This is a genomic window from Azospirillum sp. UENF 111221 (genome assembly GCF_058780625.1).
The window spans coordinates 112,330-168,081 of sequence record NZ_JBSNCH010000002.1 but is presented as its reverse complement, the minus strand read 5'-3'; the positions used below and the strand labels follow the sequence as shown (position 1 = coordinate 168,081).

50 protein-coding genes and 4 pseudogenes (2 of these 54 cut by a window edge) are annotated in these 55,752 nt (G+C 69.1%); 30 read left to right on the top strand and 24 right to left on the bottom strand.

What is annotated here, in order from left to right; all coding sequences use genetic code 11:
• Positions 1–964, bottom strand: partial view of a LysR family transcriptional regulator gene (locus ACWPN3_RS05290; RefSeq protein ID WP_492243718.1) — the 5' portion only. 14 nt of this gene lie to the left of the window's left edge; the window shows 964 of its 978 coding nt (coding positions 1–964); its start codon is at positions 962–964; its stop codon lies beyond the left edge, outside the window.
• A 42-nt stretch (positions 965–1,006) separates the two neighbouring features.
• Here ACWPN3_RS05290 and ACWPN3_RS05285 point away from each other — a divergent pair, with 42 nt between their 5' ends.
• On the top strand, positions 1,007–1,330 hold the full coding sequence (locus ACWPN3_RS05285) for a nuclear transport factor 2 family protein (protein ID WP_109446024.1): 324 nt from the start codon (positions 1,007–1,009) through the stop codon (positions 1,328–1,330).
• Positions 1,327–2,106, top strand: a complete 780-nt coding sequence (locus ACWPN3_RS05280) for an SDR family oxidoreductase (protein WP_492243719.1) — start codon at positions 1,327–1,329, stop codon at positions 2,104–2,106. Before ACWPN3_RS05285 ends, ACWPN3_RS05280 begins: the two co-directional genes overlap by 4 nt.
• Before the next feature lie 12 nt (positions 2,107–2,118).
• Here ACWPN3_RS05280 and ACWPN3_RS05275 read toward each other — a convergent pair whose 3' ends face one another.
• The 3 genes from ACWPN3_RS05275 to ACWPN3_RS05265 form a co-directional block, all read right to left on the bottom strand.
• Complete coding sequence (locus ACWPN3_RS05275) at positions 2,119–3,105, bottom strand: endonuclease/exonuclease/phosphatase family protein (protein ID WP_492243720.1); 987 nt, start codon at positions 3,103–3,105, stop codon at positions 2,119–2,121.
• A gap of 67 nt (positions 3,106–3,172) precedes the next feature.
• Positions 3,173–3,823: a chemotaxis protein gene (locus ACWPN3_RS05270; protein WP_492261158.1), complete on the bottom strand. Its 651-nt coding sequence runs from the start codon at positions 3,821–3,823 to the stop codon at positions 3,173–3,175.
• Between the two features lie 160 nt (positions 3,824–3,983).
• Positions 3,984–5,420 (bottom strand): D-alanyl-D-alanine carboxypeptidase/D-alanyl-D-alanine-endopeptidase, encoded by a 1,437-nt coding sequence (locus tag ACWPN3_RS05265; RefSeq protein ID WP_492261157.1) that lies wholly within the window; start codon positions 5,418–5,420, stop codon positions 3,984–3,986.
• A 138-nt stretch (positions 5,421–5,558) separates the two neighbouring features.
• Between ACWPN3_RS05265 and ACWPN3_RS05260 the strand changes: the two genes are divergently transcribed.
• The gene (locus ACWPN3_RS05260) at positions 5,559–7,442 is read left to right on the top strand and encodes an FHA domain-containing protein (protein WP_492243722.1); all 1,884 of its coding nucleotides are present in this window, start codon (positions 5,559–5,561) and stop codon (positions 7,440–7,442) included.
• Positions 7,443–7,463: 21 nt separating this feature from the next.
• On the opposite strand, the gene ACWPN3_RS05255 is transcribed toward ACWPN3_RS05260, so the two are convergent.
• The 3 genes from ACWPN3_RS05255 to ACWPN3_RS05245 form a co-directional block, all read right to left on the bottom strand.
• Positions 7,464–8,756 (bottom strand): MFS transporter, encoded by a 1,293-nt coding sequence (locus tag ACWPN3_RS05255; RefSeq protein ID WP_109446013.1) that lies wholly within the window; start codon positions 8,754–8,756, stop codon positions 7,464–7,466.
• A gap of 203 nt (positions 8,757–8,959) precedes the next feature.
• Positions 8,960–9,667: a hypothetical protein gene (locus tag ACWPN3_RS05250; RefSeq protein ID WP_492243723.1), complete on the bottom strand. Its 708-nt coding sequence runs from the start codon at positions 9,665–9,667 to the stop codon at positions 8,960–8,962.
• A gap of 112 nt (positions 9,668–9,779) precedes the next feature.
• Positions 9,780–10,838: a sensor histidine kinase gene (locus ACWPN3_RS05245; protein ID WP_492243724.1), complete on the bottom strand. Its 1,059-nt coding sequence runs from the start codon at positions 10,836–10,838 to the stop codon at positions 9,780–9,782.
• A gap of 320 nt (positions 10,839–11,158) precedes the next feature.
• Here ACWPN3_RS05245 and ACWPN3_RS05240 point away from each other — a divergent pair, with 320 nt between their 5' ends.
• The 8 genes and pseudogenes from ACWPN3_RS05240 (at position 11,159) to ACWPN3_RS05205 (ending at position 19,984) form a co-directional block, all read left to right on the top strand.
• A complete protein-coding gene (locus ACWPN3_RS05240) occupies positions 11,159–12,193 on the top strand; it encodes an amino acid ABC transporter substrate-binding protein (protein WP_109446010.1) in 1,035 nt (344 codons plus the stop codon).
• 68 nt (positions 12,194–12,261) lie between these two features.
• Positions 12,262–13,419: an amino acid ABC transporter permease gene (locus ACWPN3_RS05235; protein WP_109446009.1), complete on the top strand. Its 1,158-nt coding sequence runs from the start codon at positions 12,262–12,264 to the stop codon at positions 13,417–13,419.
• 118 nt (positions 13,420–13,537) lie between these two features.
• The gene (locus ACWPN3_RS05230) at positions 13,538–14,590 is read left to right on the top strand and encodes an amino acid ABC transporter permease (protein WP_492243725.1); all 1,053 of its coding nucleotides are present in this window, start codon (positions 13,538–13,540) and stop codon (positions 14,588–14,590) included.
• Between the two features lie 21 nt (positions 14,591–14,611).
• Entirely contained in the window at positions 14,612–15,355 is a 744-nt protein-coding gene (locus ACWPN3_RS05225) for an amino acid ABC transporter ATP-binding protein (RefSeq protein WP_042694164.1), read from the top strand.
• A 35-nt stretch (positions 15,356–15,390) separates the two neighbouring features.
• Positions 15,391–15,654 (top strand): annotated as a pseudogene (locus ACWPN3_RS05220) (response regulator); the annotation flags it as partial.
• 73 nt (positions 15,655–15,727) lie between these two features.
• A complete protein-coding gene (locus ACWPN3_RS05215) occupies positions 15,728–16,099 on the top strand; it encodes a winged helix-turn-helix domain-containing protein (protein ID WP_492261156.1) in 372 nt (123 codons plus the stop codon).
• A gap of 568 nt (positions 16,100–16,667) precedes the next feature.
• Entirely contained in the window at positions 16,668–18,896 is a 2,229-nt protein-coding gene (locus tag ACWPN3_RS05210; protein ID WP_492261155.1) for a methyl-accepting chemotaxis protein, read from the top strand.
• Between the two features lie 44 nt (positions 18,897–18,940).
• Positions 18,941–19,984, top strand: a complete 1,044-nt coding sequence (locus tag ACWPN3_RS05205) for an amino acid ABC transporter substrate-binding protein (RefSeq protein WP_492243727.1) — start codon at positions 18,941–18,943, stop codon at positions 19,982–19,984.
• Between the two features lie 7 nt (positions 19,985–19,991).
• On the opposite strand, the gene ACWPN3_RS05200 is transcribed toward ACWPN3_RS05205, so the two are convergent.
• The 7 genes and pseudogenes from ACWPN3_RS05200 to ACWPN3_RS05170 form a co-directional block, all read right to left on the bottom strand.
• Complete coding sequence (locus ACWPN3_RS05200; RefSeq protein ID WP_492243728.1) at positions 19,992–20,705, bottom strand: ABC transporter ATP-binding protein; 714 nt, start codon at positions 20,703–20,705, stop codon at positions 19,992–19,994.
• The gene (locus ACWPN3_RS05195; RefSeq protein ID WP_492261244.1) at positions 20,695–20,835 is read right to left on the bottom strand and encodes an ABC transporter ATP-binding protein C-terminal domain-containing protein; all 141 of its coding nucleotides are present in this window, start codon (positions 20,833–20,835) and stop codon (positions 20,695–20,697) included. The genes ACWPN3_RS05200 and ACWPN3_RS05195 overlap by 11 nt, the downstream gene beginning before the upstream one ends.
• Positions 20,836–20,986: 151 nt before the next feature.
• Positions 20,987–21,379, bottom strand: a pseudogene (locus ACWPN3_RS05190) (ATP-binding cassette domain-containing protein); the annotation flags it as partial.
• Between the two features lie 68 nt (positions 21,380–21,447).
• Positions 21,448–22,482 carry a branched-chain amino acid ABC transporter permease gene (locus tag ACWPN3_RS05185; RefSeq protein ID WP_492243730.1) on the bottom strand — a complete coding sequence of 345 codons (1,035 nt, stop codon included), beginning with the start codon at positions 22,480–22,482 and terminating at the stop codon, positions 21,448–21,450.
• On the bottom strand, positions 22,479–23,348 hold the full coding sequence (locus tag ACWPN3_RS05180; RefSeq protein WP_109048582.1) for a branched-chain amino acid ABC transporter permease: 870 nt from the start codon (positions 23,346–23,348) through the stop codon (positions 22,479–22,481). The genes ACWPN3_RS05185 and ACWPN3_RS05180 overlap by 4 nt, the downstream gene beginning before the upstream one ends.
• Positions 23,349–23,577: 229 nt before the next feature.
• A complete protein-coding gene (locus ACWPN3_RS05175) occupies positions 23,578–23,910 on the bottom strand; it encodes an ABC transporter substrate-binding protein (RefSeq protein ID WP_492261154.1) in 333 nt (110 codons plus the stop codon).
• Positions 23,828–24,778, bottom strand: coding sequence for an ABC transporter substrate-binding protein (locus ACWPN3_RS05170; RefSeq protein WP_492261153.1), 951 nt, complete (start codon positions 24,776–24,778; stop codon positions 23,828–23,830). Before ACWPN3_RS05170 ends, ACWPN3_RS05175 begins: the two co-directional genes overlap by 83 nt.
• Before the next feature lie 340 nt (positions 24,779–25,118).
• Between ACWPN3_RS05170 and ACWPN3_RS05165 the strand changes: the two genes are divergently transcribed.
• Genes ACWPN3_RS05165 through pcaG form a run of 8 tightly spaced genes read left to right on the top strand, consistent with a single transcriptional unit; the run spans position 25,119 to position 31,925 of the window.
• Entirely contained in the window at positions 25,119–25,991 is an 873-nt protein-coding gene (locus ACWPN3_RS05165; RefSeq protein WP_492243731.1) for a CoA transferase subunit A, read from the top strand.
• Positions 25,991–26,779 (top strand): CoA-transferase subunit beta, encoded by a 789-nt coding sequence (locus tag ACWPN3_RS05160; RefSeq protein ID WP_492243732.1) that lies wholly within the window; start codon positions 25,991–25,993, stop codon positions 26,777–26,779. The genes ACWPN3_RS05165 and ACWPN3_RS05160 overlap by 1 nt, the downstream gene beginning before the upstream one ends.
• 4 nt (positions 26,780–26,783) lie before the next feature.
• On the top strand, positions 26,784–27,983 hold the full coding sequence (pcaF, locus tag ACWPN3_RS05155; RefSeq protein WP_492243733.1) for a 3-oxoadipyl-CoA thiolase: 1,200 nt from the start codon (positions 26,784–26,786) through the stop codon (positions 27,981–27,983).
• Between the two features lie 45 nt (positions 27,984–28,028).
• Positions 28,029–28,826, top strand: coding sequence for a 3-oxoadipate enol-lactonase (gene pcaD, locus ACWPN3_RS05150; RefSeq protein WP_492243734.1), 798 nt, complete (start codon positions 28,029–28,031; stop codon positions 28,824–28,826).
• Positions 28,826–29,239, top strand: a complete 414-nt coding sequence (gene pcaC, locus ACWPN3_RS05145; protein WP_492243735.1) for a 4-carboxymuconolactone decarboxylase — start codon at positions 28,826–28,828, stop codon at positions 29,237–29,239. Before pcaD ends, pcaC begins: the two co-directional genes overlap by 1 nt.
• A gap of 5 nt (positions 29,240–29,244) precedes the next feature.
• On the top strand, positions 29,245–30,615 hold the full coding sequence (locus ACWPN3_RS05140; protein WP_109452972.1) for a 3-carboxy-cis,cis-muconate cycloisomerase: 1,371 nt from the start codon (positions 29,245–29,247) through the stop codon (positions 30,613–30,615).
• 24 nt (positions 30,616–30,639) lie between these two features.
• Positions 30,640–31,362, top strand: coding sequence for a protocatechuate 3,4-dioxygenase subunit beta (gene pcaH / locus ACWPN3_RS05135; protein WP_492243736.1), 723 nt, complete (start codon positions 30,640–30,642; stop codon positions 31,360–31,362).
• 5 nt (positions 31,363–31,367) lie between these two features.
• On the top strand, positions 31,368–31,925 hold the full coding sequence (gene pcaG, locus ACWPN3_RS05130; protein ID WP_492261243.1) for a protocatechuate 3,4-dioxygenase subunit alpha: 558 nt from the start codon (positions 31,368–31,370) through the stop codon (positions 31,923–31,925).
• A gap of 53 nt (positions 31,926–31,978) precedes the next feature.
• On the opposite strand, the gene ACWPN3_RS05125 is transcribed toward pcaG, so the two are convergent.
• From ACWPN3_RS05125 to ACWPN3_RS05100, 6 genes and pseudogenes are all read right to left on the bottom strand, one after another.
• Positions 31,979–32,419 carry a methyl-accepting chemotaxis protein gene (locus ACWPN3_RS05125; protein WP_492261242.1) on the bottom strand — a complete coding sequence of 147 codons (441 nt, stop codon included), beginning with the start codon at positions 32,417–32,419 and terminating at the stop codon, positions 31,979–31,981.
• Positions 32,420–33,482: 1,063 nt separating this feature from the next.
• Positions 33,483–33,737 (bottom strand): annotated as a pseudogene (locus tag ACWPN3_RS05120) (cache domain-containing protein); the annotation flags it as partial.
• Between the two features lie 620 nt (positions 33,738–34,357).
• Complete coding sequence (locus ACWPN3_RS05115) at positions 34,358–35,365, bottom strand: TRAP transporter substrate-binding protein (RefSeq protein WP_109448718.1); 1,008 nt, start codon at positions 35,363–35,365, stop codon at positions 34,358–34,360.
• 79 nt (positions 35,366–35,444) lie between these two features.
• The gene (locus ACWPN3_RS05110; protein WP_492243739.1) at positions 35,445–36,722 is read right to left on the bottom strand and encodes a TRAP transporter large permease; all 1,278 of its coding nucleotides are present in this window, start codon (positions 36,720–36,722) and stop codon (positions 35,445–35,447) included.
• Between the two features lie 40 nt (positions 36,723–36,762).
• Positions 36,763–37,356, bottom strand: coding sequence for a TRAP transporter small permease (locus tag ACWPN3_RS05105; RefSeq protein WP_492243740.1), 594 nt, complete (start codon positions 37,354–37,356; stop codon positions 36,763–36,765).
• Positions 37,353–38,015, bottom strand: a complete 663-nt coding sequence (locus ACWPN3_RS05100) for a gluconokinase (protein ID WP_492243741.1) — start codon at positions 38,013–38,015, stop codon at positions 37,353–37,355. Before ACWPN3_RS05100 ends, ACWPN3_RS05105 begins: the two co-directional genes overlap by 4 nt.
• A gap of 370 nt (positions 38,016–38,385) precedes the next feature.
• Between ACWPN3_RS05100 and gntR the strand changes: the two genes are divergently transcribed.
• The 7 genes from gntR (at position 38,386) to ACWPN3_RS05065 (ending at position 47,827) form a co-directional block, all read left to right on the top strand.
• On the top strand, positions 38,386–39,450 hold the full coding sequence (gene gntR / locus ACWPN3_RS05095) for an HTH-type transcriptional regulator GntR (protein WP_492243742.1): 1,065 nt from the start codon (positions 38,386–38,388) through the stop codon (positions 39,448–39,450).
• Between the two features lie 119 nt (positions 39,451–39,569).
• Entirely contained in the window at positions 39,570–41,057 is a 1,488-nt protein-coding gene (locus ACWPN3_RS05090) for a thymidine phosphorylase family protein (RefSeq protein ID WP_492243743.1), read from the top strand.
• Between the two features lie 20 nt (positions 41,058–41,077).
• Positions 41,078–42,685 carry an MBL fold metallo-hydrolase gene (locus ACWPN3_RS05085; RefSeq protein WP_492243744.1) on the top strand — a complete coding sequence of 536 codons (1,608 nt, stop codon included), beginning with the start codon at positions 41,078–41,080 and terminating at the stop codon, positions 42,683–42,685.
• Positions 42,682–43,800 (top strand): HlyD family secretion protein, encoded by a 1,119-nt coding sequence (locus ACWPN3_RS05080; protein WP_492243745.1) that lies wholly within the window; start codon positions 42,682–42,684, stop codon positions 43,798–43,800. The genes ACWPN3_RS05085 and ACWPN3_RS05080 overlap by 4 nt, the downstream gene beginning before the upstream one ends.
• Positions 43,801–43,904: 104 nt before the next feature.
• Positions 43,905–45,647 carry an ATP-binding cassette domain-containing protein gene (locus ACWPN3_RS05075; protein WP_492261152.1) on the top strand — a complete coding sequence of 581 codons (1,743 nt, stop codon included), beginning with the start codon at positions 43,905–43,907 and terminating at the stop codon, positions 45,645–45,647.
• Between the two features lie 29 nt (positions 45,648–45,676).
• Positions 45,677–46,696 carry an ABC transporter permease gene (locus ACWPN3_RS05070; protein WP_492243747.1) on the top strand — a complete coding sequence of 340 codons (1,020 nt, stop codon included), beginning with the start codon at positions 45,677–45,679 and terminating at the stop codon, positions 46,694–46,696.
• Between the two features lie 3 nt (positions 46,697–46,699).
• Positions 46,700–47,827, top strand: a complete 1,128-nt coding sequence (locus ACWPN3_RS05065; protein ID WP_492243748.1) for an ABC transporter permease — start codon at positions 46,700–46,702, stop codon at positions 47,825–47,827.
• A 50-nt stretch (positions 47,828–47,877) separates the two neighbouring features.
• Here the strand turns inward: ACWPN3_RS05065 and pgmG are convergent.
• The 3 genes and pseudogenes from pgmG to galU all read right to left on the bottom strand — a co-directional run bounded on the left by pgmG (position 47,878) and on the right by galU (position 51,723).
• Positions 47,878–49,280: pseudogene (gene pgmG / locus ACWPN3_RS05060) on the bottom strand (phosphoglucomutase/phosphomannomutase PgmG).
• Between the two features lie 39 nt (positions 49,281–49,319).
• Positions 49,320–50,651, bottom strand: coding sequence for a UDP-glucose dehydrogenase family protein (locus tag ACWPN3_RS05055; protein ID WP_098735855.1), 1,332 nt, complete (start codon positions 50,649–50,651; stop codon positions 49,320–49,322).
• 202 nt (positions 50,652–50,853) lie between these two features.
• A complete protein-coding gene (gene galU / locus ACWPN3_RS05050; RefSeq protein ID WP_109448739.1) occupies positions 50,854–51,723 on the bottom strand; it encodes a UTP--glucose-1-phosphate uridylyltransferase GalU in 870 nt (289 codons plus the stop codon).
• A gap of 402 nt (positions 51,724–52,125) precedes the next feature.
• On the opposite strand from galU, the gene ACWPN3_RS05045 reads away from it, so the two are divergent.
• From ACWPN3_RS05045 to ACWPN3_RS05030, 4 genes are all read left to right on the top strand, one after another.
• Positions 52,126–52,890 carry an RluA family pseudouridine synthase gene (locus ACWPN3_RS05045; protein WP_492261241.1) on the top strand — a complete coding sequence of 255 codons (765 nt, stop codon included), beginning with the start codon at positions 52,126–52,128 and terminating at the stop codon, positions 52,888–52,890.
• Between the two features lie 93 nt (positions 52,891–52,983).
• The gene (locus ACWPN3_RS05040) at positions 52,984–53,256 is read left to right on the top strand and encodes a GNAT family N-acetyltransferase (RefSeq protein WP_109448741.1); all 273 of its coding nucleotides are present in this window, start codon (positions 52,984–52,986) and stop codon (positions 53,254–53,256) included.
• 160 nt (positions 53,257–53,416) lie between these two features.
• On the top strand, positions 53,417–54,424 hold the full coding sequence (locus ACWPN3_RS05035; RefSeq protein ID WP_492243750.1) for a sodium-dependent bicarbonate transport family permease: 1,008 nt from the start codon (positions 53,417–53,419) through the stop codon (positions 54,422–54,424).
• A gap of 23 nt (positions 54,425–54,447) precedes the next feature.
• Positions 54,448–55,386, top strand: coding sequence for a LysR substrate-binding domain-containing protein (locus ACWPN3_RS05030; RefSeq protein WP_492243751.1), 939 nt, complete (start codon positions 54,448–54,450; stop codon positions 55,384–55,386).
• A gap of 24 nt (positions 55,387–55,410) precedes the next feature.
• Here ACWPN3_RS05030 and ACWPN3_RS05025 read toward each other — a convergent pair whose 3' ends face one another.
• Positions 55,411–55,752 carry the 3' end of a GNAT family N-acetyltransferase gene (locus ACWPN3_RS05025; protein WP_492243752.1) on the bottom strand. It continues 537 nt past the right edge of the window, so only the last 342 of its 879 coding nucleotides appear in the window; its start codon lies beyond the right edge, outside the window; the stop codon is at positions 55,411–55,413.

Below are 55,752 nucleotides of genomic sequence, written 5' to 3'. Positions count from 1 at the left end.
CCGGCTTCGCACCGAGTTCGCGGGCGAGGCCGATGAAAGCCCTGAGGGCGGCCGAGGGATTGCGCCGTCCGGGATAGTAGAGGCAGAGCCCGGCACGCACCGGGGTCCAGTCTTCGAGCACGCGGACGAGACGGCCGGCCTCGATGTCGCTGCGCACGTCCTGCTCCATGAAGAAGCCGAGCCCGATGTCTTCCAGGACGGCGGTCCGCGCGAGGCTGGACTCGTCCAGGGTGATCGGTCCGCGCACGTCGATCTGCGTCGCCTGCCCGTCCTTCTCAAACTGCCACCGGTACAGGGCGCCGTTCGGCAGGCGGACACGGATGCAGGGGTGGTAGAGCAGGTCGGGCGGGACGCGGGGTTTCTCGCGCTTCTCGAAATAGGCCGGCGAGCCGACGACGGCGTATCGCTGCGGCCGGCCCAGGGAAACCGCGATCATGTCGGTCGGCACGAGGTCGGCCACCCGGACACCCAGATCGAATCCTTCGGCGACGATGTCCACCAGCCGCCCTTCGGTGACGAGATCGACATGCACCTGCGGATGTCGGCGGAGGAACTCGAGAACGAGCGGCGAGAGGATCTCCCGCGCCGCCATGGCGAACGCATTGATGCGAAGCGTGCCCGACGGCGTCGTCTGCTGCGACCGCACGGCTTCCAAAGCGCCATGGACGTCCTGCAACGCCGGGCCGACCTGCTCGACGAACAGCCGGCCGGCATCGGTGAGCGACACGCTCCGCGTCGTCCGGTTGAACAGGCGGACGCCCAGTTCCGTCTCGAGCGTCCTGACGGCGTTGCTGAGCGCGGTCGTGGACATGCCAAGGTCGAGTGCCGCGGCACGGAACGAGCCTCTGCGCGCAATGGCAAAGACGGCGTCGAGATCGTTCAGGTCTGCCCGCGTCATTGTCCCGCAAACCGAAATTCCATATCCCGTTTTATCCTGATTATCGAAACCGATGTCCACGCTCATCTTGGAAAGGACAGAAGACACCCCGCTCAGGAGACATACACGATGACATTCCCCTCACCGATCCAGGCCTATTTCGATGCCGACCGGAGGAGCGATGGCGCGGCCCTGCTCGCCGCCTTCGCGCCCGATGCCGTCGTCGGGGACGAAGGCGGGTCCCATGCCGGCCACGACGCCATCGATGCGTGGTGGCGCGCCGCGAAGGCCAAATACGCCCATGTGATCGAACCGCTCGAACTGTCCGAGACGGACGGGGTCGCCAAGGTCCTTGCAACGGTGTCCGGGCGGTTTCCCGGCAGCCCCGCCACGCTGGTCTTCGCGTTCCGGATCGAGAACGGGCGGATTGCCGGACTGGAGATCGGCCAATGACCGGGTTCATCAGCCTTGAAGGCAAAAGAGCGCTCATCACCTCCGGTACGCGCGGAGCCGGTGCTGCCACCGTCGCCCTGTTCCGCGAACTCGGTGCCCGCGTGCTGACCGCCGCCCGGTCCCGGCCCGACACGCTCGGCGAGGAGATGTTCGTCGGCGCGGACCTCACAACCGCAGAGGGCTGCGCCACGCTCGCCGCCGCGGTGCGCGAGCGGCTCGGCGGCGTCGACGTCATCGTCCACATGCTGGGCGGCTCGTCGTCTCCGGCGGGCGGCCATGCGGCGCTGGGCGACGCGGACTGGGCAAGGGAGCTCGATCTCAACCTGATGCCCGCCGTCAGGATCGACCGCGACCTTGTGCCGGCGATGGTGGCCCAGGGCCATGGCGTGGTCATCCACGTGACCTCCATCCAGCGCCAGCTGCCGCTGCCGGAGGCGACGACGGCCTATGCCGCCGCGAAGGCCGCGCTCTCGACCTACAGCAAGAGCCTTTCCAAGGAGGTCTCGCCCAAGGGCGTGCGCGTGGTGCGCGTGTCCCCCGGCTGGATCGAGACGGAGGCAGCGGTAGGGCTGGCCGAGCGGCTCGCGAAGGAGGCCGGCACCGATTACGAAGGCGGCAAGCGGATCATCATGGACTCGCTCGGCGGCATTCCGATCGGCCGGCCATCCAAGCCGGAAGACGTTGCGAACCTGATCGCCTTCCTGGCGTCCGACCGTGCCGGGACGATCACCGGCACGGAATACGTCATCGACGGCGGCACCGTCCCCACCGCGTGAACCACCTATGCCCTAGCCGCGTGCGCCCTGCAGGCTGAACCCCGCCACCACCGGCGCATGGTAGCTGACCGGCGACGGCTCGTCGGCGTGATCGACCTCGTCGATGAGATCCTCGTTGTGGATCGCCACGTCGCGCAGCCGTTCGGCCAGCCGCGGCGACGCCAGCAGATGGTCGAGCAGCACCGGCGTTCCGCCATGCAGCACGGTGTAGCGCCGCTCCTCCGGGATCGCCTGCTCCAGCGGCTCCAGAACGCGGTTGGCAAGCTCGGCATTGCCGGTGAAGTCGGGCGCGGCGCGGATGATACGGACGGCGGTCTGCTCCAGGTCGGCGTTGCAGTCGCCGGCCACCAGGATCAGTGCGTCGGGGTCGGCGTCGAACAGCCGGTCCACCGCCATCCGCGTCTCCAGCGCCTGCCCCGCCCGCTTGATCGAGGCGAGATAATAGCCCTCCGCCCAGCCGGCCGCCGTCTTCCAGATCTGGGCGCCGGCCTTCTGCCCCGGCACCGGGGCGGCGATCGGAGCGCGCAGATGCAGGTCGAACACGTGCAGGGTGCGGCCGTCCGGCATCTCGATTTCGGCATGCAGGACCGGCCGGTCCCAGCCGACCTCCGTCTCGCCCTCCGCCGCCGGATCGGCGGTGGCGAGCCGCACGCGGGCCGGCGGCACCAGATGATGGCGCAGCAGCCGTGCCGCCCGGATCGGCCAGCGGCTGACGATCACCGGGTTGTGGCGGTCGGCCGGCGACGCGGCGTCGCCCGCGGTGACGTGGTAGCCGGCATAGCGCGTGTCCTCCAGCAGCCGGGTCAGCGCCCGCAGGATGCGCGGCTCGCTCTTGACCGGATGCTGGGCGTCGACTTCCTGAAGGCAGAGGATGTCGGCCTCCAGCCGTTCCAACTGCGGGCGCAGCGTGGCGATCCGCACCTCGAAAGGCGGCTCGTCGGCATCGTCGTCCAGGTTTTCCAGGTTGAAGGTGGCGATCCGGAACAGCGTGTCGGCCATGACGGGCTCCGCGGAAAAACGGCGGGGTGGGAGCGCGCGGCGAACCGGCGCCCCCCGGTCGAGCTTATCAGAACAGCTCGACGTCGCCTTCGATCCGCGTCCGGCCCAGATGCTCCATGTAGGACAACTCGTTGCGGGCGATCTCGTGCAGCGTCTCTCCGCCGATCAGCCGGCGCTGGCTGCGGCCCGTGGTGGGGAAGAAGCGCACGGCGCGCGGGGTGGCGCCGCCGACGTCCCAGCTGACGGTGGGGATGCCCTCCGTCGCCAGATACTCCATGACGAACTCGACGTTGCGCTGGCCGATGTTGGCGGTGCGCAGCGTGTTCAGGTTGACGTTGGCACCGCCGAACAGCTTGGCGCGCAGCCGGTCGCGCCGGCCGGTGACGGCCAGCAGCCGGTTGATCAGATGCTCCATCGCCGTGGCGCCATAGCGCGACGACAGCGACAGCGTGTCGGTTCCGGCGTCGGGCAGCAGGAAATGATTCATGCCGCCGATCTCCGCCACCGGATCGTACAGGCAGGCGGCGACGCAGGAGCCCAGCGTGGTGGTGATGACGACGTTCGGATCGTCGGTGACGACGCAGCCGCCGACGACGATGTTGACCACCTCCGCCCCCAGCCGCTGGTCGTGATAGCGGTTGGCGGCCACATCCTGACGTTCCAGCCGGCGGCGCAGGATTTTGCGCGCGGGTGAGGTGGCGGAACGGTCTGTCATCATCGGGTCGCGGGCTCTCGCTGCTGGTTGCCGACGCATATGGTCCGGATATGCCCGCGATCAATCGACGCAGGCAGGGCTTTCTCAAATCGACTCCGCATCGAATCGACTTTGATCTGCATTTTACCGGTCAGGCTATCTTCTGTCCTATGACCTATCTCAGTCAATAGGTGAGAACCCAGCGTCCCAGCGTCTCGTCCTGCACCCTGCGGGCGGCGGCGGCCCAGCCGCGCGCCTCCGCCGGAATGGCGGTGACCCGGCGGTCGAGCGCGGCGTCCAGCGCTGCCCGGCGCGCCGGGTCGGCGATGAACAGGACGAAGCCCAGCTGCCGGCCGCTGCCCGCCGTCAGCAGCCCGGCCAGCCCCTTCACATAGGCCAGCGTGCCGGTCTTGGCATGGACGCCGGAGGGCAGCGCCTTGCCGTCCTCCTCCCCCGGCAGAAGCTCCCACAAGGCGGGTCCGCCGGCCCGCAGCAGCGCCGCCATCTGCCGCGGCGTGGCGCGCGACCCGGTGCCGAGCCCCGAATGGTTGGCGAGCCGCAGCCCGCGCCAGCCGGCACCCTGGCGCGTCAGCCAGCCCTGCAACAGCGCCGCAGACCGGTCCAGCGTCGCGACCGACGGGTCCAGCCGCCTCGACGCCGCCAGCCCGATCACCTCCGCCGACAAATTGTTGGAATGGCGCAGCAGCCCGCGCGCCAGTTCCGACAGCGGCAGGCTGTCCAGCGCCGCCAACACCGTCGCGCCGGCCGGCGTACGCCCGACCCCCGGCAGCGGCAAAGCGATGCCAGCATCGCCGGCCAGCCGGCGGAACAGGGTGGCGGCGGCCAGCCCCGGCCGCGCCACCGGCACCCAGGCGCCTGCCGCCTCCCCGGCGGCGGGCGGCGCCATCAGCCAGCGGTCGGCCCCGTCCGGCAGCAGAGGAAAGCCCCTGCTCCCGGCCATCGGCCGCACGGCGACGCTGTCCAGCGGCAGGCGCCCGGCATCGGCGACCGTCAGCACCTCCGGCCCGGCAGCACCCCGCTTCCAGTTCAGCAGGGCGCGGTTGTAGTTCAGCGACAGCGCCCCGACCCCGGTGTTGTAGGGGGCCGCCCAGGGCTGCCCGGCGTCGATCTCGGCCAGATCGGGCAGCAGGGCGGTGTCGTACAGGAACCGCCCCTCCACCCGGCGCAGCCCGGCGGCGGCCAGCCCGCCCAGCAGCTGCACCAGCCCCTCCGTCGCCAGCGCCGGGTCGCCGCCGCCTTGCAGGATCAGGTCGCCGCGCAGCACCCCGCCCGTCAGCGGGCCGGTCGCCAGCAGCCGGGTGGCGAAGCGGTGGTCCGGCCCCAGCAGGGCCAGCGCCGCCGCCACCGTCGGCAGCTTCGCCACCGACGCCGGGATGAAGGGGGTGTCCGCCGCCCGCGACTCCAGCACGGTGCCGCTGTCCGGCTCGAACAGGAGATAACCGACCGCGGAACTTTCTAAACCATTGGTGGTGGATGCCAGGGCAGGAAGCGGGCTCAGCGCCGCCGACAGGCCCAGCGATCCCAAGAGACCGAGGAAAGGCCGGCGGCCGAGAGTGGGCCGGTTATCGGGTCGGCTACCGGAGCGACGGATTGCGGTCACGGTTCGGGTCTTTCCGCTTCTGATGGAAGCTTTCATAAAGTATTTTGGTAAAAAATCGCCGGGAATCGCGAACAGGGACGTAGCCGGGCGCCAATCGGAAAAGGACACTCCGACCGGGGCAAGCCAAAGGGGGACGGTATGGCGATGTCCAAGCGGCGCGAAGCGCGCTTCGAGGTGGTGGTCGAGCAGGGCGGCAAGCCCAACATCGACGGCGTCTTTGAAGACGAGAAGTCGGCGACGGAACGCGCCAACTTCCTGCTGCGCCTTGCCAAGTTCCCGGTGGTGCGCGTGGTGAAGGTCACCGGCACCGGCCGGGAAGAAACCATCTTCCAGAAGACCTCTTCCGGCGGCGCCAAGCTGACCACCATCTCGCCCATCGAAACGGCCAACCTCTGCACCGACGTGTTGCAGGTTTTCTCCTTCGACAGCCGGATGACCCTGCTGCGGTTGCTGCGCGGTTACTGGGACGACCAGGGCGTCATTCCGTCGGAGCAGCTTCACCGCTACTATCCGTTGCGCTACTTCGAGCGCGAGGCGCTGCTGTTCAATCCCGCGGTCAGCCGGCTCGCCACCCTCCAGGCGCCGATGCTGGGGGTGAAGCCGCATGAGCGCTATGACCAGATCATCCGCCTGTTCACGGCGCTGAAGGAGCTTGCCCAGAAATCCGACACGCTGGCCCCCTACGACCAGGCCCTGATGCGCGGCGGGATTTCCGGCCTGCTGCTGGCCGCGGTCGACCGGCCGGTGGAGGAGCGCGACCGCATCGTCACCCATGCCTTCGCCACCCTGCTGGAACCGCATCGGGAGTGGGGGGCCAAGCTGACCGCCGTCCTGCGCCTCCACCAGGAGGGCGATGGCGAGAACATCCGTTTGGTCGATGAGTTCTCCGCGGAGATCGTCGACGGTCGGGAGCCGATCCGCGCCCTGATCGGCTATGCGCCCGATCTCGCCTCCGCCCTGCTGGCGCTGCTGGCGGCGCTGCGCGGCGATCTGGACGACCGGCTGCCCCACACCGAGCCGCTGCTGGCGCTGTCGAACGCGCTGGCCTCCGACGGAACCGGCTTCGGCTTCGCCCGCACGCGCGAGGCGCTGCTGCACCGCATCCGCGGCGGGCTGGACGGGCTGACCCCGCTGACCCGCAGCGGGGCGGCCAGCGACGCCCGCGCCTTTGCCGCCATCGTCGACGGCATGATCGCCTTCGACGGCTATATGGGCGGCCCGGCCATGGCCGAGTCGCTGACCCGCCGCGGCAAGACCGTCTGGGCCACCGGCGGCACCGACCTGCCCTTCGAGGAGACGATGATGCGGCTGGCCGGCCGCTTCACCACGGCAGCGGGGCGGCTCGGCTATCTGCTCGACCTCGGCGCCAGCGCCTATGGCCACAAGAAGATCAGCACCGTCATCCAGCGCGTCGCCGACGAATTCAACCGGGTGAAGTCCGCGGCGGAGCTGGCCGCCCCCGGCGCCTCCCTCCAGGAGGTGCGCGAAGGGCTGGGCCGCCGCCTGCGCGCCGCCGGCATCCCGCGGGCGCTGGCCGATGGGCTGATCGCCAAGATCGCCGCCATCCCCGATGACCAGCGCGTGTCGGTGACCGGCATCGGCGTGGTGACGGGCCTGCGGACCGGAGCCGCGCCGCATGCCCAGCCGACGGACATGACGGTCGACATGCGGGCCCCGCCGGCGCCGGCGCTGCGCCTGACGCTCAGCTACCAGGGCCGGACGGTGGCGGTGCCCGATGCTGGCGGCGATCTGGTGATCGGACGCGGGGCGGACTGCGGCATCATGCTGGACCACGCCTCCGCCTCGCGCCGGCATGCCCTGATCCGGCTGCGCGACGGGGTCTTCACGCTGGAGGATCTCAGCCGCAACGGCACCCGTCTGGTGCCGCAGGCCGGCGAGCAGCGCCTGCTGAAGATGGGCGACGTGGCGCCGCTGTCCGGCCGGGGCGAGATCGTCATCGGCTCCCTCGACCTCGGCGAACATCCGGCGCGCATCGCCTGGAGCGTGGCCGGGGGGCGCTGACTTCCTGGCGATGCCGGCCGCTCAGTCCCCGGCGCAGGCCTCGGCCAGCCGGGCCTCGGACTCCCGGGACTCGGACTCCCGGGACTCGGCCGCGCGGCTGGCGGCACGGCTGGCCGTCGCACGGTCGTCCAGCAGCGCCACCGCCCACACCGCCAGACCGCCCAACGCCAGCGCCGCGCCGACCCAGCCGGTGGAGGTCCAGCCCCAGCCGGCGGCGATCGCCATGCCGCCCAGCCAGGGGCCGAGCGCGTTGGCGGCATTGAAGGCGCTGTGGTTCAGCGCGGCGGCCAGCGTCTGCGCATCCTCCGCCACATCCATCAGCCGGGCCTGAAGGGGCGTGCCGAGACCGCCGCCGCAGCCGATCATGAAGACGACGATGGACACCAGCCACACATTGCCGGCGGCGAAGGGATAGAGCGCCAGCGACCCGGCGCTCCACAGCAGGGTGAAGGCGACGGTCGGCATCAGGGCGCGGTCGGCGGCCCAGGCGCTGACCAGCGTGCCGACGGTCATGCCGGACCCGAACACCGCCAGCACAACCGGCACCATCGCCGGCGACACCTGCGTCACCTCCATCAGGGTGGAGGCGACATAGGTGTAGACCGCGAACATGCCGCCGAAGCCGATGGCGCCGATGCCGAGCGTCAGCCAGACCTGCCGCCGCTTGAGCGCGCCCAGTTCGCGCAGCGGGCTGGCATCCGGGTGCGGCCGGTCGTTGGGGGCGAAGATCCAGACCAGCACCACGGTCAGCAGGGCGAGCAGCCCGACCACGCCGAAGCCCCAGCGCCAGCCCAGCACCTGCCCGATCCAGTTCGCCATCGGCACGCCGATGACGGTCGCCACCGTCAGCCCCAGCATGGTCCGCGCCACTGCCTGCGCCCGGCGCTGCGGCGGCACCAGCGAGGCGGCGACCAGCGCCGCGACGCCGAAATAGGCGCCGTGCGGCAGCCCGCTCATGAAGCGGAAGGCCAGCATCCAGCCATAGGAGGGCGAAAAGGCGCTGGCCACATTGGCGGCGGCGAAGACCGCCATCAGCCCGATCAGCAGGGTCCGCCGCGCCACCCGCGCCGCCAGCACCGCGATCACCGGCGCGCCCACCACCACTCCCAGCGCATAGGCGCTGATGACATGGCCGGCGGTCGGCTCGTCGATGCCCAAGCCCTGGGCGAAATAGGGCAGCAGGCTCATCGTCGCGAATTCGGTCGTCCCGATGGCAAATCCACCCATGGCGAGCGCCAGCAGCACCAGACCGGGATGGGCCGAGGCCAGCTGTGCCTCGGCACGCAGGTCGCCGTGATGGCCGGCAGACGCCATTGTCGTTTCTCCGCTGTCGCGCTGGGTCAAGGAAGGCGAAGCCCGGCGGCAGGGGAATCGAAAGCAACCGGGGCAGGGTCAGGATATTTGCCTACCCCCCGCTGAGGCAATCCGCCGCAGGCCGTTAATTCCGCAGGTGCGAAATGACCGGCGGGCATGGCTTATGCCCTCTCCCCCAGGCGAGAGAGGGCTTTCAAGTACCCTTACAGCAGGTCCTTGAACAGCGGCATCTCCGCCGCCTTGTCCCGCTTGCGCGCCTTCTTCGGCTTGGCCGTTTCCGGCTGCTCCAACGGCAACTCGGGTGCGGCCACCGGCATCGGCGGTTCGGCAGCGGTTGGTTTCGCCGTGGGCGGCTTGGCGGCGCGCGGTTTGGCAGCACGCGATTTGGCGGCCGGTTCCGCGGCGACCGGCGGCGCGGGCTCCGGTGCCACGACGACCTCCGGCTCCGCCGGCGGCACGGGCGGCTCCACCGGCGCCACCGCCTCGGGCGGCAGAGCGGGAGCCGCCTCCGGCGCCGCTTCGGCCGCGGGCTTGGCCTTCTTCTTCCGGGACGGCGGGCGCGGCGGGATGCCGACGCCCTCCTTGGCGCGCTGCTTGGCCTGGTCGCGGGCCTGTGCCTCCGGGGCGGCGGGGTCTTCGCTCAGCCATTTGCGGCGCTTGATGACCTCGTTCACCCGGCCCTGATTCACCCCCAGCTGGAAGGCGATCTCCTGCTGGGTCATGTTGGTGGTCTCGTGCAGGTGCAGGATCTCGGTCGCCAGCTCCGGAGTCATCTTGCGCCCGGTCAGCCGGCGCGCCGGCCGGACGGAACGCTGGGAGCGGTCGCGCGCCCGCAGGGACTCCAGGATCTCCAGCGCGGCCGTGTTGCCCGACGCCTTCAATGCGTCCTCGAATTCCTTCAGCGTCGCCATAAGTCCTCTCCTGCTTTCCTCTGCCGGTTCCCCGCAGCAACCGGCAAGATCACAGATAGTTCGTCCGATGGCGACGGAAAAGCCGCGATTGGATTCAAACGGGGATGCCGTCTCAGGCCGGAAAGCGCAGGTCGATCCGCGTTCCTGTGCTGCCGGCAGGTCCATCTGCCGGGCCATAGCTCAACCGGCCGGACAGCTGGACCGCCAGGCTCTGGATGATCTTCCAGCCCAGGCTGGGCAGGTGCTGCGCGTCGAACCCGTCCGGCAGGCCGACGCCATCGTCCGCCACCAGCAGATGCAGCTGGCCGGGCTGGCCGGGCACCTCGCTCAGCTCGATGGTGACGGTGCCGCCACCACCGCCGCCACCATCGCCGTCACGGCCGGTGAAGGCGTGCTTCAGGCTGTTGGTCAGCGCCTCCACGATCAGCATGGCCAGCGCCAGCAGCCGTTCGGGCGACCGCGGCGCGGCCTGCACGCTCACGCGGCAGGTGACGCCGGACATGCCGGCCGCCGCCAGCATGTCCCGGCACAGCGCGTCGATGTGGCTGCCGAAATCGTCGCCGGATTGCGGATCGTGCAGGCGCCGGTGCACCCGGGCCATGGTGTCGAGCCGCTTCCCAGCCTCCTCCAGCGCCGCCAGCGCCCCTTCCGGCGACTGGTTGATCGACCGTCGTTGCAGGGCAAGCAGGGCGGAGACGAACTGCATGTTGTTGGCGACGCGGTGCTGCAGCTCGTGGAACATGGTGGTCTGCGCCTCCAGCAGGGAGGCGGTACGGCCGCGCTCCTCGTTCAGGCGCGCCAGCGTCACCTGCATGCCATGGATCAGCGCGATGTCGACGGTGACGATCACGGCATAGAAGGCCAGCGCCAGCCCGACGGAGGCATCCAGACCGAGGGAGTAATAGGGCGGAATGAAGAAATACCAGGCCGCCAGTCCCGACAGCACCGCAACCGCCACCCCCGGCCCCCGACCGGCCATGAAGGTGGTCAAAATCACCGCCGGAAAGAAGGTGAGATAGGGAAAGCCGGTGGGCAGGGTGCCGTCGGCGGCCAGACGCAACACCAGCGCGACAGCGAAAGTCAGCAGGGCGGCGCCATAGCGCTGCACCGGCCCGCGCCGCAGCAGCGAAAAGCGCGCAAACCACCGCCAGACCGGCCGATCGGACCCCATTCCCTCAAAACCCCCAGGATTCCCGGCGAAAACATATGGCCGACACCAATCGCTTGTAAGGGCAAGGCCAAGCCCGTGCACGTGAATTATCGGCCGGCCCCCGTGACCATCGTCGGGAGAAGCCCGGCCATCGCCTTCGCCGTGCGCGCGGCCCATCTGTCCAAAGCTGTTCACATTTCCACCACATCCGTTCATGACGGGCGGGCACTTTGTTCAATCCACGGAGCGATTGTAGCGGCATGCGGCGGCCGGAGCCCCCTGCCCCGGCGCCCAACGAACCACCAAGGCTGAAGGAGCCCCGCCCCGTGAAGACCCGTGCCATGAAGTCCCGTCTGAGCGCGCTCGCCATCGCGGCCACGCTGTCGGTCTCCGCTTTCGCCCTGTCCGGCACGGCCCAGGCCGGCGCCACCTTCGACGGCGTGAAGCAGAAGGGCTACGTCCAGTGCGGCGTCAACCTGGGCCTGTACGGCTTCTCCTCGCCCGACGACAAGGGCAAGTGGTCGGGCCTCGACGTCGACATGTGCCGCGCCGTCGCCGCCGCCATGTTCGGCGATGCCGAGAAGGTGAAGTACACCCCGCTGTCGGCGCAGCAGCGCCTGCCGGCGCTCCAGTCCGGCGAGATCGACCTGCTGGCCCGCAACACCACCCGCACCCTGACCCGCGACACCGCCAACGGCCTGAACTTCGCGCCGACCAACTATTTCGACGGCCAGGGCTTCATGGTGTCGGCCAAGCTCGGGCTGAAGAGCGCCAAGCAGCTGAACGGCGCCACCGTCTGCGTCCTGCCCGGCACCACGACCGAGCAGAACGTGTCGGACTACTTCCGCGCCAACAAGATGACCTTCAAGCCGGTCGTCATCGAGAAGAACGAGGAGCTGAACAAGGCCTTCTTCGCCGGCCGCTGCGACGCCCTGACCTCCGACGCCTCCCAGCTGGCCGCCATCCGCGCCGCCGAGGTGCAGAACCCCAACGACTACGTCATCCTGCCCGAGCTGATCTCCAAGGAGCCGCTGTCCCCGGCCGTGCGCCAGGGCGACGAGGAGTGGATGAACCTGGTCACCTGGGCCTTCTACGCCATGGTCCAGGCCGAGGAGAAGGGCCTGACCTCGGAGACCGTCGACGCCGCCATGACCTCGCCCGATCCGGACGTGAAGCGCCTGCTGGGCGTCACCGCCGGCAACGGCAAGGCGCTGGGCGTCGAGGAGAACTGGGCCTACGCCATCATCAAGCAGGTCGGCAACTACGCCCAGAGCTATGAGCGCAACGTCGGCTCGGGCTCCAAGCTGAAGATGCCGCGCGGCCAGAACGCCCTCTACACCGAAGGCGGCCTGATGTACGCCCCGCCGATGAAGTAAGGGCGCCCTCCCTCCCTTCCCCTTCCGGGGGAAGGGAGGGCCTTTCACCCCCCGCACGGAGCAACACCATGACAAACCCGGTCCAGGCGCTGAATTCCGCGCGCGTGCGGGGGTGGCTGTATCAGGCTCTGTTCCTGGCCTGCGCCCTCGCCGTCGCCTGGTATCTCGTCTCCAACACCCTGACCAACCTCGCCACCCGCGGCGTCGCCACCGGTTTCGGCTTCCTGCACCGCGAGGCCGGCTTCGAGATCGGCGAGAGCCTGCTGCCCTATTCCGCGTCCGACACCTACCTGACGGCCCTGGTGGTCGGCCTCCTGAACACGCTGGCGGTGTCGGCCGCCGGTGTCGTGCTGGCGACCGTGCTGGGCGTGCTGATCGGCATCGGGCGGCTGTCGTCCAACTGGATGGTGAACCGCTTCGCCACCCTGTATGTCGAGACGGTGCGCAACGTGCCGCTGCTGTTGCAGCTGGTGGTCTGGTACACCATCCTGAACCGGCTCCCCAGCCCGCGCGAGGCGCTGGAGGTGCTGCCGGGCATCTTCCTCAGCAACCGCGGCATGAAGTTCCCGGTCCTGGTGGAGCATGCCGGCCATGGCTGGATCCTGCTGGCGCTGGTCGCCGGCATCGCCGCCGCCATCGCCGTCGTCCGCTACGGCCGCCGCCGGCGCGAGACCACCGGCAAGCCCTTCCCGACCCTGCCGGCCGTCATCGCCGCCCTGCTGCTGCCGCCGGCGCTCGCCTTCATCGTCACCGGCGCCCCGCTGGCCTTCGACGTGCCGGCATTGGCCGGCTTCAATTTCGAGGGCGGCGGATCGGTCACCCCGGAATTCACCGCGCTGCTGATCGGCCTATCGGTCTACACCGCCGGCTTCATCGCCGAGATCGTGCGCTCCGGCATCCTCGCCGTGCCGCACGGCCAGACCGAGGCCGGGCTGGCGCTGGGCCTGTCGCCGGGCAAGATCCTGCGCCTCGTCATCCTGCCGCAGGCGCTGCGCGTCATCGTGCCGCCGCTGACCAGCCAGTATCTGAACCTGACCAAGAACAGCTCGCTGGCGGTCGCCATCGGCTATCCGGACCTGGTCAGCGTCTCCAACACCTCGGCCAACCAGACCGGCCAGGTGGTGGAGGCAGTGGCGATGATGATGCTCGTCTATCTCATCATCAGCCTCGCGATCTCCGGCTTCATGAACTGGTACAACCGCCGCGTGGCTCTGGTGACCCGATGAGCAAGCAGTTCCCGGCCGATCCGGCCCCGATTCCCACCGCTCCCGTCCCCCCGCCCATTGGGCCGCGTCCTACGAGGAGGAGCCGACCCAGGCCTCCGCCCCGCCGCAGGCCAACGGCATGACGGCGCTGAAGCCCTTCGGCTGGGCGAAGGACAACCTCTTCAACACGCCGCTGAACACCGCGCTGACGCTGGCCTGCCTGTTCCTGCTGTGGCTGGTGGTGCCGCCGATGGCGAACTGGCTGCTGCTGAACGCCAGCTGGTCCGGGTCGTCGGAGGCCTGCCGCGAGGCGGCCGGCGCCTGCTGGTCGGTGATCGTGGTCAAGCACCGGCTGATCTTCTTCGGCACCTACCCCTATGACGAGCAGTGGCGCCCCTTCCTGGCCTGCGCCCTGTTCGTGGCGATGCTGGGGGCCAGCGGCGTCCGCGCCTTCTGGCGGCCCTGGCTGGCCGTCGCCTGGGCGCTGACCCTGGTCGGCATGGGCGTGCTGATGTGGGGCGGCATCGCCGGCCTCACCTATGTGCCGAACGACCGCTGGGGCGGGCTGCCGATCACGCTGATGCTGTCGGTCTTCTCCATCGCTCTCGCCTTCCCGCTGTCGATCCTGCTGGCGCTGGGCCGCCAGTCCTCGCTGCCCGCCATCCGCACCTTCTGCGTCGGCTTCATCGAGACGATGCGCGGCGTGCCGCTGGTCAGCGTGCTGTTCATGGCCTCGGTGATGTTCCCGCTGTTCCTGCCGGAAGGCGTCACGGTCGACAAGCTGCTGCGGGCACTCGCCGGCATGACGCTCTTCACCGCCGCCTATCTGGCCGAGGCCGTGCGCGGCGGCTTGCAGGCGATCCCCAGGGGCCAGTACGAGGCCGCCGACGCGCTTGGCCTCAGCTACTGGCAGAAGACGATGCTGATCGTCCTGCCGCAGGCCCTGCGCATCGTCATCCCGCCCATCGTCAACCAGTTCATCAGCGCCTTCAAGGACACCTCGCTGGTCACCATCGTCGGCCTGTACGACCTGCTGACCGCCGCCACCGTCGCGACGACCGACCCCGAATGGCGCCCCTATTTCGCCGAGGTCTATGTCTTCGCCGGGCTGATGTTCTGGATCTTCTGCTTCAGCATGTCGCGCTACAGCCAGTGGCTGGAGCGTCTGGCCAACCGCTACACCCGCCGCTGACCGGCCTTCTGGAGACACGCCATGACCGCCAACGCCATCATCGAACTCCGCAAGGTCGGCAAGTGGTACAACAGCTATCACGCGCTGCGCGACGTCAGCATCAGCATCGGCAAGGGTGAGAAGGTCGTCGTCTGCGGCCCCTCCGGGTCGGGCAAGTCGACGATGATCCGCTGCATCAACCGGCTCGAGGCGCACCAGACCGGCCACATCATCGTCGACGGCATCGAGCTGACCGACGACGTCAAGGCGGTGGAGAAGATCCGCCGCAAGGTCGGCATGGTGTTCCAGAACTTCAACCTGTTCCCGCACCTGACGGTGCTCCAGAACCTGACGCTGGCCCCGATCTGGGTCCGCGGCATGGCGAAGTCCGAGATCGAGGAAATCGCCATGATGTACCTGAAGCGGGTGCGCATCCCCGACCAGGCGCACAAGTTCCCCGGCCAGCTGTCCGGCGGCCAGCAGCAGCGCGTCGCCATCGCCCGCGCGCTGTGCATGCGCCCCGAGATCATGCTGTTCGACGAGCCGACCTCGGCACTCGACCCCGAAATGGTCAAGGAGGTGCTGGACGTCATGACCGAGCTGGCCGGCGAGGGCATGACCATGGTCTGCGTCACCCACGAAATGGGCTTCGCCCGGCAGGTCGCCGACTCTATTGTCTTCATGGCCGAAGGCTCGATCATCGAGAGCGGGTCGCCGGCCGAATTCTTCGAAAACCCGAAAAGCGAGCGCACCCGCCAGTTCCTGGGCCAGATCCTGGAGCATTGAGGCAAAAGGCGCGCTGAGAGGCGGACAAGAGGGTCATGGCGGCGACCATTGCCATCACCGACGACGACGCGGTGACGCGCGAGACGCTGAAGTCCTATCTGACAGATGAGGGCTTCGACGTCCTGCTGGCCCGAAGTGCGGAGGAGCTGAAGGATCTGCTGGCGGCGGCGTCGGTGGACGTGGTGCTGCTCGACATCCGGCTGCCGCGCCAGGATGGGCTGACCCTGACCCGCGAGCTTCGCGCGGTGTCGGAGATCGGCATCATCCTGGTCAGCAGCCGGGCGGAGAAGCTGGACCGCATCATCGGGCTGGAGATGGGGGCCGACGACTACATCGCGAAGCCCTTCGAGCCGCGAGAAGATCCTGGCCCGGGTGCGGAACCTGCTGCGCCGGCTGAAGGCGCCGGGCGACCAGCGCGACGACCGCCGGCGCTGCTTCTCCGGCTGGACGCTGTGGCTCGACCGCATGCGCCTGACCGACCCGCAGGGCAACCCGGTGCGGCTGACCGGCGCCGAGTTCGAGCTGCTGTCGACCTTCGTCTGCAACCCCGGCCGGGTGATGAACCGCGACTATCTGCTGACGGCGACGACGCGGCGCAAGACGGATGCCACCGACCGCACCATCGACAGCCTGGTCCGCCGCCTGCGCCGCCTGATCGAGACCGATCCGGCGGACCCGAGGCTGATCGTCACCGTCCACGGCACAGGCTACCTGTTCGCCGGCGACGTCACGCAGGATGGGTAAGGAGTTCTTCGAACCGGCCGGAATCCCCTCTCCCCCCGGGGAGAGGGTTAGGGTGAGGGGGTCGCGCGGCGAGGATCTTCATAGAGTCGCACACTCCCCCATTCGCCACCGAATCCACTCCCTGCATCCCCCTCACCCCGACCCTCTCCCCAGGGGGGAGAGGGGGTATAGGGCGCCCATCCACCTAACCCCGAGCAAACTCCCCCGTCGCTTCAGTCTCGCGGCGGCCACGCGCTCGGCAGCCTGGGTCACGGAAATCGCGAAAATTTTTCGCGCGCTTCCGTGGCCCATTTTTTATGCGTTAACGCGGGCAGACAGCCTGCTCCGAAGTCAATCCACCACATCCGGTTGCTTTTCTTCTTGTCGGATTCCCCCCTGGGAAAGTCATAGACCGCATATCCGCCCAAAAGACCACCTGTTTCCTTAGCGCCTTCATCCCCGCTTGCCTCAAATACAAACGAAAAGACACGAACTGTTCACAAATGAACGCTAAACCGTTCAAAGGGCCCTGCGACGATATGCGTGTAGCAATCCGTTGAAACCGTTCACTGGCGGCGGGGGTTTGGGCATGACGGCGATCTCGACGAATGCGGGCAGCACCTTGGACGATGGCGGTGCGCGCCACCGCTTCTGGACCCTGCGCCGCGCCATGGTGTCGGTGGTGGGCGTGCTGGTGGCGGCGCTGATCGCCAGCCAGGCCTGGGTGTCGCAGCGTTACACCGACTTCGCGCTGACCACCTTCAACAGCAGTGCCGCGGCCACCCTGCGGGTTCTCGCCAACGACCGCATCCGCAAGAACTACACGGACTGGCTCCAGGGCCATGCCAACGAATGGAGCCGCGACGCCTTCCTGGTCGACAGCATCAACCAGAAGGACCCGGCCAAGACGATGCTGGCGCTGAAGAACATCAACGCGCGGCCCGTGGTGGTCGACCGCGAGGTGCGGCTGGTCTCGGTCGCCGTGTTCGACGCCGACATGGCGCGCATCGCCGCCACCGGCGGGGAGCAGGACAGCGTCGCCACCGTCGCCCCGCTGTTCGAGGCGCTGAAGACCCGCGACATCGCCGACAAGCGCCGTCCGGCCAGCCTGCTGTGGCGCGACGGCCAGGGTCGGCCGCTGTTCAGCATGATCGTCCCCATCGGCGGCTTCCGCGTCCTGGGCTTTTTGGAGGTGGTGACCGATCCCCTGCCCGCCCTGTCCAACCTGGGCGCCGTGCTCGACGCCGACATCCGCATCACCGACGCCAAGGGCGGCGTTCTGTTCGAGGCGAAGGGCGGCGAGCCGTCGGCCCATGCGCAGCTCTCCACCACCACCGTGGCGCTCGGCGGCGATGGCGGGCTGCCTTGGGCGACGGCGGAGATCTCGCGCGACGTGTCGGAATTCGTCGGCGCGACGGAGGCCCTGCGCAACGACGCCCTCAAGATGGTCGCCGCCTTCGCGCTGGCCGTCGCCATCGCCGCCGCCCTGCTGCTGCGCGTCGCCGTCATCGCCAACCTGCGCAAGTTCGCCCGCGCCATGGAGCAGATCGCCGCCGGCGACCTGTCCATCGAGGTTCCCCGCACCGGCCGCGACGAGCTGGCGGTGATGGCCGCCGCGCTGCGCCGCCTGCGCGGCAGCGTCGAGCAGGTGCTGCTGATGAAGCGGATGGTCGACAGCAGCCCGGTGCCGACCGCCCTCCTGCGCACCGACGGCCCAAATGGCGAAGGGCAGGTCGGCTTCGTCAATCCCGCCGCCCGGACCTTCTGCGAGGCGCACGGCATCGACCCGGCCGGTCCCGACCTGCTGGCCCAGGGGCCGGACTTCACCGCCGCCTGCACCGACCCCGCCCGTCCGCAGATCCCGCGCCGCACCCTGACGGTGGACGAGACGACGGTGGAGGCCCATGTCGACACCGTGTTCGACGACCAGGGCAACGTGCTGGGCAAGACGCTGTCCTGGACCGACGTGACCGAGCAGATGCGCTCGGCAGCGCTGGCCCGCCAGCTGATGGAGGACGTGCATCAGGTGGCGTCGGGCGTCGCCACCCAGTCGGGCCAGCTGCGCGAGCTGGCCGACGCGCTGCGCCGCGAATCCTCCGGCACCATCGACAGCACGGTCAGCGCCGGCAGCTTCGTCGCCGAGAGCAACCGCAACGCCAACACCTGCAACGACAGCGCCGGCACGCTGATGGACACCATCGGCACCGTCTCCAGCCTGACGAGCGAGGCGGCCGGCGTGGTCGGCGCAACGCTGGGCGAGCTGACCGCCGCCCGCGAGGTGGTCGGCCAGCTGGGCGACAACACCGAGCAGATCCGCCGCATCGTCGACGTCATCACCGGCATCGCCCACCAGACCAAGCTCTTGGCGCTGAACGCCACCATCGAGGCGGCGGCGGCCGGCGTGGCGGGCCGCGGTTTCGCCGTGGTGGCGGCGGAGGTGAAGAAGCTGGCGGAGGAGACCGCCAACGCCACCGTGCAGATCGCCACGTCGGTCAGCGCCATCAACGGCAGCATCCAGAACACCGTCGGCACCTTCGCCCGCATCTCCGGCTCGGTCGAGCGCATCAGCGAGGTGCAGGAGCTGATCGGCGGTGCCGTGGCCCGCCAGACCAACTCCTCCACCGACATCCGCCGCCGCGTCGGCGTGATCGCCGGCAACACCGGCGAGGTGGCGAGCCTGATCGACGGCGTCAGTGCCCAGGCCGCCCGCACCGGCGACATCGCCGCCTCGCTGACCGAGACGGCGAACACGCTGGCCGAGGAAGCGGCTTCGCTGCATAGTCTGCTCGGCACGCTGCGCGCCGGGCAGGCGGCCTGACCCCGCCCGCCGCCGGCACGCGGTGGAAGAGGCGGGTCAGGGGAATGGGTGTCGGAATGCGGCTGGTGTTGCTTGTGCTGCTGGCGATGGTTTCGGCCTTACCGGCGCTAATGCCACCGGCCTGGGCCGAGGACGGCGACACGCTGGAGCGCATCCACGGCCGCGGCTTCCTGATCTGCGGCCTGCGCAGCGGCGTCAGCGGCATCTCCTTCTCCGACCCGCAGGGGCATCTCGACGGCTTCCTGGTCGATGTCTGCCGGGTCTTCGCCGCGGCGACGCTCGGCAACGCCCAGGCCATCCGCGTCGTCCGCCTGCCGGAGAAGCCGCAGGAATTCCAGGCGGTGGAGAAGCACGAGGTCGACGTGGCACTGACCACCACGACCTGGACCTTCAGCCGCGAGCTGTCGCACGACATCGAGTTCCTGATGCCGCTGCTGCATGACGGCCAGGGCTTCGCCATCCACTCGGACGGCACCCCGCCGCCGCCGCTCGACCGGCTGGGTGTGCGCACCGTCTGCGTCAAGACCGCCACCACCACGGTCCGCAATCTGGAGGACCATATCCGCAAGTCCGACCTGCCCTGGACGATCCGCACCTTCCAGACGCTGGACGAGGCGTTGCAGGCGTTCCTCGCCCATGAATGCGACCTGCTGACCACCGACCGCACGGTGCTGGTGACCTCGCTGGCCGGCTACCGCCAGGCGGGAATGGGCATTTACATCTACCCCGACGTGATCTCGCGCGAGCCGCTGACGCCCTACATCGCGCGCGGCGACCGCAACTGGTACGACATCACCCGCTGGGTGCTCCACGCCATCGTGCTGGCCGATGCCAAGGGCGTCACCTCGGCCGACGTCCAGGCCGGCCGCATCCCCGACGATCCCGAACTGCACCGCATGCTGGGCCACGCCGGCAGCGTCTCCCGCACCCTCGGACTGCCCGACGACTGGGCCTTGCAGGTGCTGGCCCAGGTCGGGAACTACGGCGAGATCTTCGACCGCAACCTCGGCACCCCCTACGGCATGGACCGCGGCATGAACAAGCCCTGGACCCAGGGCGGCCTGCTCTACGCGCCACCGTTCCGGTAGGCCCCCCCTACGCCGCCAGCGCAACGCCCAGATGCCGCTCCAGCAGCGCCGGATCGGCCTTCGCCTGCGCCGCCGGCCCGGCATGCACCACCCGGCCGCGGTCGAGGAAGACCACGCGGTCGGCAAAGTCCAGCGCGCGGTCGACCTGCTGCTCCACCAGCAGGATGGTCATGTCGAGCCTGGACAGCGCCGCCATCAGCGTGTCGCAAATCACCGGCGCCAGCCCTTCCAGCGGCTCGTCCAGCAGCAGCACCGTCGGCTTGCCGAGAAGCGCGCGGGCGACCGACAGCATCTGCTGCTCGCCGCCCGACAGTTCGCCGCCGCCGTTGCGCCGCCGCTCGCCCAGCCGGGGGAACAGCTCGTACGCCTCCTCCAGCGCCGAACGCGGCCGCCCCTTCAGCCCGGTGACGAGATTCTCCTCCACCGTCAGCGATTTGAAGATGTCGCGCGTCTGCGGCACATAGCCGAGCCCGGCTGCCGCGCGACCCGAGCTAGTTATCCCACCGAGTTCCACCCCGTCCAGCCGGATGCTGCCGCCATGGCGGGTGGTCTGGCCGACCAGCGTCGCCAGAATCGTCGTCTTGCCCACCCCGTTGCGGCCGAGCAGGGCCAGCCGCCCGCCCGCCGGCACGGCCAGCGACACGCCGTCGAGGATCAGCGTCTTGCCGTAGCCGGCGCGCAGATCCGCGATCTCGAAAGCCCCACGCGGCTCAGTGTGCATCGGCACGGCTCCCGAGATAGACCTCGCGCACGCGCGGGTCGGCGACGATCTCCCTGGCGGTGCCGCTGCACAGCAACCGCCCCTGCGCCAGCACGACGATGGTCTTCGCGAAGCGGAACACCAAATCCATGTCGTGCTCGATCATCAGCACCGCCAGAATCCTTGGGCAGCCGGTCGATGGCGTCGAGGATGCGCTGGCTTTCCGAATGGGGCACGCCGGCCGCCGGCTCGTCGAGGATCAGCACCTTCGGCTTCATGGCGAGCGCCAGCGCGATCTCCAGCAGCCGCTGCTGCCCGTAGGCCAGCGAGCCGACCGCCGTGTGCGCCGCATGGGTCAGCCCCATGGCATCGAGCAGCCCCGCCACCTCGTCGGCCAGCCCGGCCACCCTGGCGACATTGGCGAACAGCCGGAAGGTGCGGCGGTCGCGCTGGAGGACGGCCAGTTCCAGATGCTCGCGCACCGTCATCGACTTGAACAGCCGCGCCACCTGGAAGCTGCGGATCAGCCCCAGCCGCACCCGCTCCGCCGCCGGCAGCCTCGTGATGTCGCGGCCGTCCAGCCGGATGGTGCCGGCGCTGGGCGGGATCACCCCGGTGACGAGGTTGACGAAGGTCGTCTTGCCGGCCCCGTTCGGCCCGATCAGGGCACAGCGGTCGCCGGCACTCAGCGTCATGGTGATGTCGGACGACACCTGCAAACCGCCGAAATTCTTGCTCAGCCCCTCGACCTCAAGAAGCTTGGTCATGCCCCACCCTCCCCCTGTCCAGCCGGCCGGCGCAACAGCCCGCCCAGCCGCTCCAGACCCGAGGCGATGCCGCCGGGCAGGAACAGGACGATGCCGATCAGGAACAGGCCGATGAAGCCCATCCAGTGGAAGGGATCGCTGGCGGCCAGGATGTGGTGGATGCCCATGAAGGCCGCCGTACCGATCACAGCACCGTAAAGCCGCCCGGTGCCGCCCAGCACCAGCATCACCAGCGCCTCCGCCGACCAGGGGAAGCCGGCGCTGTCCAGCCCGACGATGCCGCTGGTGACCGCGGTCAGCCCCCCGGCCACCCCGGCGAACACCCCGGCCACGCCATAGAGCGCCACCAGATAGGATTTCGGCGAGCCGCCGATGGCGGAGATCCGCAAGGGGTCCTCCTTCACGCCGCGGCAGGCCAGCCCGAAGGGCGAGCGCACGATCCGCCGCGCCACCAAAAGCCCGGCCACCAGCACCGCCAGCGCGAACAGGTAGGAGGTGCGGCCGAACATGTCGAAGCGGAACAGCCCCAGCACCGGAGCCGGGTCGATGCCCGACAGCCCGTCGCTGCCGCCGGTCCAGTCGCGCGCCTTGTTGGCGACCTCCTGCACGATCTGCCCGACCGCGATGGTCAGCATCAGCAGGGTCAGCCCGCGCGCATGCAGGATCAGCGCGCCGGTCGCCAGCGCGACCAGCCCGCCGGCAAGCCCGCCGGCCGCCAGCATGACGAAGGGGTCGTTGTTCCAGTTGACCGCGACGATGCCGGCGGCATAGGCGCCGGTGCCGAACATCGCCGCCTGCCCCAGCGTGGCGATCCCGCCATAGCCGAGCACGAGGTCGAGCGACAGCACGAACAGCGCCGAGGCGGCGATGCGGGTCAGCAGCGCCAGATCGTCCGGCAGCAGCCAATAGGCGGCCAGCCCGGCCAATGCGACCAGCGGAATGCCGATCCAGCCGAGATCGCGGCGCCGCCCGAGCGGAGCGGGGCGGGTCACCGCGCCGGCCTTTCCGTCGCGCTCGGCGACGCTCGTCATGCCGTCCTCCCTTTGAAGAAGCCGTGGGGCCAGCGGAACAGGATCAGGATCAGGGCGGCGTAGAAGAAGAACTCGCCGAAATTGGGGATCAAATATTTGCCGGCGGTGTCGACGATGCCGAGCGCCAAAGCCGCCGCCGCCGAGCCGAAGATGCTGCCCGCCCCGCCGACCGCCACCACCGCCAGGAACAGCACGATGTAGCGGATGGCGTAATAGGGCTCCAACGGCAGCAGTTCCGCCCCCAGCACGCCGCCCAGCGCCGCCAGCCCGGTGCCGAGCGCGAAGGTCGCCAGATAGAGCCGCTCGGTCCGGATGCCCAGCGCCGCCGCCATGGCGGGGTCATCCACCGCTGCGCGCAGCCGGATGCCGAAATCGGTGCGCTCCAACAGCCACCACAGCCCCAGCAGGGTGGCCGCCCCGGCGCCGATCACGAAGGCGCGGTGGGTCGGGATCGACTTCGGCCCCAGCTGCACCGTGCCGGTCAGCAGATCGGGCAGCGGAATGCGCTTCAGCGTCGGGCCGAACAGGTAATTGATGCCGGCGACGATGACGAAGGTCAGCCCGATGGTCAGCAGCACCTGCGCCAGTTCGTTGGCCGAGCCGTAGATGCGCCGGTACAGCAGCCGTTCCAGCGGCAGCGTCGCCAGCACGGTCAGCGCCACCGCCACCACCAGCGCCAGCCCATAGGGCAGCCCGGCGCTCTGTGCTGCATAGGAGGCGACATAGCCGCCGACCATGGCGAAGGCGCCATGCGCCAGATTGACCACCCGCATCAGCCCCAGCGTCACCGACAGCCCGACGGAGATGATGAAGAGGATCATGCCGTAGGCGACCCCGTCGACGGCGATCCCGAACATGGTTTCCATGATGTCTCTCCACCCGCCCCTCCCCCTCTCCCCCCGGGGAGAGGATCGGGGTGAGGGGGAAGCACTGCGTGCCTTACCCGTAAATCCTGCCGCGCGTCCCCCTCACCCTAACCCTCTCCCCGCTTTCGGCGGACCTTTGGTCCGCCTGTCGCGTCAGCGCAAACGAAGTATGCGCGAAAGCAGGGGGGAGAGGGCATTCTTACCGGGACGGGAGAGGGAGACCATCCCCTCACTTCGCCAGCTTGTACCCATAGTCCGGCTGCTTCGGGAACGACTGCTTCTCGACATTCTCCAATCGGCCGTCGACCATCTCGACAGTGCGCAGATAGATCGTCTGGGTGACGTGGCGGCTGTCGGGATCGATGGTCAGGGGACCGCGCGGGCTTTCCCAGCTCATGCCCTTCACCGACTCCACCGCCTTGGCGCCGTCGATCTTGCCGCCGCTGTTCTTGATCATCTGATAGATGACATGCGTGCCGTCATAGGCGCCGACCGAGGTGAAGGTGACGCTGTCGTAGGAGCCGAACATCTCCTTGTGCTTGGCGACGAAGGCCTTGTTCATCGCCGAGTTCGTGCGCCCGGCTGTAGTTGAAGGTGGTGGTGATGCCCATCACCGCGTCGCCCAGCGCCGGCAGGTCCGGTTCCTGGGTCAGGTCGCCGGGGCCGAAGAACTTGATGCCCGCCGCCTTCAGCCCGGTGTCGTTGAAGGCCTTGGCGAAGGCCAGCGTTGTCGGGCCGGCGGGCAGGAAGGCATAGACCGCCTCGGCGCCCGAATCCTTGATCCGCTGCATGAAGGGGGCGAAGTCGGTGGACTTCAGCGGCATGCGGATGGTGTCCACCACCGTGCCGCCGTTCTTCTCGAAGGTGGTTTTGAAGGCGGCCTCGCCGTCGATGCCGGGACCATAGTCGCTGACCGCCGAGATCGCCTTCTTGATACCCTGCTTGGCCATGTGTTCGGCCAGCGGCACCGTGTTCTGCCACAGCGTGAAGGAGGTGCGGACATAGCGCGGCGACTTCTCCGTGATGGCGGAGGTCGCGGCGTTGAAGATCACGCAGGGGATGTTCGCCTCGTCGATCAGCGGGGCGACGGCCAGCGCATCCGGCGTGAAGAAATAGCCGGCGAGGAAGGACACCTTCTCCTTGACGATCAGCTCCTGCGACAGCGCCTTGCTCTGCGCCGGGTTCGCCTGGTCGAGGTCCTTGTAGATGAACTCCACCGTGTCGTTGCCGACGGTCTTGCCGTGCTCGGCCTGATAGACCTCGATGGCTTCCTTGAAGCTCTTGCCCACCACGCCGAACGGCCCGGAGAAGGGCGCCACGACGCCGACCTTGATGGTGGCGGCACCGGCCGGACCGGCCGCCAGCGCCAGACCGAACGCCGCACCCAGCAGCGCGTTGCCCAACAGCGCGTTGCGCAGAGTCCTCGTCATCGTCCCTCCCACATGTGACCATATGCCGGCGCCGGAATTCGCTATTCCGGTCATTGACTGTTCCGTCCACCGTACTGAGGGAGGACCGAACCGTCAAGTGCGATATTTGATGTTATGTTCTATAATCGCACAGAATCAGTCATCAATTCAAGTATTTGATAAATATATTTTTTCTCTTTCATTCCGGTCGCATCGACAAAGCAATCCTCATGTTGCGCCGCAATATGGGCGATCATCGCACGATACAAGCATTTTTCGCCCTTGACAGCGCAGCGCACCGCTCGCCACTCTGTGCGTAACGACGAATATCTGTGCGATTTTCGCACATCCGGGAGGTCATATGGCGAAGATCACGCCCCTGCGCGAGGCGGTGGCGAGCCTCGTGCACGACGGCGACACGGTCGCCCTGGAAGGATTCACCCACCTGATCCCCCATGCCGCCGGGCATGAGATCATCCGGCAGGGCCGGCGCGGCCTGACGCTGGTGCGCATGACGCCGGACCTGATCTACGACCAGCTGATCGGCATGGGCTGCGCCGCGAAGCTGATCTTCTCCTGGGGCGGCAACCCCGGCGTCGGTTCCCTCCACCGCTTCCGCGATGCGGTCGAGCAAAGCTGGCCGCACCGGCTGGAGATCGAGGAGCACAGCCACGCCGGCATGGCGAACGCCTATGTCGCCGGCGCCTCCAACCTGCCCTTCGCCCTGCTGCGCGGCTACACCGGCTCCGACCTGCCGAAGGTCAACCCCAACATCCGCTTCGTCGAGTGCCCCTTCACCGGCGAAAAGCTGGCCGCCATCCCGTCGGTCCGGCCGGACGTGACGGTGATCCACGCCCAGAAGGCCGACCGCCGCGGCAATGTGCTGCTCTGGGGCATCCTCGGCGTCCAGAAGGAAGCGGTGCTGGCCGCCAAGCGCTCCATCGTCACGGTGGAGGAGATCGTCGACGACCTGGAGGCGCCGCCCAACGCCTGCGTGCTGCCCTATTGGGCGCTGTCGGCTGTCTGCCCTGTCCCCGGCGGTGCCTATCCGTCCTACGCGCAGGGCTATTCGGAGCGCGACAACCGCTTCTACAAGGCCTGGGATCCCATCGCCCGCTCGCGCGAGACCTTCCAGGCCTGGATGCAGCGCCATGTGCTGGACACCGACGATTTCGCCGGCTTCCGCCGCGTGCTGGCCGAAAGCATGGCCCAGATCATGAAGGAGGCCGTGTGATGGGTTCCGAAGACTTCACCGCGACCGAGATCATGACGGTGGCGGCCAGCCGCCTGCTGAAGGACGGCACTGTCTGCTTCGTCGGCATCGGCCTGCCCTCCACCGCCGCCAACCTCGCCCGGCTGACCCATGCGCCGGACGTCGTGCTGATCTATGAATCGGGGCCGATCGGCGCCAAGCCGACGGTGCTGCCGCTGTCGATCGGCGACGGCGACCTCGCGCTCACCGCCGACACCGTGGTCGGCACGCCGGAGATCTTCCGCTACTGGCTCCAGGGCGGGCGGATCGACGTCGGCTTCCTCGGCGCCGCCCAGGTCGACCGCTTCGCCAACATCAACACCACCGTCATCGGCCCCTACGACTCACCCAAGGTGCGGCTGCCCGGTGCCGGCGGCGCGCCGGAGATCGCCTCCCAGGCCAAGGAGGTCTTCATCGTCCTGAAGCAGAGCCCCAAGGCCTTCGTCGCCAAGCTGCCCTTCGTCACCTCGGCGGGCTATCTCGACGGCGGGGATGCACGGGCCAGGGCCGGCATCCCCGGCGCCGGACCGACCGCGGTGATCACCGACCTCGGCATCCTCACCCCCGACCCGGTGACCAAGGAACTGACCCTGACCGGCATCCACCCCGGCGTGACGGTGGAGCAGGTGAAGGCGGCCACCGGCTGGGATCTGAAGATCTCGCCCGACCTGAAGACCACCGACATCCCGGATGCCGCAACCCTGGCGGCGCTGCGCGACCTCCAGGCCCGCACCGCCGCCGCCCACGGGCAGGTTGGCGGGGAAGGATAAGACCATGCGTGACGCCTATATCTGCGACGCCATCCGCACTCCCATCGGCCGCTATGCCGGATCCCTGTCGTCGGTGCGCGCCGACGATCTCGGCGCCGTGCCGATCCGCGCCCTGATGCAGCGCAACCCCTCGGTCGACTGGGCCGCGGTGGACGACGTCATCTATGGCTGCGCCAATCAGGCCGGCGAGGACAACCGCAACGTCGCCCGCATGTCGGCGCTGCTGGCGGGATTGCCCGACGCGGTGCCGGGCACGACGATGAACCGGCTCTGCGGCTCCGGCCTCGACGCGCTCGCCACCGCCGCCCGTGCGATCAAGGCGGGAGAGGCCGACCTGATGATCGCGGGCGGGGTGGAGAGCATGAGCCGCGCCCCCTTCGTCATGGGCAAGTCCGACGCCCCCTTCTCCCGTCAGGCCGAGATCTTCGACACCACCATCGGCTGGCGCTTCGTCAACCCGGCGATGAAGGCGGCCTACGGTGTCGATTCGATGCCGGAGACGGCGGAGAACGTCGCCGACGACTGGAAGATCGCCCGCGCCGACCAGGACGCCTTCGCGCTGCGCAGCCAGGAGCGCGCCGCCCGCGCCATCGCCGACGGCAGCCTGGCCCGCGAGATCGTTCCCGTCACCATCCGCACCCGCAAGGGCGAGACGGTGGTGACCACCGACGAACACCCCCGCGCCACCACCATCGAGGCGCTGTCGGCGCTGAAGCCCATCGTCCGCCCCGGCGGCACGATCACCGCCGGCAACGCGTCGGGCGTCAATGACGGCGCCGCCGCCCTGCTGGTGGCCTCCGAAGCGGCGGTGAAGCGCCATGGCCTGACCCCGCGCGCCCGCATCCTCGGCGGCGCCACCGCCGGCGTGCCGCCGCGCGTCATGGGCATCGGCCCGGTCCCGGCCACCCGCAAGCTGCTGGAGCGGCTTGGCCGGACCGTCGGCGACATCGACCTGATCGAACTGAACGAGGCCTTCGCCGCCCAGGCGCTGGCCATCCTGCGCGAGCTTGGCCTGCCGGACGACGCCGCCCATGTGAACCCGAACGGCGGCGGCATCGCACTCGGCCACCCGCTCGGCATGAGCGGCGCCCGTCTGGCGACCACCGCGGTCTACCAGCTCGAACGGTCCGGCGGCCGGACGGCGCTCTGCACCATGTGCATCGGCGTCGGCCAGGGGATCGCGGTGATGATCGAGCGGGTGTAGCGTCAAACCCAGTCGCGACCGCCACAACAAGCGAAGGCAGACCCAATGCCCTTCATCGAAGCCGCCGGCATCACCCAGCATTACGACCTGACCGGCCCGGCCGACGCGCCGGTGCTGCTGTTGGCCAACTCCATCGGCACCAGCTTCCACATCTGGGACGCGGTGGTGCCGCACCTGTCGCAGCGTTACCGCATCCTGCGCTACGACATGCGCGGCCATGGCCTGACCCAGGTGACGCCGGTCACGGAGGACGCCGGCTACAGCATGGATCTGCTGGCCGACGATGCCGCCGGCCTGCTCGACGCGCTCGGCGTCAAGCGTGCCCATGTCTGCGGCCTGTCGATCGGCGGCATGATGGCGCAGCGCCTCGCCGTCAAGGCGCCGGGCCGGGTGCATGGCCTGATCCTGTGCGACACCGCCGGCGTCATCGGCCCGGCGTCGGTCTGGACCGACCGCATCGCCGCCATCCGCGCCCGCGGCATGACAGCGATTGCCGACGGGGTGATGGCGCGCTGGTTCACCCAAAGCTTCCGCGACGGCCGTCCCGACCAGATCCGCGGCTACACCGCCATGGTCGCCCGCATTCCCGAGGATGGCTATGTCGGCTGCGCCATGGCGATCCGCGACGCCGATCTCCGCGCCGCCAACGCCGCCATCACGGCGCCGACCCTGGTGATCTGCGGCGCGGAGGACGTGGCGACCCCGCCCGACGCCGCCCGCGAGCTGGCGGCCGGCATCCCCGGCGCGCGGTTCGAGCTGCTTCCCGGCGCCGCCCACATCCCCGGCGTCGAGAAGCCGGCGGAGCTGGCAGCCCTGATCGACGGCTTCCTGAGGGACCTGTGATGGCCGACCGTGAAATGACGGACAAGGATCTGTACGACCGCGGCATGGCGGTGCGCCGCGCGGTCCTCGGCGACGCCCATGTCGACCGCTCGCTGGAGCGCGCCACCGGGTTCGACGCCGATTTCCAGGAGTTCATCACCAAGACCGCCTGGGGCCAGATCTGGACCCGGCCGGGGCTGGACATCCGGACGCGCAGCATGCTGACCATCGGCATGCTGGCCGCACTCGGCAAGGACGGCGAGCTGAAGCTGCACATCCGCGCCACCCGCAACACCGGCGTCACCCGCGACGAGGTGAAGGAAATCCTGATGCAGGCCGGCATTTATGCCGGCATCCCCGCCGCCAACCACGCGATAGCGCTCGCCCGCGCCGTCTATGCCGAGATGGACGAGGAAGACGCGAAGAAGGGGTGAGCAGCATGACCACCATCCACGCCGACCCCCTGCTCGACCCGCTCTTCACCAGCGATGCCGCGGCCGACGCCTTCTCCCCCTCGGCAAGGCTGCAAGGCATGCTGGAGTTCGAGGCGGCGCTGGCGCGGGCGGAGGCGGCGGTCGGCGTCATCCCCGCCCGCGCCGTCCCGGCCATCGAGGCGGCGTGCAGGGCCGATCTCTACGACCCGGCCGCGCTGGGGGCGGAGGCAGCGCTCGCCGGCAACACCGCCATCCCCCTGGTCAAGCATCTGACCGCCACCGTGAAGGCCGCCGACGAGGAGGCGTCGCGCTACGTCCATTGGGGCGCCACCAGCCAGGACGCGATGGACAGCGGCCTGATGCTTCAGCTGCGCCGCTTCCTCGACGGTCTCGACGCCGATCTGGCCGTGCTCGCCGATGGCCTCGCCGACCTCGCCGAGCGCCACCGCGCGACGCCGATGGTCGCCCGCACCTGGCTTCAGCACGCCCTGCCGACCACTTTCGGCCTGAAGGCCGCCGGCTGGCTCGACGCGCTCGGCCGCGACCGCCAGCGCCTCGCCGCCGCCCGTGCCCGCCTCGCTCTGCAATTCGGCGGTGCCGCCGGCACGCTGGCGGCACTCGGCGACGCCGGTCCGGCGGTGGCGGAGGCGCTGGCGAAGGAGCTGGACCTCCCCCTGCCCGCCCTGCCCTGGCACGCCAGCCGCGACCGCATCGCCGAACTGGCCGCCGCCCTCGGCATCCTCGCCGGAACGCTTGGCACGCTCGGCCGCGACATCTCGCTGATGATGCAGATGGAGGTGGCAGAAGCCTTCGAGCCCAGCGCCCCCGGCCGCGGCGGTTCCTCCACCATGCCGCACAAGCGCAACCCGGTGTCCTGCGCCGTCCTGCTCTCCGCCGCCATCCGCGCTCCCGCCCTGGTCGGCGGGCTGCTGGCGGCCCAGGTGCAGGAGCATGAGCGCGGCCTCGGCGGCTGGCATGCCGAGTGGCAGGCGCTGCCCGACCTCTGCCGCCTCGTTGCCGGTGCCGCCCGCCATGCCCGCGAGACCGTTTCCGGCCTGACCGTCGATGCGGAGCGCATGCGCGCCAACCTGGACCTGACCCGCGGCCTGATCCTGGCCGAAGCCGTCACCATGGCGCTGGGCGACCGCATGGGCCGCATGGCCGCCCATTCCCGCGTCGCCGAGGCCAGCCGCCGCGCCGCCGCCGCCGCCCGTCCGCTGCGCGACGTGCTGGCCGAGGATGGGGAGGTGATGCAGGCGCTGGGCCTGGACGGCCTCGACCGGCTGTTCGACCCGCTGCGCTACACCGGCGCCGCCTCCCACTTCATCGACCGCGCACTCGCCGATCACAGATCCCAACAGCGTCAGCACAACTGACCGCGCCCAAGGAGGACAGCCGAGATGGACACCGCCGTTCAGGACAAGGAGGGCGATTTCCGCCCCCGCGATTGGGCGCAACACCCGCCCTACCTGTCGCCGCTCTACAAATCGACGGTGCTGCGCTCGCCGTCCAAGCCGCTGATCCCGATGAAGCAGGGGCTGTCGGTGCGCACCGGCCCGGTGTTCGGCCATGACAGCCTCGATCCGCTCGACCACGACCTGACCAAGAACGGCCGCGTCAACGGCGAGCCGATCGGCGAGCGGATGATCGTCACCGGCCGCGTGCTGGACGAGGATGGCCGGCCGGTGCCGCACACGCTGCTGGAGATTTGGCAGGCCAACGCCTGCGGCCGCTACGTCCACCGCTGGGACCAGCATGACGCGCCGCTCGACCCCAACTTCTTCGGGGCCGGCCGCTGCCTCACCGACGCCGAGGGCCGCTACCGCTTCACCACGATCAAGCCCGGGGCCTATCCCTGGGGCAACCACCACAATGCCTGGCGGCCGGCGCACATCCATTTCTCGCTGTTCGGGCCGTCCTTCCTGACCCGTCTGGTCACCCAGATGTATTTCCCGGGCGACCCGCTGCTGCCGCTCGACCCCATCTACAACGGGGTGCCGGAGGGTGCGCGCGAGCTGCTGGTCTCCCGCTTCTCAATCGACGTGACCGAGCCGGTGTGGGCGCTCGGCTACGAGTTCGACATCGTCCTGCGCGGACGCCACGCCACGCCGATGGAGGGCTGACCGTCATGAGCCAAACCTTGAAACAGACCCCCTCCCAGACCGTCGGCCCCTATTTCGCCTATGCCTGGACGCCGGAGCTCTACGGCCGCCGCCCGCTGGCGACCAACCGGCTGGCCACCCGCGACATGGCCGGCGAGCACATCCGCATCGAAGGCGTGGTCTATGACGGGGAGGGCCAGATCGTCCGCGACTGCGTGGTGGAGATCTGGCAGGCCGGCGCCGACGGCAGGCACCTCCCCGGTGCGGCCGGCTTCGGCCGCTGCGGCACCGACGACGCCGGCCGCTATTTCTTCGACACGGTGAAGCCCGGCGCCTGCGACCCCGGCCATGCCCCGCACATCGCGGTCACCGTGTTCGCCCGCGGCATGCTGAGCCACGCCTTCACCCGCCTGCATTTCTCCGACGAGACCGCGGCGAATGCGGCCGACCCGGTGCTGGCGAGCGTCCCGGCCGACCGCCGCGATACCCTGATCGCAACCCGCGCCGAGACGCCGGGCGGCGTGGTCTACCGCTTCGACATCCGCATCCAGGGCGACGGGGAAACGGTCTTCTTCGACTGCTGAGGGTGGGACTGTTGTGAAGGGGGGAGCCGCCGACCTGCGGCTTCCCCACCCCGTCACGCCTCGCGGATCGTCGCCACGAAGCGCTGCACCTCGCCGCGCAGCTGCGCCGACTGGTGCGACAGCGTGTCGGCCGCCGCACGCGCTTGCGAGGCCATGCTGCCGGTCTCGCTGGCGGCGCGGGTGACGCCCTCGATGTTGGTCGACACCTCGCGGGTGCCGCTGGCGGCCTGCTGGACGTTGCGGCTGATCTCGCGCGTCGCCGCCCCCTGCTCCTCGGCGGCGGCGGCGACGGCGGTCACCGTCTCGCTGATACCCAGGATGGTGCGGCCGATGGCCTGGATGGCGCCGACGGCGCTGCCGCTGACCGACTGGATCTCGGCGATCTGTGCGGCGATCTCCTCCGTCGCCTTGGCGGTCTGGCTGGCGAGGTTCTTCACCTCCTGCGCCACGACGGCGAAGCCCTTGCCCGCCTCCCCCGCCCGTGCCGCCTCGATGGTCGCGTTCAGCGCCAGCAGGTTGGTCTCGGCCGGCGATGGACTGGATCAAATTCACCACGTCGCCGATCTTCTGCGCCGCCTCGGCCAGGCCGGCCACCGTGCCGTTGGTCTTCTCGACCTCGCCCACCGCGTCGTTCGCCATGCGCGACGAGGCGGCGATGCGCTGGTTGATCTCCTCGATGGAATGGGCCAACTCCTCCGCGGCGGCGGCCACCGTCTGCACGTTGCCGCTGGCGACGTCGGCGGCGCTGGCGACGGCGGAGGCCTGGGCGTTGGTCTGCTCGGCGATGGCCGACAGCCCTTCGGAATCGGTGCGGATCATCTCGGCCTGCCGGGCGACGCTGGCGACCACGTCGCCGACCGAGCCCTCGAAGCGCTGGGCCAGCTGGGCCAGATCCTGCTTGCGCTGCTCGGCGGCGCGCTGCTCGTCCAGGCGGCGCTGCTCCTCCATCTCGGCGACGCGGCCGGCATTCTCCTTGAACAGCTGCAACGCCGTGTTGATGGAGCCGATCTCGTCGGCGCGGTCGCGGTCGGCGACCTCCACGTCGCGCCGCCCGGCGGTCAGCGCCTGGATGGTGGCAATGATCCGGCGCAGCGGCTGGCCGACCACCACCCGGCTGGTCAGCCACAGTGCCAGCAGAAGCGCCACGGTCAGCAGCACCGCTCCCACCGCGATGAAGGTGCGCAGCTCCTGCTTCGGCACCTCGACCTTGTTGATGGGCAGGTTGACCAAAATCGACCAGGGCGTGCCGGTGTTACCGATGGCGACCGGCCGGAACAGCTGCTTCACCTCGGAGCCAAGGCTGGCCGACACCGAGAAATGGGCGAAGGGCCGGCCTTCGCGGACGGCGGGCATCGCGTCCTTCAGCCGGGGATTGGTTTCCAGGATCGGCTTGCCCAGATGGTCGGGGTTGCTGTAGGCCGCCCAGGCGCCGGCATTGGAGATCAGGAACACCGACCCGGTCTCGAACGGCCTAGCCGTCTTCAACTCGTCCCAGATGACGTCGGTGGCGATGTCGACGCCGGCGACGCCGATGAATTTCCCGTTGTCGAGGATCGGCACCGCCAGCGACACCATCAGCACGCTCTTGCCGGCAACGACATAGCTGTAGGGCTCGACGATCACCTCCTTGCCGGTGCGCTTGGCCTGCTGGTAATAGAGGCCGTCCGGGCCGGGATCGTCATAGCCGACCAGCGATTCCAGCTGGACCTTGCCGCCACCGCGGTTCCAATAGGGGATGAAGCGGCCGCTGGCATCGGTGCCGGGGGTGTTGGCGAAGGTGGAATCCTTACCGTCCAGCGCGTTCGGCTCCATGCCGACCCAGACGCCGATCAGGCCGGTGTTGGCCTCCAGCAGGCTTTTCAGCCAGTCGTTCAGCGCGCCGCGGTCGGCAACGCCGCTCCGCTTCAGGCTGAGCAGCGTCGTGCCCATATGGCGGCTGATGTCCAACGCATCGTTCAGCCGGCGCTCGACCGTCGCCGCATGGTACTTGCCCAGCTCCTCCCCGACCTGGAAGGACAGCGCGTCGGTGTCCGCCCCGCTCTTGACGGAGATCACGACCGACCCGGCCCCCAGCCCGATCGTCATGACCAGTCCGATCGCCAATACCAGCTTGGTCACCAAAGGCAGCTTCTTGAACATCGACAGTCCCCACGACACACCCGGACAAGGGCACGACACCCCAGGGCAACTGTCTCGTAATTCTGTTAAATTCGAGTAAATTAATTATCAATATATCAGTCCAGCCAACAGTAACTGCGAGTTGTTCTCAAAACCACCGAAGAACTCGGACCCGCATCCGCAAACCATATCCAAGGACCGATTTGCGAATCGTTCCAATCGCTGCAACCCGGATCGGACAGCCGCAAAAGAAAGGGGGCGGACCGGTTGATCCGGCCCGCCCCCGTCATCCTCGCAAACCCGCGTCGCCGCGCTTACTTGCGCGAGGCGGCGATGGCGCCCTGCAGGTCCTTCAGCACGTCGGCACCGCCGTCGGCGGCGTACTTGTCGAAGGCCGGCTTGACCATCTCGCGCATGCGCTCCAGCTCGGCCGGGCTCAGCTCGTTGATCTGCATGCCCTTTTCCTTCAGGTAGGCGATGCTCTGGGCCGAGGCCTCGCGGCTGTCCTTGCGCTCGAAATCGCGCGAGGCGACGGCGGCCTCGTTCAGGATCTTCTTCTCGTCGGCCGACAGGCCGTCATACCAGCGCTTGCTGGCCAGCATGATCCACGGGCTGTAGACGTGGCGGGAGATCGTCAGGTACTTCTGCACTTCATAGAACTTGGACGACTGGATGGTGGTGACCGGGTTCTCCTGGCCGTCGACCGTGCCGGTCTCCATCGCGGTGAACAGCTCGGAGAAGGCCAGCGGCACCGCGTTGGCGCCGAAGCGGTTGAACATGTCGATGTAGACCGGGTTCTGCATCACGCGCAGCTTGATGCCGCCCATGTCCTCCAGCTTGGTGATCGGCCGCTTGCTGTTGGTCAGGTTGCGGAAACCGTTCTCCCAATAGACCAGCCCGACCAAGCCCTTGTCGTTCAGCGACTTCAGCAGCTTCTCGCCGAACGGGCCGTCGAGGACGGCGTCGGCCTCCTTCTCGTTGTTGAACAGGAAGGGCAGGTCATAGACGCCGAAATCCTTGACGATTCCGACGAGGGTGGCGGTGGAGCCGACCATCATCTCCTGCGCGCCGCCGATCAGGGCGTTCTGCATCTGGATGTCGCTGCCCAGGCTGGCGTCGCCGAAGCCCTTGACCTTCAGCTTGCCGCCGCTGCGCTTGGACAGCTCCTCGGCGAAATACTTCACCGCGCGGCCCTGGTTGCTGCTTTCCGACAGGCCGTAGCCGAAGCGGATGATGCGGGTCTTCACGTCCTGCGCCGAGGCGGCGACCGGAGCCAGCAGGGCGGCGGCGATGCCGGTGGCGAGCAGCAGTTTGCGGAACATGGGGTCGATCTCCCTTGCCATCTGGTGATTGGCGTCTGGTGTTTGGTTGGTTTTGGGCTTGCTTGGTTTTGGGCAGGCGTCAGTGGAACATGTGCAGCGGGGCGGTGACGATCTCCGGCACGGCGATCAGCAGGCCCACCAGCACGATGTAGGTCAGCAGGAAGGGCCAGATGCCCTTGGTGGCGCTTTCCAGCGAGATGCGGGCGACGCCGCACACCACGTTCAGCACCGTGCAGACCGGCGGATGGATCAGGCCCAGCGTGCCGATCAGGACGAACATCACGCCGAAATAGGTCGGGTCGATGCCGGCCTTGATCGCCAGCGGGGTCAGCACCGGACCCAGCACCAGGATGGTCGGGGTCAGGTCCATCACCGTGCCGACGGCCAGCAGCAGGACGGCGATGGCCAGCATCAGCATCTTGGGATGGCCCATCAGCGGGGCCAGCAGCTCGGTCATCTGCTGCGGCAGGTCGGCCAGCGTCACCATGTAGGACGACACCAGGGCGGCGGCGCACAGGAACATGACGGTGCTGGTGGTGCGCGCCGCCTGGACCAGCAGCGGCACCAGCTGCGGCAGCGTCACCTGCCGGTAGACGAACAGCGCCACGAACAGCGAATAGACGGCGGCGACCACCGCGGCCTCGGTCGGCGTGAAGATGCCGCCGCGCAAGCCCCCGATGATGATGACCGGCAGGGCGAGCGCCCAGACGCCGTCGGCCAGCGCCTTCAGCCGCTCACGCCCGCTGGCCTTCGGCTGCAGCTTCACCGTCATGTCGCGGACGACGAACATCCAGGCGGCGATCAGCCCCAGCCCCATCAGCAGGCCGGGAACGATGCCGGCCATGAACAGCGAGCTGATCGAGGTGTTGGTGGTCACGCCGAAGATGATGAACGGCATGCTGGGCGGGATGATCGGGGCGATGATGCCGCCCGACGCGATCAGCCCGGCGGAGCGCGGCACCGGATAGCCGTGGTCGCGCATCATCGGGATCAGCAGCGTGGCGAGCGCCGCGGTGTCGGCGATGGCCGAGCCCGACAGGCTGGCCAGCATCACCGAGGCGCCGATGGTCACGAAGCCCAGGCCGCCCTTGATGTGGCCGACCAGGCTGACCGCCAGGTTGATGATGCGCTGGGAGATGCCGCCGGCGTTCATCAGCTCGCCGGCAAGGATGAAGAAGGGCACCGCCATCAGCGGGTAGTTGTCGGCGCCGCTCAGCATGTTCTGGGCGACCAGCTGGGCGTCGAAGAAGTCTAGGTGGACCATCAGCGCGACGCCGGTCAGCATCAGCGCGAAGGCGATGGGCATGCCGAGCAGCATGAAGCCGAACAGCGAGCCCAGGAAAATGGTGAGCGTCATGGCGGCGTCTCCGTCCGCAAAGGGTCTTCTGGGCTGGGCTTCAGCGCTTGGCGACGGCGGCGCCGGGATGGCTGCCGGGTGCCGCCGGATCCACAGGGGGCGCCACGGCCGGGCCGTGCGACTCCGGATGGTCCATCATCGTGTCGGGGTCGCCGGGGATGCGGGCGCCGGGCTGGTTGGTGACGATCCGCCACAGGTTCGCCAGCACGATCAGCGCCATGGCGATGGCCGGGAAGAAGCCGGCCGCGGCATAGAAGGCCATCGGGAAGCGCAGGACGGTGGAGAAGGTCTCCATGCCGATCAGCAGCTGGATCCAGCTGCCCTGCACGAACAGGTAGAGCGCGTACAGCATCATCAGGTGCGCGATCACGGCACAGGCGCGGCGCACCTTGAAGGGCAGGCGGGCCTGCAGGATCTCCAGCCCCAGATGCCTCTGGTGGCGCAGCGCCACGGTGGCGCCCAGAAACACCAGCCAGACGAACATCAGCCGCGCGATCTCCTCCGCCGCGACGAGGCCGCTGTTGAAGATGTAGCGCAGCACGACGTTGCCGAAGACGAGACCGACCATGACCGCCAGCATCGCCGCCATGATCCATTCGGTGATCCGCTCCAGCAGATCCGCAACGCTCTTCATGCGTTCCTCCCAGCGGCTGCGCCGCTCTGATTCCCAGCGGCTGAGCCGCTTTGATTCTCAGCGGCTGCGCCGCCTTGGTTCGATGTCCCGCCGGTGCCGGTCAGGCGGGCATAGGCATCGGCGACGATGGCCTCGGCCGGCAGCGTCACCTCATAGGACAGCACGGCTTCGTCGGCTGTCGGCATCTCCAGGTCGGCGAACTGGCTGTCGACCAGGGCGGTGGGCATGAAATGGGCGGTGCGCGCCCCCATGCGGGACGCAATCAGCGCCTTGTCGCCGTGCAGGTGCAGGAAGACCACCCGCTCGCAGTCGCCGCGCAGCCGGTCGCGGTAGCGCCGCTTCAGCGCCGAACAGGCGACGACCAGCCCGCGCTCCGCGCCATGCGCCTCGGCGATGAAGCCGGCCAGCGTGCCCAGCCAGCCGTCGCGGTCGGCGTCGGTCAGCGGGATGCCGGCCGACATCTTCTCGATGTTGGCGGGCGGGTGGTGGGCGTCGCCCTCGATGAACGCGTCGCCCAGCTTCGTGGCGAGGCTCTGGCCAACGCTGGACTTGCCGCAGCCGGCGACCCCCATCACCACGACGATCGGCGGCGCACCGCCCAACAGCTCGGGGGGAATGGTGTTCAGGCCGGGGGACGGCGCGATGGGGGGACCGTTCATGAGGCTCGTGTTCCCGAAGACCGGTGCGGCACCGCCCCCGCGATAGCGATCGCGGCGGCCCTCGCACCGACACAATGATGTTAGCGCTATCATCACCGGGTCAAAACGACGCTGCCAGCCTGCCGGCCGGAAATCGCGGGTGACGCCGGGATGAGGTGGCGATACTGTTAGCGCTAACCTTGACGGCCGTAAAGAGTTTTGTTTGAGTTGCGGACAAACTGATCGGGGATGGCCGCGGGTTGCAGGTTGAGCCCCCGGATGGGATGTCTGCGCATGGACCGCGGCCGTTGCCGAGTATGATACACACCGGTGACCAGCGAGCCCGCGCGACCTTCCGTCGCGCCGGCCGGAAACGGAAGGACGAAGCCCTGTGACGACCCGTGGCGGCGATGGGACGGCAACCCCGGCGGTCAAGACGCGCAAGCCGCGCTCCTCGCGCACCGGCCGGGCGACGATGGCGGACGTGGCGGAGCGGGTGGGCATCAGCGCCATCACCGTGTCGCGTGCCTTCAAGCGTCCCGAGCTGGTGATGCCGGAGCTGCGCCAGCGCATCCTCGACACCGCGCAGTCGATGGGCTACGTGCCGAATCAGGCCGCCAGCGCGCTGGCCTCGGCGCGGTCGATGACGGTGGCGGTGCTGATCCCGTCGATGACCAACATGGTCTTCGTCGAGACGCTCGCCGGCATCCACGACATGCTGCTGCCGCGCGGCTACCGCGCCCTGATCGGCGTCACCCACTATTCGCCGGAGGAGGAGGAGCGACTGATCCGCACCTATCTCCAGTTCCAGCCCGACGGCATCCTGCTGACCGGCACCGACCATACCCCGGTCGCCCGCACCTACCTGTCGGCGCTCGCCAGCCCGACCGTCCACATGATGGAGCTGCTGGACGACCCCGACAGCCTCAGCGTCGGCTGTTCGCAGGAGGAGGGCGGCCGGCTGATGACCACCCACCTGCTGGAACGCGGCTACCGCCGCATCGGCTTCGTCGCCGTGCAGCTCGACCCGCGCACGCTGGCCCGCCTCGACGGCTACCGCCACGCGCTGGAGGAGGCCGGTCTGTATGACGAAAGCCGCGTCTGGCGGCTGCCCGACCCGTCCTCCATCCATCTGGGTGCTGCGATGATCGACCGGCTGATGGCGGAGAACACCGACTGCGACGCCGTCTTCTTCTGCAACGACGATCTGGCCCAGGGCGCCCTGTTCCAATGCCGGCGCCGCGGCATCCGCGTGCCCGACCAGCTTGCCGTCGCCGGCTTCAACGATCTGCCGGCGTCGGCCTGGACGACGCCGACCCTGACCACCGTCGCCACGCCGCGCTACGCCATCGGCCGCCACGCCGCCGCCATGCTGCTCGACCTGATGGACGGCAAGGAGCCGCCGCAGCGGCGGCTCGACCTCGGCCTGACCTTCATCGCGCGGGAAAGCACGTGACAGAGCACAGCCCCTCCGCCCCGCCAATGATCCGGATCAACCGCAGGGCGTAAGGTGCGGCATGGCTGCCGCGCAGGCTCGGCGACGCTGGCCTGCCGGGCCGGGCGTAGACTGTGCGCATGCTGACGCTTCGACATCTGGCGATAGACACCGTCCGGGAGAACGTCGCCTTCCTCAACCGCCGCTGCACCCGGTACCATGTCGAGGATTTCCTCGGGCTGGGACGGGTGGAGGTGCGGAACGACGGCCGCTCCCTGCTGGCGGTGCTGAACGTCGTCGACGACCCCGCCATCGTCGCTCCCGACGAGATCGGCCTGTCCGACCCCGCCTTCGGCCAGCTCGGGCTGGCCGAGGGTTCCGCCGTCCATCTCGTGCCCCCGACCCCGCCGGAAAGCTTCGAGCTGGTGCGCGCCAAGGTCGGCGGTGCCGCGCTCAGCGACGAGCAGCTCGCTGCCATCATCCGCGACGTCACCGAGCAGCGTTATTCCAAGATCGAGATCGCCGCCTTCCTGATCGCCTGCGCCAGCTTCATGACGACGGCGGAGGTGCTGGGCCTGACCCGCGCCATGATCGCCGCCGGCACGCGGCTGCATTGGGAAGGTCTCGGCACGATTGCCGACAAGCACTGCATCGGCGGCATTCCCGGCAACCGCACCTCGATGATCGTCGTGCCCATCGTCGCCGCCCACGGCCTGCCGATCCCCAAGACCTCGTCGCGCGCCATTACCTCGCCCGCCGGCACCGCCGACACCATGGAGGTGCTGGCGAATGTCGACGTGCCGATGGAGCGCATGCAGGCCCTGGTGCGTGAGGCCAAGGGCTGTCTGGTCTGGGGCGGCCATGTCCGGCTGTCGCCGGCCGACGACATCCTGATCTCGGTCGAACGGCCGCTTGCCATCGACACCCGCGAACAGCTGGTCGCCTCGATCCTGTCGAAGAAGGTGGCGGCCGGCTCCACCCATCTGCTGATCGACATCCCCGTCGGCCCCAGCGCCAAGATCCGCAACGCCGGCGAGGCGGTGCGCCTGCGCAAGCTGTTCGAGCATGTCGGCGACCGGTTGGGCCTGACGCTGGAGGTGGCGATCACCGACGGCTCGCAGCCGGTCGGGCGCGGCATCGGCCCGGTGCTGGAGGCGCGCGACGTGATGGCCGTGCTGCGCAACGATCCCGCCGGTCCCGCCGACCTGAAGGAACGCGCCCTGCTGCTGGCCGGCCGCATCCTGGAATTCGACCCCGTGGTTCGCGGCGGCAGCGGCACCCGCCGGGCGCGCGAGCTGCTGGCGTCGGGCGCGGCACTCGCCGCCATGGAGCGCATCATCGAGATGCAAGGCCCGCCGCCCGCCGTGGCGACGCTGGGCTCGCTGGTGGCGGAGGTGGCTTCGCCCGCCGACGGCATCGTCTCGTCGCTCGACTGCTACCGCCTCGCCCGCATCGCCCGGCTGGCCGGCGCGCCGACCGACAAGGGGGCCGGCATCGACCTGCTGCGCAAGGTGGGCGAGCCGGTGCGCCGTGGCGAGCCGCTCTACCGCATCCACGCCAGCACCAACGCCGACTTCACCTTCGCCCAGGCCCATGCCGCAGAGAGCAGCGGGGTGGCAGTGGGGTGAGCATCTGAAGGAGCCGACCAATGTCCCTGTCGCTGACCTTCCATGGCGCCGCCGGAACGGTGACCGGCTCCTGCTTCCGCCTGTCGACGCCCGCGGGCGACGTGCTGATCGATTGCGGCATGTTCCAGGGCACCAAGACGATCCGGGAACTGAACTACCGCCCTTTCCCCTTCGATCCTGCGGCGATCAAGGCCGTCCTGCTGACCCACGCCCACATCGACCATTCCGGCCTGCTGCCGAAGCTGACGAAGCTGGGCTTCCGCGGCCGGATTTACGCCACCGGCGGCACGGTCGATCTGCTCGAGTACATGCTGCCCGACAGCGGCTACATCCAGGAGGGCGAGGTCGAGCGGCTCAACCGCCGCAACCGCCAGCGCGGCCGTCCGCCGGTCCAGGCAATCTACACCCAGGACGACGCCATCCGCAGCCTGCGCCGGCTCCGCCGTGTCGAGTACGACCGCTGGACCGACATCCTGCCCGGCCTGCGTGCCCGCTTCTGGCAGGCCGGCCACATCCTGGGCTCCGCCTCCATCGAGGTCGAAGTCTCAGACGGCCTTGGAAACGGCGCCGGCGACCCCACCCGCATCCTGTTCTCCGGCGACCTCGGCCCCGGCGGCAAGAGCTTCCACGCCGACGCCGACGGTCCGGAGCGGCCGGACTGGATGGTGCTGGAGACCACCTACGGCGACCGCGAGCGCACCGACCTCGACGAGGCCGGGCGGCAGGCGGTGCTGCGCGCCGAGGTGTCCACCGCCCTGGCGGCCGGCGGCGTCCTGCTGATCCCGGTCTTCGCGGTGGAGCGGACGCAGGAGCTGCTCTACGACCTCGACCGCCTGTTCGACAGCGGCCAGCTGCCGGCGGTGGACGTTTTCCTCGACTCCCCCCTCGCCGACGCGGTGACCGGCGTCTTCCGCCGCCATCTCGACGATCTGGAGACCGACGGCGACCCCTTCACCCGCGCCAATTTCCACCATGTCCGCGGCGTGCCCGACAGCCAGCGCCTCAACAGCATCGCCGGCGGCGCCATCGTCATGGCGGCCAGCGGCATGTGCGATGCCGGCCGCATCCGCCATCACCTGAAGAACCGGCTGTGGCGCCCGCAGGACACCGTGCTTCTGGTCGGCTACCAGGCCCCCGGCACGCTGGGCCGCCTGTTGCAGGAGGGCACGCCCCGCGTCCGCATCCATGGCGAGGAGATCGCGGTGAAAGCCAGGGTCCGCTCCATCGACGTCTATTCCGGCCATGCCGACCGCAGCGCCCTGCTGGACTGGGTGGCGGCCCGCCACGGCGTCGGCCACGGGCTGTTCCTGGTCCATGGCGAGGAGCCCGCCCGCGCCGCCATCCGCCAGGCCCTGCTCGACAAGGGCTGGTCGCCGGAACGCATCGCCCAGCCGGCACTGGACGACCGCGTCGATCTCGCCGCCCCGCGCCCGCTCGCCCCGGCCGACCGCCACCCCCGCCTCGCCCCCGCCGACCTCGCCGCCGGCCTCGACTGGCACAACCACTATGCCGAGGCGCTGCTGGCGCTCCGCCGCACGCTGGACGCCGCCCCCGACGATGCGGCGCGCGACCGCATCCTGGCCGGCGTGATGGGCGCGCTCGACACTGGGAAAGGAACCCGTCCATGACCCTGAAACGCCTCCTTGTGGCCGTGGTTCTGCTGGCGATCCTCGGCGCCGGGGCCGCCTATGGCTGGCGAGCGATGCAGGGCAACCGCCTGCCCGCCGGCTTCGCCTCCGGCAATGGCCGGATCGAGGCGAACGAGATCGACATCGCCACCAAATACGCCGCCCGCGTCCTGACCATCCCGGTCGAGGAGGGCGATCTGGTGGAGGCCGGCACCATCATCGCCACGCTCGACACCCGCGACCTCGAAGCGCAGCTCCGTTCCGCCGAGGCCCAGCTGCGCCAGACCCGCCGTGCCCGCGAGGAAGCCACCGCCCTGGTCGCCCAGCGCGTCAGCGAAGCCGATTTCGCCGCCAAGGAGATGGAACGGGCGCTGATCCTGTTCGGCAAGGGCCATGTCTCCGAACAGCGCGTCGATCAGGCCCGCAACAGCCGCCGCACCGCCGACGCAGCCCTGGAGGCCGCCAAGAGCCACCTCGCCAGCGCCGAGGAGGCCATCGCCGCCGCGGCCGGCGATGTCGACCGGCTGGCCGATCTGGTCGCCGACGGCGTGCTGAAGGCGCCGCGCAAGTCCCGCGTGCTCTACCGCCTGTCCGAACCCGGCGAGGTGCTGGCGGCCGGCGGCAAGGCGGCGACTTTGCTCGACCTGTCGAACGTCTACATGACTTTCTTCCTGCCGACCGACACGGCCGGCAACCTCGCTCTGGGCGCCGAGGCCCGCATCCTGCTGGACGCCGTTCCCGACACCGCGATTCCTGCCGCCGTGACCTTCGTCGCCCCGCGCGCCCAGTTCACGCCCAAGCAGGTGGAGACCAAGTCCGAACGCGACCGCATGATGTTCCGCGTCAAGGCCCGCGTGCCCGAAGCGCTGGTGACCCGGTACATCGAGCGGGTGAAGACCGGCCTGACCGGCATGGCCTATGTGAAGCTGGACGACAAGGCGGTCTGGCCCGACTGGCTGGAGTCGACCCTGACGCGCGAAGCAACCTCTTCCCCCGGGAATACTCCCTCTCCCCCCGGGGAGAGGGTCGGGGTGAGGGGGACGCACCGCGTGACTTCGCCGAAAATCAGTCACCCTCCGCCCCCCAATCCACCCCACGCTCCCCCCTCACCCTAACCCTCTCCCCACTTTCGGCGGACCGATGGTCCGCCTGTCGCGTCAGCGCAAACGAAGTTTGCGCGAGAGCGGGGGAGAGGGGATATTCCCACAGGCGAAAGATCATGACCCCCGCCCCAGCCGTCTCGCTGTCGGGCGTGCGGCACCGCTATGGCGGGACGGTGGCGCTGGCGGACGCCTCGCTGGACATCGCTCCCGGCACCAGCGTCGCGGTCATCGGCCCGGACGGCGTCGGCAAATCGACCCTGCTCGGCCTGATCTCCACGGCGAAGAAGATCCAGCAGGGCAGCGTCCGTGTGCTGGGCACCGACGTTTCCGACCGCCATGGCCGCGCCGCCCTCCAGCCGCGCATCGCCTACATGCCGCAAGGGCTCGGCCGCAACCTCTACGCCGACCTCAGCGTCGCCGAGAATCTCCAGTTCTTCGGCCGCCTCTTCGGCCTCGACGCCGCCGAGCGCCGGCGCCGCATCGCCGACCTCTTGGAGTCCACTGGTCTCGCCCCCTTCCCCGACCGTCCGGCCGGCAAGCTGTCGGGCGGCATGAAACAGAAGCTCGGCCTGTGCTGCGCCCTGCTGCACGACCCCGACCTGCTGATCCTCGACGAGCCGACGACCGGCGTCGATCCGCTGTCCCGCCGGCAGTTCTGGGACCTGATCGCCCGCATCCGCGCCGGCCGCCCCGGCATGACCGTGCTGGTCGCCACCTCCTACATGGACGAGGCGGAGCGCTTCGACCAAGTCGTCATGATGAACGCCGGCCGCCTGCTCGCCCACGACACCCCGGCGGCGGTGAAGGCGCGCACCGGCGCCGCCGATCTGGAGGAGGCCTTCGTCGCCCTGCTGCCGGAGGACGCCAAACGCGGCCACCAGCGCCTGACCGTCCCGCCCCGCCCGCCCGAGCCGGCCGGCGCCGAACCCGCCATCGAGGCCATCGGCCTGACCCGCCGCTTCGGCGACTTCACCGCGGTGTCGGACATCAGCTTCCGCATCGGCCGCGGCGAGATCTTCGGCTTTTTGGGATCCAACGGCTGCGGCAAGACCACGACGATGAAGATGCTGACCGGCCTCTTGCCCGCCAGCGCCGGGGAGGCGCGGCTGTTCGGCCGGCCGGTGGACGCCACCGATCTGGAGAGCCGCCGCCGCGTCGGCTACATGGCGCAGGCCTTCTCGCTCTATGGCGAGTTGACGGTGCGCCAGAACCTCGACCTGCACGCCCGCCTGTTCGACCTGCCCGACGCCGACACCCGGCTGGCGGCACTGGTGGAGCGGTTCGGCCTGTCGCCCTACATCGAGGCGGTGGCCGACCGGCTGCCCTTGGGCGTGCGGCAGCGGCTGTCGCTGGCTGTCGCCATCCTGCATGAACCGGAGCTGCTGATCCTCGACGAGCCGACCTCCGGTGTCGATCCGGTGGCGCGCGACCAGTTCTGGCGCGACCTGATCGCCCTGTCGCGCGAGCAGGGGGTGACGATCTTCGTCTCCACCCACTTCATGAACGAGGCGGCGCGTTGCGACCGGGTGGCCTTCATGAACGCCGGCCGCGTCATCGCCGCCGGCCCGCCCGACGAGCTGCGCCGCCAGCAGCGAGCCGACAGCCTGGACGACGCCTTCATTGGGTTCATGGAGCAGGCGGAGGGCGCCCCCCCTCTCAACCATCCTATTCCCCCTCTCCCCCCCGGGGAGAGGGTCGGGGTGAGGGGGATGCACAGCGAGGATTCTCGGGAAAGGGCCGTCGCGCCACCCCCTCACCCTAACCCTCTCCCCGGGGGGAGAGGGGATATTCCACCCGCCGCCTGCTCGCCTACGCCTGGCGTGAAACCCTCGAACTGCGCCGCGATCCCGTCCGCCTGACCGTCGCCCTGCTCGGCACGGTGCTGCTGATGCTGGTCTTCGGCTTCGGCATCACCATGGATGTCGAGAACCTGACCTTCGCCGTCCTCGACCACGACCGCTCGCCCGAAAGCCGCGCCTACATCGAGCAGTTCGACGGCTCCCGCAGCTTCCGCACCACCCCGCCGGCCGTGGACGCCCGCGACTTGGCACTCCGCCTTCAACGCGGCGAGGCATCGCTGACCATCGAGATCCCCGAAGGCTTCGGCCGCGATCTGCGCCGTGGCCGCATCCCGGAGGTGGCGGTGCGCATCGACGGCGCCATGCCCTTCCGGGCCGAGACCATCCAGGGCTACGTCGCCGGCCTGCACCAGCGCTTCATCCAGGATGCCGCCCTCGCTTCCGGCGTTACCCTGCCCGCCTCCCCCGCGACGCTGGAGATGCGTTACCGGTACAACCAAGCCTTCCGCAGCCTCGACGCCATGGTCCCCAGCACCATCGGCCTGCTGCTGGTCTTCATCCCCGCCATCCTCGCCGCCCTCGGCGTGGTGCGGGAAAAGGAACTGGGCTCGATCACCAACCTCTACGTCACCCCGGTGACCCGGCTGGAATTCCTGCTGGGCAAGCAGCTGCCCTATATCGGGCTGGCCGCCTTCAACCTGCTGCTGATGGTGGTCATGGCCATCACCCTGTTCGGCGTGCCGGTGAAGGGCAGCCTGACCGGGCTGTTGCTCGGCGGGCTGGTCTATGTGGTGGCGACGACAGCCTTGGGGCTGCTGATCTCCGTCTTCACCGCGACCCAGACGGCGGCGGTGTTCGGCACCGCCATCGTCACCATGCTGCCGGCCACCCAATTCTCCGGCATGCTGCAACCGGTCGCGACGCTGGAAGGCGGGGCGTGGCTGTTCGGCACGCTGTTCCCGACCACCCATTTCCTGAAAATTTCCGTCGGCGCCTTCACCAAGGGCCTCGCCCTGCCCGAGCTTCTCCCCTTCATCCTGGCGACCGCCGCCTTCATCCCGGTCTTCCTGGCGCTCGGCGTCGTCTTCCTGCCGAAACAGGAGCGCTGAGCCATGCGGCACTTCCTCCGCAACAGCCTGACACTGGCGCGCAAGGAGTGGATCAGTCTCCTGCGCGACGTCTTCATGCTGGGCTTCGTCGTCTATTCCTTCACTTTCTCCGTCTACAGCCAAGCGACCGGCATCTCGCACGAGCTGCGCAACGCCGCCATCGCCATCGTCGACGAGGACCGCTCGACCCTGTCGCAGCGTCTGGCCTCCAGCTTCCATGGGCCGGAGTTCCAGACCCCGGCGACGATCGGCCATGCCGACATCGACCCGGCGATGGATTCCGCCCGCTACACCTTCGTCCTCGACATCCCGCCCGATTTCCAGGCCGACGTGCTGGCCGGCCGCAGCCCGGCGATCCAGCTGCTGATCGACGCCACCGCGATGATGCAGGCCGGCATCGGCGCCGGCACCATCCAGGGCATCGTCGACGACGAGGTCGGCCGCTTCGTCCGCCACGAAGCGGACGGCAGCGCCGCCCCGGTCAGCCTGCAGGTCCGCGTCGCCTACAACGAGGCGCTGGATACGAAATGGTTCACCGGCACCATGTCGGTGGTCAGCAACGTCACCATGCTGGCGGTGCTGCTGGCCGGCGCCGCCCTGATCCGCGAGCGCGAACACGGCACGCTGGAGCATCTGCTGGTGATGCCGGTCCGCCCGGCCGAGATCATGGCCGCCAAGGTGCTGGCCAACGGTGCGGTGATCCTGGGTCTGACGCTGGTGGCGCTCTATGCCGTGCTGCGCGGCCTCTTGTCGGTGCCGCTGGCCGGATCGGTCCCGCTGTTTTTGGCCGGGACGGCGCTCTATTTGTTCTTCGCGACCGCGCTCGGCATCTTTCTCGGCACGGTGGCGCGCTCGATGCCGCAGCTGGGGCTGCTGTTCATCCTGATCGTGCTGCCGATGAACATGCTGTCCGGCGGCTTCACCCCGCTGGAAAGCGAGCCGGAATGGCTGCAACTGGCGATGCAGCTGTCACCCTCGACCCATTTCGTCGCCTTCGCCCAGGCGATCCTGTTCCGCGGCGCGGGCTTCGACGTGGTGTGGCCGCGCTTCGCCGCGACGGCCGGGATCGGTGCCCTGTTCTTCGCCTGGAGTTTGGCCCGGTTCCGGCGGCATCTGGCGAGTTTCAGATAAAACGAAGAAAGGCGCCGTCAGCCGACGGCGCCTTTCCCCAACCGCTCGGATCAGTGCGACCCGCCGCCCTCGAAGGACGGTGCCGCCAGCCCCGAAGCCACCAGCTGCTCGATCAGCGCGCCCTTCAGCCGCTCCAGCCCTTCCGTGCTGTAGGAACTCGGCACGCGCCACCAGCACGTCCTGGGTGTTGGACGCGCGCAGCAGCCACCAGCCGTCGTCGGTCGTCACACGGACGCCGTCGATGTCGTTGACCTTGGCGCCCGACGCCTTGACGCGGCCCTTGACCTCCTCGACCACGGCGAACTTGCGTTCCTCGTCGATCTGGAAGCGGGTCTCCGGCGTGTTGACCATGTCCGGCAGCCCGTCGCGCAGGGCCGCCAGCGTGGTGTCCAGCTTGCTGACCAGCCCGGCCAGACGTACGCCGCAATAGAGCGCGTCGTCGAAGCCGTACCACTTGTCGGCGAAGAAGATGTGGCCCGACATCTCGCCGGCCAGCGGCGAGCCGGTCTCCGCCATCTTGGCCTTCAGCAGCGAGTGGCCGGTCTTCCACATCAGCGGGTTGCCGCCATGCTTGGCGATCTCGTCGAACAGGGCCTGGCTGGCCTTGACGTCGGCGATGATGGTGGCGCCCGGATGGCTCTTCAGCACGTCGGCGGCATAGAGTGCCACCAGCTGGTCGCCCCACACCACGCGGCCCTTGTGGTCGATGGCGCCGATGCGGTCGCCGTCGCCGTCGAAGCCGATGCCGATGTCGCAGCCATGCTCCGCCACCGCCTTCTTCAGGTCGACCAGATTGGCCTCGACCGTCGGGTCCGGGTGGTGGTTGGGGAAGTTGCCGTCGATGTCGTCGAACAGCAGGACATGCGTGCCCGGCAGCTTGGCGGTCAGGCGGCGCAGGATCTCGCCCGACGCGCCGTTGCCGGCGTCCCAGGCGATCTTCAGGTCGCGCGTGCCGTCATAGTCCTTCAGCAGGCGGGCGACATACTCGTCCTGGACGTCGATCTTCTCAGACGAGCCCTGGCCCTGCTCCCAGTCGGCCTTGGCCGCCATGGTGCCGAGTTCCAGGATTCTGCTGGCCATAGACCGGACCCTTGCCCAGCATCATCTTGATGCCGTTGTAGTCCGGCGGGTTGTGCGAGCCGGTGATCATGATGCCGGCCGCCGCCTCGCGGTCGCGGGTGGCGAAATACAGCATCGGCGTGGGGCCGAGCCCGATGCGCAGGACATGCAGGCCGGTGGAAACCAGCCCCTCGACCAGCGCCTCCTCCAGTTCCGGCGAGGACAGACGGCCGTCATAGCCGACGCAGACCGTCTTGCCGCCCTTGCGCACCACCACGGTGCCGAAGGAGCGGCCGACCGCGCGGGCGTCCGCCGGGGTCAGCGTCTTGCCGACGATGCCGCGGATGTCGTACTCGCGCAGCACCGTGGGGTGGAAGGTATGGGCTTCGCTCATCGTCTCGTTAGTCCTCTGTTGGACGCCGTCTTTGGACCGTCAGCCACGGTCCATCCCGCCGGCCGGCGACGGCCGGCCGATGGAGGTATAGGTGAAGCCGGCCTTCGCCATGTCCTCGGGGTTGTAGATGTTGCGCAGGTCGATCATCACCGGCCGCTTCAGCATCGACTTGACCCGACGCAGGTCGAGCGCACGGAATTCGTTCCACTCCGTGAGAATAGCGACGCAATCGGCCCCTTCCAAGGTGCCGTACGCGTCCTTCGCCCATTCCACGCCGGGAAGCAGCTTTTCGGCCTCGTGCATCGCCGCCGGATCGAAGGCGCGCACATGGGCCCCCGCCGCCTGGAGCGCCGGGACGATGTCGAGCGACGGGCTGTCGCGCATGTCGTCGGTGTTCGGCTTGAAGGCGACACCCAGCACCGCGACGGTCTTGCCGTCCACCGACCCGCCGCAGGCGGCGATGATGCGCTCGGCCATCTGCTTCTTGCGCTTGTCGTTGATGTCGACGACCGTCTCGATGATGCGCAGCGGGCTGCCGACCTGCTGGGCGGTGCGCACCAGCGCCAGCGTGTCCTTCGGGAAGCACGACCCGCCGTAACCCGGACCGGGGTGCAGGAACTTCTTGCCGATGCGGCCGTCCAGCCCGATGCCGCGCGCCACGTCATGGACGTTGGCGCCGACCTTCTCGCAGAGATCGGCGATCTCGTTGATGAAGGTGATCTTGGCGGCCAGGAAGGTGTTGGCGGCGTATTTGGTCAGCTCCGCCGTCTCCAGCGAGGTCACCACGATCGGCGTCTCGATCAGGTAGAGCGGCCGGTAGAGCCGGCGCATCACCTCGCCCGCACGGTCCGAGGTGGCGCCGATGACGACGCGGTCCGGCCGCATGAAGTCGCCGATGGCCGAGCCTTCGCGCAGGAATTCCGGGTTGGAGGCGACGTCGAACTCGGCCTCGGGGCGGACGCGGCGGATGATCGCCTCGACCTCGCGGCCGGTGCCGACCGGGACCGTCGATTTCGTCACCACCACCGTGTAGTGGTCGAGATGCTGGGCGATCTCCTCGGCGGCGCCATAGACGTAGGACAGGTCGGCGTGGCCGTCGCCGCGGCGCGACGGGGTGCCGACCGCGATGAACACGGCGTCGACGCCCTGCATCGCCTCCTTCAAATCCAGGGTGAAGGACAGGCGGCCGGCGGCGACGTTGCGGGCGACGAGGTCGTCCAGGCCGGGCTCGTAGATCGGAATCTCGCCGTTCTTCAGCCGCTCGATCTTGCCGGCGTCCTTGTCGACGCAGGTGACGTGCACGCCGAATTCGGAAAAGCAGGCGCCGGAGACCAGGCCGACATAGCCCGTGCCGATCATCGCAATGCGCATCGCGTCCCCCTCATGTCCTTGAAAAAAGGAAAACCTGTATGTTTCGGGATGCCCTGGCGGATCTCCGCCGCGAGGCGTTCCTCACGGCCGGCCTTTTCGTTTCCGGCCGGCTCTTCTTGAAATGCAGTCCAAACGCATGCGCCCGCCCCCGTCCGGATCAGGGGACGGGGGCGGGCACCGCGTCAGGCGTGCTGCCCGTCGGTCAGCAATATTTACGCAGCATGGCACGCACCTTGTCGGCCATGTCCGGCCGGTTCAGCGCGTGGGCGAGCGTCGCCTCGATGAAGCCGACCTTGTCGCCGCAGTCGTAGCGGGTGCCTTCGAAGCGCAGGCCGTGGAACGGCTGGTTGCCGATCAGGTTGGCCATGGCGTCGGTCAGCTGGATTTCGTTGCCGGCGCCGCGCTGCTGCTTTTCCAGATGGTCGAAGATTTCCGGCTGCAGGATGTAGCGGCCGATGATCGACAGGGTCGACGGCGCGTCTTCCGGCTTCGGCTTCTCGACGAGGCCGCGGACGGTGGCCAGACGGCCGTCGTCCTTCTCGACGTCGAGGATGCCGTAGCTGCTGGTCTTTTCGCGCGGAACGTCGACGACGGCAACGACGTTGCCGCCGACCTCCTCGTACGCCTCGACCATCTGCTTCAGGCAGGGGGTCTTGCCCTGGACGAAGTCGTCGGGCAGCACGATGGCGAACGGGTCGTTGCCGATCAGGGCGCGGGCGCACCAGACGGCATGGCCGAGGCCCAGCGGAACCTGCTGGCGGGTGTAGAAGCAGCGGCCGGGCGCGATCTCGCTGTGGCGAACCTCTTCCAGCGCGTCGATCTTGCCGCGCTCTTCAAGCGTGCGGTTCAGTTCGGTGTCGGCATCGAAATGGTCTTCGATGGCACGCTTGGAGCGGCCGGTGACGAAAACGAAATCCTCGATGCCGGCGGCGCGCGCCTCTTCGACGGCGTGCTGCAGCAGGGGGCGGTCGACCAGCGGCAGCATCTCTTTCGGGATGGCCTTGGTGGCCGGCAGGAAGCGCGTGCCGAGACCGGCGACCGGGAACACCACCTTGCGCACGGGTTTCCGCATTGGACGTCTCTTGTGGTTGAGGCGAAGTCAAATCCATGGTTCCACGGCTGGACCCGACCGCAAGCGAAGCCTGCGGAAGCACGACCGTGGTTCCGGCTTTCTGCCACGCCTTCCGTCACTGCGCAACAAACCTTCCGAGACCGGGCAAAAGGCTAGTCCTAGAGGCCGAAATCAAATGAAAACCGGCTGAAACTCCTCAATCAAGCCGATCTTTATCCGTTACGTCCAGGCCGGCACCAAACCTTTCTCATAGGCTGGACCGCTTGAAAAAGCGACGGATTCCACCGGCGCGACACCGTGCCGCTGCCAGTACGGCGTCATGGCTTTACAAACGAACTTTCCGTATGACGTTTTGTTGCGAATACTTGCACGAAGGGGGCGTCCGCCCTCATGGTGCCGGCCATGATCCCCAACTCGCTTACCCCCACTCCCCCGACTCAGGACGAGCCCGCTCCCGGCTCGCTCACCGCGGACCAGCTGCGCGCCCGTGTGCTGCACCGGGACGAGCTGTGCTTCGTGATCGACAAGCCGGCCGGTCTGGCCGTCCACAAGGCCGGGCGCATCACCGACCATCTGGAACTCTACCTGCCCCATCTGGCGGAGCCGGACGGGGAAGCGCCGAAGCTCGCCCACCGGCTCGACCGCGACACCGCCGGCTGCCTGATCCTGGGCCGCACGCCCTGGGCGCTGAAGCGCCTGGGCCAGATGTTCGCCGCCGGCCATGTCGGGAAGACCTATTGGGCAGTGGCCGAGGGCATCCCGGAGGCCGGGACCGGCGTGATCGACCTGCCGCTGCTGAAACGGATCGAACCCAAGTCCGCCGCAGGGTTCGGCCGCTCCTCCTGGACGATCCTGCCCGACCCGGCCGGCCAGCCGGCGGTCACCGACTACCGGGTTCTCGGCACCGGCAACGGCCGCTCCTGGCTGGAGCTTCGCCCGCGCACCGGCCGCACCCACCAGATCCGCGTCCATTGCGCCGCCATCGGCTGCCCGCTGGTGGGCGAGCCCTTCTACGGTCCCGAGCGCCGGCCGTCCGGCAATCTGCATCTGCTGGCCCGCTCCGTCGCCTTCCGCATGGCCTTCGAGTACGCCCCCGTCAGCGCCGTCGCCCCGGCGCCGGAGCATATGCGGGACGCGCTGTCCGCCTGCGGCTGGCACGGCGAGTAAGACGCCGCCGCGAAAAAGCAGGAGCTTCCGGCGTCTTCGCCGCCTCCCATCTGTTGAAGGGAGCAGGCCCCCACAACCGATGGAGAGCAAGGCATGGGACAGGCGGTCACGGACAACCGCGCGATGAACCGGTTTGAACTGGCGGTCGGCACCCAGACGGTGTTCGCCAACTACCGCCGCAACGGCCAGACCCTGGTGATTTCCTATGTCGAGGCCCCGCCCTCGCTGCGCGGCACCGGGGCCGCCGGCCGCCTGATGGAAGGGGTGGTGGCGACCGCCCGCACCGAGGGGCTGAAGATCGTCCCGCTGTGCAGCTACGCCGCCCTGTGGATGCGGCGCAACCGGCAGGACGATCTGCTGGCCTGAGGCCCGCCGCCCTCCATTGAAGAAATCAATGGAAGCGCTGAAAACTATCAATTTCCCATGAGAACCATACCCCGTTAGCGTCCGTCCCATGGTTTTCCGCCACGGATTTCCACACTGCGGCAAGACCCGTGCAGACGATCGAAACGAGGGAAGATCCATCATGGACACGCTGCTGTCGGCACCGATTCTGTTCTTCGGCCTCGGTGCCGTCATCGCGCTTACCGGGGCGCGCATTCCGTTCCCGGAGGGCTTCGGCAAGGCGCTCGCCGCCTATCTGCTGGTCGCCATCGGCCTCAAGGGCGGCGTGGCGCTGGCGGGCGCCGATGTCGGCGCGGTGCTGCCGCTGCTGCTGACCGCCGGCCTGCTCAGCCTGCTGATGCCGGTCCTCGGCTTCGGGCTGCTGCGCTCGGCGGTCGGTCTGGATCAGGTCAATGCGGCCGCCATCGCCGCCCATTACGGCTCGGTCAGCCTCGTCACCTTCGTCACCGCCACCAAGCTGCTGGAAAGCCAGGGCGTCACCTTCGGCGGCCACATGGTCGCGGCACTGGCGATCATGGAGGGCCCGGCCATCGTCAGCGGCCTGCTGCTGGCGGGCGCCGCCGGCATGGTGTCCGGCGTGGCGGCGGGCGGCGGCGGCAGCCTGTCGGTGCCGCTCGGCGGCGGCCCGGTCCAGGGTGGCTCGATCAAGGGCGCCATCCGCGAGGCCGCCTTCAACGGCTCGGTCCTGCTGCTGGCCGGGTCGCTGCTGGTCGGGCTGGTGATCGGCAAGCCCGGCCTGCAAAGCCTGCACGGCCTGTTCATCGCGCCGTGGGACGGCGTGCTCTGCCTGTTCCTGCTGGAGATGGGCTATCTCGCCACCTCCCGGCTGCGGGAAGCGGTGTCGCTCAGCCCGCGGCTGATCGCCTTCGGCATCGTCATGCCGCTGGCCGGCGCCGGCATCGGCCTTGCCGCCGCCGCGTCCCTGGGGCTCGGTCTCGGCGACGCCGCCCTGCTGGTGACGCTGTGCGCCAGCGCCTCCTACATCGCGGTGCCGGCGGCGCTGCGCCATGCCCTGCCGGCGGCGGAGCCCGGCCTGTCGCTTCCGCTGTCGCTGGGCATCACATTTCCTTTCAACATCCTCGTCGGTATTCCACTCTACCTCGCAGTGAGCCGGGCGGTGCTGACCTGACCGGCCGAGCCGGAACCACCGCCATGCCGCCCTCCACGTTGCCCTCCCCTCCGCCTGCCATGCCCGCTCCGCTGCCGCCCTTCGACCTCGACCTGCTGCGCAGCTTCGTGACCATCGTGGACAGCGGCGGCTTCACCCGGGCGGCGGAGCGGCTGGGCCGCACCCAGTCCACCATCAGCCTGCAGATCAAGCGGCTGGAGGACGGGCTGGGCAAGCGGCTGTTCCTGCGCGAGGGCCGCGGCCTGGACCTGACCCCCGACGGCGAAATCCTGCTGACCTACGCCCGCCGCCTGCTGGGCATGGCGGGCGAGGCCTGCGCCCTGCTGATGGAACCGGAGGTCGGCGGCGTGGTGCGGCTCGGCACACCGGAGGATTTCGCCACCGCCCATCTGCCCGACGTGCTGTGGCGCTTCTCCCGCGCCCATCCCCAGGTGGCGCTGGAGGTGCAGTGCGACTTCACCGTCAACCTGCTCGACCGTTTCGCCCGCGGCGAATACGACCTCGTGCTGTGCAAGCGGGAGCCGCAGGGTCCGGCCGGCGGCGTCCGGGTCTGGCGCGAGCCGCTGTTCTGGGTGGCGTCGGACCGGCTGATCCTCGACGCGGGCGCCCCGGTCCCGCTGGTCCTGGCCCCGGCGCCGGACATCCACCGCAAGCGCGCCATCGACGCGCTGGACGCCCACGGCCGCCCCTGGCGCATGGCCTACACCAGCCCCAGCCTCGCCGGCATCAAGGCCGCGGTGACCGCCGGGCTGGGCGTCACCATCCTGCCGAAGGACATGCTGGCCCCCGGCTTCCACATCGTGAACGCCGAACACGGCCTGCCCGACCTGCCCGACATCGAAACCGCCCTCTACCGCCAGCCCGGCCCGCTGCCCAAGGCGGTGGACCTGCTGGCCGAGCACATCGTCCGCTCGCTGGAGAGGACGGCCGAAAGGACGGCGGACAGAACGGCGGCGGGGTGAGGGGCTCCGCCGCCCACAAGGGAATCACCCCAACTCGAAGCTCGTGATTCCGAACACCCGCCCCAGCCCGGTCGCTGGAGCCGGCCCAAGATACATCCGCGCCGTCTCGAACTGCGGCGACAGCCCCAATTCCTCCGCCAGCCGCACCCCTGCCGCGTTCGGTTCCGGCACGTCGAGGAACACCGGGCCGACCCTGCTCCCGGCCCCGGCCGCCCGACCCAGCGCCAGCAGCAGATCCCGCGCGATCCTCGCGTCCGCGGCATAGAGCGGGCCGATCTTCCAGCCGTCATGGCAGGGCCGGATCACCCCGAAGCCCGTCACATCGCCGTCCCCCACCGCCGCCAGCGCCGTCGCACCGGGAAGGGC

Coding starts and splice junctions, on each gene's coding strand:
- ACWPN3_RS05160 (WP_492243732.1), top strand. CDS start 25,991: ATGGGTTCCGAAGACTTCACCGCGACCGAGATCATGACGGTGGCGGCC.
- ACWPN3_RS05250 (WP_492243723.1), bottom strand. CDS start 9,667: ATGGCGACGCTGAAGGAATTCGAGGACGCATTGAAGGCGTCGGGCAAC.
- ACWPN3_RS05180 (WP_109048582.1), bottom strand. CDS start 23,348: ATGGAAACCATGTTCGGGATCGCCGTCGACGGGGTCGCCTACGGCATG.
- ACWPN3_RS05030 (WP_492243751.1), top strand. CDS start 54,448: ATGCCGCCCTCCACGTTGCCCTCCCCTCCGCCTGCCATGCCCGCTCCG.
- pcaC (WP_492243735.1), top strand. CDS start 28,826: ATGGCCGACCGTGAAATGACGGACAAGGATCTGTACGACCGCGGCATG.
- ACWPN3_RS05170 (WP_492261153.1), bottom strand. CDS start 24,778: ATGACGAGGACTCTGCGCAACGCGCTGTTGGGCAACGCGCTGCTGGGT.
- ACWPN3_RS05225 (WP_042694164.1), top strand. CDS start 14,612: ATGACCGCCAACGCCATCATCGAACTCCGCAAGGTCGGCAAGTGGTAC.
- ACWPN3_RS05105 (WP_492243740.1), bottom strand. CDS start 37,356: ATGAAGAGCGTTGCGGATCTGCTGGAGCGGATCACCGAATGGATCATG.
- ACWPN3_RS05205 (WP_492243727.1), top strand. CDS start 18,941: ATGGGTGTCGGAATGCGGCTGGTGTTGCTTGTGCTGCTGGCGATGGTT.
- pcaG (WP_492261243.1), top strand. CDS start 31,368: ATGAGCCAAACCTTGAAACAGACCCCCTCCCAGACCGTCGGCCCCTAT.
- ACWPN3_RS05260 (WP_492243722.1), top strand. CDS start 5,559: ATGGCGATGTCCAAGCGGCGCGAAGCGCGCTTCGAGGTGGTGGTCGAG.
- ACWPN3_RS05045 (WP_492261241.1), top strand. CDS start 52,126: ATGATCCCCAACTCGCTTACCCCCACTCCCCCGACTCAGGACGAGCCC.
- ACWPN3_RS05165 (WP_492243731.1), top strand. CDS start 25,119: ATGGCGAAGATCACGCCCCTGCGCGAGGCGGTGGCGAGCCTCGTGCAC.
- ACWPN3_RS05280 (WP_492243719.1), top strand. CDS start 1,327: ATGACCGGGTTCATCAGCCTTGAAGGCAAAAGAGCGCTCATCACCTCC.
- ACWPN3_RS05065 (WP_492243748.1), top strand. CDS start 46,700: ATGCGGCACTTCCTCCGCAACAGCCTGACACTGGCGCGCAAGGAGTGG.
- galU (WP_109448739.1), bottom strand. CDS start 51,723: ATGCGGAAACCCGTGCGCAAGGTGGTGTTCCCGGTCGCCGGTCTCGGC.
- ACWPN3_RS05070 (WP_492243747.1), top strand. CDS start 45,677: ATGCTGGTCTTCGGCTTCGGCATCACCATGGATGTCGAGAACCTGACC.
- ACWPN3_RS05035 (WP_492243750.1), top strand. CDS start 53,417: ATGGACACGCTGCTGTCGGCACCGATTCTGTTCTTCGGCCTCGGTGCC.
- ACWPN3_RS05240 (WP_109446010.1), top strand. CDS start 11,159: ATGAAGTCCCGTCTGAGCGCGCTCGCCATCGCGGCCACGCTGTCGGTC.
- ACWPN3_RS05115 (WP_109448718.1), bottom strand. CDS start 35,365: ATGTTCCGCAAACTGCTGCTCGCCACCGGCATCGCCGCCGCCCTGCTG.
- pcaD (WP_492243734.1), top strand. CDS start 28,029: ATGCCCTTCATCGAAGCCGCCGGCATCACCCAGCATTACGACCTGACC.
- ACWPN3_RS05200 (WP_492243728.1), bottom strand. CDS start 20,705: ATGCACACTGAGCCGCGTGGGGCTTTCGAGATCGCGGATCTGCGCGCC.
- ACWPN3_RS05245 (WP_492243724.1), bottom strand. CDS start 10,838: ATGGGGTCCGATCGGCCGGTCTGGCGGTGGTTTGCGCGCTTTTCGCTG.
- ACWPN3_RS05285 (WP_109446024.1), top strand. CDS start 1,007: ATGACATTCCCCTCACCGATCCAGGCCTATTTCGATGCCGACCGGAGG.
- ACWPN3_RS05185 (WP_492243730.1), bottom strand. CDS start 22,482: ATGACGAGCGTCGCCGAGCGCGACGGAAAGGCCGGCGCGGTGACCCGC.
- ACWPN3_RS05230 (WP_492243725.1), top strand. CDS start 13,538: ATGACGGCGCTGAAGCCCTTCGGCTGGGCGAAGGACAACCTCTTCAAC.
- ACWPN3_RS05080 (WP_492243745.1), top strand. CDS start 42,682: ATGACCCTGAAACGCCTCCTTGTGGCCGTGGTTCTGCTGGCGATCCTC.
- ACWPN3_RS05235 (WP_109446009.1), top strand. CDS start 12,262: ATGACAAACCCGGTCCAGGCGCTGAATTCCGCGCGCGTGCGGGGGTGG.
- ACWPN3_RS05270 (WP_492261158.1), bottom strand. CDS start 3,823: ATGATGACAGACCGTTCCGCCACCTCACCCGCGCGCAAAATCCTGCGC.
- pcaH (WP_492243736.1), top strand. CDS start 30,640: ATGGACACCGCCGTTCAGGACAAGGAGGGCGATTTCCGCCCCCGCGAT.
- ACWPN3_RS05090 (WP_492243743.1), top strand. CDS start 39,570: ATGCTGACGCTTCGACATCTGGCGATAGACACCGTCCGGGAGAACGTC.
- ACWPN3_RS05040 (WP_109448741.1), top strand. CDS start 52,984: ATGGGACAGGCGGTCACGGACAACCGCGCGATGAACCGGTTTGAACTG.
- ACWPN3_RS05110 (WP_492243739.1), bottom strand. CDS start 36,722: ATGACGCTCACCATTTTCCTGGGCTCGCTGTTCGGCTTCATGCTGCTC.
- ACWPN3_RS05255 (WP_109446013.1), bottom strand. CDS start 8,756: ATGGCGTCTGCCGGCCATCACGGCGACCTGCGTGCCGAGGCACAGCTG.
- ACWPN3_RS05175 (WP_492261154.1), bottom strand. CDS start 23,910: ATGAACAAGGCCTTCGTCGCCAAGCACAAGGAGATGTTCGGCTCCTAC.
- ACWPN3_RS05100 (WP_492243741.1), bottom strand. CDS start 38,015: ATGAACGGTCCCCCCATCGCGCCGTCCCCCGGCCTGAACACCATTCCC.
- ACWPN3_RS05195 (WP_492261244.1), bottom strand. CDS start 20,835: ATGGATTTGGTGTTCCGCTTCGCGAAGACCATCGTCGTGCTGGCGCAG.
- ACWPN3_RS05075 (WP_492261152.1), top strand. CDS start 43,905: ATGACCCCCGCCCCAGCCGTCTCGCTGTCGGGCGTGCGGCACCGCTAT.
- pcaF (WP_492243733.1), top strand. CDS start 26,784: ATGCGTGACGCCTATATCTGCGACGCCATCCGCACTCCCATCGGCCGC.
- ACWPN3_RS05085 (WP_492243744.1), top strand. CDS start 41,078: ATGTCCCTGTCGCTGACCTTCCATGGCGCCGCCGGAACGGTGACCGGC.
- ACWPN3_RS05055 (WP_098735855.1), bottom strand. CDS start 50,651: ATGCGCATTGCGATGATCGGCACGGGCTATGTCGGCCTGGTCTCCGGC.
- ACWPN3_RS05140 (WP_109452972.1), top strand. CDS start 29,245: ATGACCACCATCCACGCCGACCCCCTGCTCGACCCGCTCTTCACCAGC.
- ACWPN3_RS05275 (WP_492243720.1), bottom strand. CDS start 3,105: ATGGCCGACACGCTGTTCCGGATCGCCACCTTCAACCTGGAAAACCTG.
- ACWPN3_RS05210 (WP_492261155.1), top strand. CDS start 16,668: ATGACGGCGATCTCGACGAATGCGGGCAGCACCTTGGACGATGGCGGT.